Source organism: Enterococcus sp. DIV0358 (genome assembly GCF_051713465.1).
GTDB lineage: Bacteria > Bacillota > Bacilli > Lactobacillales > Enterococcaceae > Enterococcus > Enterococcus faecalis.
This window is the reverse complement of the sequence record NZ_JBIOPX010000001.1, coordinates 275,172-332,842: the sequence shown is the minus strand read 5'-3', so window position 1 is coordinate 332,842 and position 57,671 is coordinate 275,172. Positions and strand designations below refer to the sequence as shown.

Genomic DNA, 57,671 nt, shown 5'->3' with positions numbered 1-57,671 from the left:
GTAAGACCACTGGTTTTTGACTCGCTTTACTTAATCCTAAAGCAAAAAAAGCAGCGGAACGTTCATCGACATCGACAAAAGTTTGGATTGCGGTTTCCCGATGAAGTAATAAAGCCAGTGGTGTGGAACGGGACCCTGGACTAATGACTGCTTGTTCAACCCCACTATTTTTTAAGCCTTCAATAAAGGCTATTAAATAATCGGTCATTGTTTCTTGATGATTCATTAAACCTGCCCTCCAATTCCTCGTAACATCGGTTGAAATTTTATTTTCGTTTCTTCTCTTTCTAGCTCTGCTTTGGAATCCGCAACAATACCACAACCTGCATAAAGAACGCCTTGCTGACCAGCAAAGACACCTGAACGCAAGGCCACAGCAAACTCGCCACTATCATCATTCCCTGAAATCCAACCGATTGGCGCACCATATAACCCACGACTCCCTGGCTCATATTGTCGAATCCATTCGACTGCCAACTCTTTGGGCTCACCGCCTAAAGCTGGCGTTGGGTGTAGTTGCATCACACTTTCCAAGAACGAAATTCCCGGCTTACGTTGACCCGAGATTGGCACATAAAGATGTTGTACATCTCGATTTTCCAAAATAATGGGTGCTTGAATACTGTTTTCAGAAGTCGTCATCTTCGCCAACTCTTTCGCTAAACGTTCCACCACAATTTGGTGTTCTCCGGTATTTTTGCGGTCTTGTAAAAGTTGTGCTCCTAAAGTTTTCGTTTCTTCTGGTGTTTGACCCGTTTTAATGGTTCCTGCAATACAAGCGGTCGCAAACGTTTCTTTAGTACCCAACAGAAGTCGTTCTGGTGTTGCACCAATGAAACTTGTGTCTTTGGCTTCTAAAGCAAACAAATACGTATTTTGTTGTTGTGCCATTAAATTAACGAGCACTTGGTTACTTCGAATTTTTTCAGGACTGCTCACAGCAAGTTGTCGAGCCAAAACCACTTTTTTTAAAGGGCCATCTTCTCTTAAGACTGCTACGGTTTCGTTGACAGCTTGTAGCCATTCAGTCACGGCAACTTCTTCCTTGTCAATCTTTGTTTCCGCTACAGCTGGCAACTCCTCACAGGTAGCTAACAAGCGATCAAACTGAGCCACCAAAGTCGACCAACGTTCCTCGACTTCTTGTTCACTAGAACCTGAAAAGTTCAGCGTTCCATAAATACGTGAACCTGAAAAAGTAAATAGAATACTTGGTAGATAAAACCAACCTTCCCCTAACTCTCCCCAGGCCTCAGTAGGCGTTTGTTCTGTATCAAAAGGCAAACCGCCAAACAGAAGAGCCCCCGTACCAGAAATAGACATATTTTGAAAACGAGTTGCCGCCTCTTTTTTTAAAAAGTTGTTCAATTGATGCGTTTCTGTTTCTGCGCCTTTTAAGATAGTTTCATATCCGAAGCCAACCAAAGCAAAATCTTTTTTCGGCGTTTGCCAAAAAAAACGTTCTCCTTGGTATGCCTTTTCACCAGCGGCAAAAATTGCCAAGGCTGTTTGTTCTGTTTCTAATGGAAAAACCCAACTGAACTGACGGGCATTCTTCTGATAGGCTTGTCGTAATTCATCAGGCAATTTCATCTGATTAAAAACGCCTCTCTTTCTTCTGTCATGAAACGATGTTTGGCAATCTTTCCACTCGCTGTTTGCGGGAAAGAATGACAAAAATAAATGCGTTTCGGTCGTTTATATTTTGCCAGTTTTCGTGAACACTGGTCTTGAATTTGCGCTAAGGTGATTTCTTGGTCACTAATCACATATGCAACTGGGACGGCTCCCCATTGCGCATCTGGTTCTCCTACAACTGCCGCTGCTTTAATTCCTGTTATCGCCTGTAACACCTGTTCAACCTCAGTGGGGTAAATATTTTCACCACCAGAGATAATGAGTTCACTTAAACGACTAACCAAATACAGGTAACCTTGTGCATCTAAATAGCCCATGTCGCCTGTTTTAAACCAACCATCTGCTGTCCATTTTTCAGGTTGACGATGGTTAAGGTAACCTGAAACAACGTTTGGTCCCTTAAGTAAAATTTCCCCGACTTGCTTTTCTGGCTGTTCTTGTCCTAGTTCATCAACAATTTTGATCTGCATATCTTTTAACGGTTGCCCAGCAGAGCCGATTTTCAGTGCCGCATCTTCAAATTTCAAGGCAACAACTTGCGAACACGTTTCCGTCATCCCATAAGATTGAATGACTGGAATCCCTTTTTCCTCACACTGCGCTAATTTATCCGGTGCAATCGGTCCGCCGCCCAATAACATTCCTTTAAAGCTGACGCTGTAGCCAGCTTCAGGATAGACAGACAATAATTGTTGTAACATTGTCGCAACCACTGAAATGACGGTTCCACGGCCTTCTTGTAAATCTTGTGTCACTTGCTGTTCATCAAATTTATCGTAAAGGCGAATACTACAACCTAAGACGAGTTGTCGAACAACAATCGACAATCCGCTAATATGAAATAATGGGACTGCACACAACCAACAATCTTCAGCAGTAATCCCCATATTTTCTTGAGTGCCTCTAGCACTGGCCAGATGATTTTTAAACCTTTGCAAGACCCCTTTAGGCTGTCCTGTAGTTCCCGATGTATACATAATAGAAGCCACCGACTCTAAGTCACTTGGCTGTTGAAACTCCTGATGTGAAAGACTATGCTGTTTTTTAATCATTGGCTGAACGTCGACAAAAGAAATTTCTTCTAACAAAGCCTGCGTTTCAGGCGCACCAATAATCGTTTTAACTTGCGCATCTTTTAACTGAAAAGTCAGTTCAGCAAGTGTCAAATGCGTATTTAAAAATAATAACTCTTTCCCCAATTCCCATAAGGCTAGAATTGAAAAATACAACTCTTTGCTGTTCTTACTGAATAAAGCCACACGTTTTTCTTCTGGTGCAAGCACCTGTTGATATGTGGCTACCCAATGGCTGACTTCTTGTTGCACTTCTAAAAACGTCCAAGATTCATCCTGAAAATAAAAAGCAGGATGATCGGGACGTTTTTGTACTTGTTTATTTAACCAAGTCATTGGTTTATGGGAATTTAGGGAATTGATCGAAATCTGGTGTCCGTTTTTCTTTAAATGCATCTCGGCCTTCTTGTGCTTCAGCCATTGTATAGTAAAGAAGTGTCGCATCACCAGCTAATTGTTGCACACCAGCCAAGCCATCTGTATCGGCATTTAAAGAGGCTTTAATCATCCGTAAAGCAATCGGGCTTTTGGTTAACATTTCTTCTGCCCACTCCATTGTCACATCTTCTACTTGATCCAATGGAACAACGGTATTAATCCAGCCCATATCTAAAGCTTCTTGAGCAGAATACTGTTTACACATAAACCAAACTTCTTTCGCTTTTTTATGGCCGATAACGCGCGCCAAGTAACCTGAGCCGTATCCACCATCAAAGCTACCGACATTTGGTCCTGTTTGCCCAAACTTAGCATTTTCAGCCGCAATTGTTAAATCACAAACTAATTGTAAAACATTGCCGCCACCAATGGACCAGCCTTTCACCATTGCGATGACTGGTTTGGGAATGACACGGATTAACCGTTGTAAATCTAACACATTTAAACGTGGAATGTTGTCTTCGCCAACGTAACCACCATTACCTCGAACTTTTTGATCGCCACCAGAACAGAATGCTTGGTCACCTGCGCCTGTTAAAATAATAACCCCGACATCTTCTTTATCACGACTAATGTTGAATGCATCAATCATTTCCATGACTGTTTTTGGTGTGAATGCGTTGTGAACATGCGGGCGGTTGATAGTAATTTTTGCTACTTTGCCTTCTTGCTCAAATAAAATTTCATCATATTCTTTAATTGTTGTCCAGTTTCTCATTAGGAAACCTCCTTCATTAATCTCATCTTTTCTATTATACACAAGAATCGGCACTTTAGAGAAAAAGTCGCTTGAATTTTAAGAAAAAACATGGCTATTTCAAATTTTCTTCATTCCTGTATAATAAATAAAAAACCTTTTATTCTCTCTTTTATTAGAAAGGACTGATTACTATTCATCTTTTAGAGTATTTAGGTATCACGATTCAACACGTTTCTGCTGAGAAATGTCAGCTTACTTTAGCGGTAAAAGACGTGCATAAACAACCCTATGGCCTTGTCCACGGGGGCTTAAACGGCGTCTTAATTGAAACTGCCTGTAGTTTAGGTGCGAACGAAAACGTTCCTGAAAACATTTTTGCTGTCGGCATAGACTTACAAGTAAATCATCTTCGTAGTGTCCATGATGGTAGCCTTACCGTGATTGCGACGCCCGATCACTCGGGAAAGACCCTTCAAGTTTGGGAAGCAAAAATATATAACGCAGACCACCAATTGACGAGCGTGGGGCGTTGTACCTTAACAAATCGACAAAAAAAACAGTAATCTTTACAGGTTACTGTTTTTTTGTTTATGGTTTTTAATAAGTAATTAGATTACTTCGTTTATTTAATTTTAGTACCAACCATTTGCTAACCAGAATGATTTAGCTGCATCCCATGAACCATAGCGACCTGCTACGTACTGATCTGCCACGCGTTCTTGGTTGGCAGGTGAATAGTCACCATTTAAATAAGAGGCAGATAATTGGTAACGACCGATATACTGGCCGTTTGTTGCATCGTAAGAACCACTAGATTCACGTTGTGCGATCCACTCTTTTGCATCACTGCTTGCGGCAGGTGCTGCTGGTTGCGCTACTTCTTGAGCAACAGGTTGTTGTACTTCTTGTTGTACTGGTTGTGCAACAGGTTGTTCAACTACTTGTTGCACTGGTGCAACTTCTACAGCTGGTGCTGGAGTATTAGCAACTTCTTTTTCTGAACGAATAACTAATTGTTCTCCTTCAAAAATTAAATCAAGGTTTGGCAATTTGTTATCAGAAGCAATTTTTTGAATTAAGCTATTGTCTCCTGCAAATTGATGAGAAATTGTTGATAAAGTATCTCCTGCTTTAACTGTATATAAGCTTTCTGCGTTTGCGTCTGTTCCTAAGAATAATCCTAAACCTGCGGCCAAAGTTGTTCCAAGTAAAATCGTTTTGATTGATTTCATGTATGTTTCTCCTTTGTAATTAAAAATATTTGATTGTTGCTCTTAGCACTCGGCAACAACCACGTCTGCTTCGCTTTATCGAAACGACTTCACATACTTTATCATCGAATGGCCGGCCGTAGGTGAATATCTCGTGACAATTTATTACTAGAATGTCGGTTTTGTTACATTTTGTAATAAAAAGCTGCCGGAAGCTTGATATTATCCTGTTTATATTTTGCGAAAAAAAGTTAAAAAAACAGGATTTTATTTTTGAGAAACCGTTTTCTAACCCTTGATTAGCCCTTAAATGTCGGTTTTTTTACATTCGTTTCAGTCAAAAAGTAACAAAATGTTAAATATACTAGACATGAGAATGTTTTTTTCAAAAACTCACGCCTAAAAAGAACAGGTGTTTTCTTTGAATTTTTTTTATCATTCACTATTTTTATTTTTCCTTCTATTATATAGATAAATTTTTTGTCGTATTCATTTTTCGATTCTGAAAAAACACTAAGCACTTCCTATTGAAACAAAAAGAGTTAAACAAAAAAATCTTATATTTTGCTTGTTATTTATTCATTTTAATCTTATTCAAAAAAAGAACAGCTAAAACGACTGTGAAAACAAATTATTGAAAATAAAGCAGAATAAATATTCATTTTTATCATAATTCACGAATAAAAAACAAACAATCGCTCGAACGCTTGTTATTTAAAAACATAATCAGTTTTTTCTCTTTCTATTTTCCAATCTATGAGTAATAAAATATATGAATCTACATTTAAGTCATTTTATTATCAAATATTCTGAATATTATAAGAATTGGAGTTTTATCTATGAGTGACAAAGAACAACTTGAGAAATTAGACAAATCCTTTCTGGGACAACCGAAAGGACTAGCAACACTGTTCTTCACAGAAATGTGGGAACGTTTCAGTTACTACGGCATGCGTGCTATTCTAATGTATTACATTTACGATACCGTAGCCAATGGCGGTTTAGGTCTCCCCAAAGCAACTGCCTTAGCCATCATGTCCATTTATGGATCAATGGTTTTCATGTCCAGTATCATTGGCGGTTGGGTCTCTGACCGTGTCTTAGGTTCAAGGAAAACTGTTTTTATTGGTGGTTTGTTAATCATTGCTGGACATATTGTTCTCGCTACCCCATTTGGTGTCCCCGCCTTATTCGTTTCTATTATGTTAATTGTATTTGGGACTGGGATGTTAAAACCAAACGTTTCAGGGATGGTTGGCCATCTTTATTCAAAAACTGACTTACGTAGAGATGCAGGCTTCTCCATTTTTTACATGGGGATTAATATCGGAGCCTTAATCGCTCCCCTTGTTGTCGGAACTTTAGGACAAGAATATAATTATCATTTAGGCTTTTCCGTTGCCGCAGTAGGAATGTTCTTCGGGCTACTACAATATTATTTCCAAGGACGTAAATCTCTGGCTGGAATTGGTCAGGCCCCAACTAATCCAATGTCTAAAGAAGAGCAAAAGAAATTTGCTAAAGCATTTATGTTGGCAATTGTCGTTGCTTTACTTATTTTTGGTGGCGCCTATGTCACAGGACATTTAACAATTGATTTCTTTATTAATACCATCAGCGTGTTAGGAATCCTGTTACCAGTTTATTATTTCAGCAAAATGTTAACGTCTAAAGATGTCACTGCTGAAGAAAAACCAAAAGTTCTGGCTTACTTGCCATTATTCTTAGCAGCAATTGTTTTCTGGTCATTGGAAGAACAAGGTTCGTCTATTCTTGCTCTATTTGCAAATGAACGGACGCAAACGAGTTTGTTTGGCTTCCCGATTGCCGCTAGCTGGTTCCAATCATTAAATCCTGTATTCGTAGTTATTTTGACCCCTATTTTTGTTACATTATGGACAAAACTAGGTAAACGTCAACCATCAACAGTTGTGAAGTTTTCACTAGGGCTAGTCTTTGCTGGTCTTTCCTTCGTCTTATTAATGTTGCCAGGTCTACTTTATGGTACCGAAGGACGGGTGAGTCCACTTTGGTTATTCTTTAGTTTCTTCATTATGATTGTCGGAGAAATGTGTTTATCTCCCGTTGGCTTATCGATTACTACAAAATTAGCACCGAAAGCTTTCGAAGCTCAAACCGTTGCTATTTGGTTATTAGCAGATGCCGCTTCACAAGCCATTAACGCTCAAATTGCTCGTTTCTATACACCTGGAACAGAGTCAGCATATTTTGGGATTGTCGGACTTGTAGCTGTCGTTGCTGGGATTCTCTTATTCATTGTGAAAAAACCAATCCAAAACTTAATGGGTGACGTCCGTTAAACCGTCAAAAAAGTTGCCTTTCTCTTTTTTGAAAGGCAACTTTTTTATACAGCGTTTTGATAACGTTTTCATCAAGTGGTATACTAAATAGAAGGAGGACGAGGACATGCGTTACTTAATTGGCGGTATTTTTTTATTGATTAGTATCTGGCAATTCATTGTTACTGGACGGACATTTTCCTACTTAAAGAAAGAGGGCGGCAAAAGAACCTCACCATTTATTCTGTTAGGACTATGGAGTAGCTTAGTGTTTGCTATTATTTCATTTGCTGTGGCGATTGCTTCTTTCTTTTATGTGAGTTTTTAGTAGAAGGCTAGCCATAAGTAAAGGAGCGAGATTGCTAATCTCGCTCCTTTACTTATTTATTATGGTTGTTTTCCAATATAAGCTAAAATTCCACCATCGACATATAAGATATGTCCGTTAACAAAGTCAGAAGCGTTAGATGCTAAGAAAACTGCTGGGCCAGCTAAGTCTGCTGGTGTGCCCCAACGATTAGCAGGTGTTCGTCCCAAGATGAATTCGTTAAATGGATGCCCTGGTTCTCTTAATGGCGCCGTCTGTGGCGTTTCAATGTAGCCAGGTCCAATCCCATTACATTGAATATTATATTGTCCATATTCAGAAGCAATATTTTTCGTTAACATTTTTAGTCCGCCTTTTGCTGCCGCGTACGCACTAACTGTTTCACGACCTAGTTCACTCATCATTGAACAGATATTGATAATTTTGCCATGGCCCTTTTCAATCATATCTGGAATAACCGCTTTTGCCATAATAAATGGCGCATTCAAGTCAACATCAATCACTTGACGGAACTCTTCTGCTGACATATCCACCATTGGAATTCGTTTAATAATTCCCGCATTATTGACTAAAATATCAATAGAGCCGACTTCTTCTTTAATCTGAGCAACCATCGCTTGAACTTGCTCTTCATCAGTGACATCACACACATAACCACGTGCTTCAATCCCTGCAGCCCGATAATTTTCCAAGCCTTGTTCAACTGATTCAGGAGATAAGTTATTAAAAACAATTGTTGCTCCTGCTTCAGCTAAGGATTTCGCAATCTCAAAGCCAATCCCATAAACAGCACCTGTAATTAACGCTACTTTTCCATCTAATTGAAAATCATTCATTTTAAATTCCATGTTTTCTCCTCTTTCTTTGGTTTATTTTAATTGATCCATTGCAACCATATCCATGTCTGTGTACGTAATATTTTCTCCGCACATGGCCCAAATAAAGGAATAATTACTTGTACCAACCCCAGAATGAATTGACCAGCTTGGTGAAATGGCTGCTTGTTCATTACTCATTACTAAATGTTTCGTTTCGTCTGGTTTACCCATCATGTGGAAAATCCGCGTATCTTCTTCCATATCAAAATAAACATACGCTTCCATACGACGTTCATGTGTATGACAAGGCATTGTATTCCAAGCGCTACCTGGTTCTAAAATGGTGTAGCCCATTTGTAACTGGCAACTTTCACAAACGTTCGGATGAATGTATTGGTAAATTTTACGTTGGTTCAATGTTAATGGATCACCCGTTTCCATTGGGGTAATTTCATCAATACTAATTTTTACGTTCGGATATTTATGATGTGCTGGCACACAACTAATGTAAAATTTCGCTGGATTATCAGGGTTTTCTGAAGAAAAACGAACATGTTTTGTTTCTTTCCCAATATAATAGCCATCTTGTTTTTTCATTGTTTCTTTGGCGCCATCAATTTCAATAAAGCCGGGTCCCCCAATATTAATAACTCCTAGTTCACGACGTTCTAAGAAATAATCAACTCCTAATTCCTTGTCCAAAATAATTTCTAATTCTTCTGTGGTCGGTGTCACACCACCAAAAATCATCCGATCATTATGTGTGTAGGTTAAGCTGATTGCACCTGGAATAAAAACTTTCTCTACTAAAAATTCATCTCTCAATTGTTCTGTTGAATAGTGACGGATATCCGCCGGACTATGTGTATAACGTGTTTCCATATTTTGCATAACTAAAATCTCCTATCTATTTATTTTTCCTGAGCCCGTTGCCAAAAAAGCAAGGACTTCTTTTTGACTAAATTGATTACAATCACCATGGATAGTATGTTTTAACGCACTAGCCGCTGTCGCAAAATCAATACAGGTTTGTGGATCATAGGCAGCTAATAAACCATGTAAAACCCCACCAGCAAACGCATCACCGGCACCGACACGGTCAACAATCGGTTGTAATCGATGACATTTAGACGTATAATACGCACCTTTGTACCATAGCGTTCCGATTAATTCATTATCTGTCGCTGAATGAACTTGACGTTTGGTTGAATAAAATACTTGAATGTTGGGATAACGTTCTTGCATTTTTCGGTAGTACCACGTTAATGCGTCTTCAAGTTCTTCCTCTGGTTCTGGAATCTCCAGTAAATAACGAGCATCTAATACCCCAGCTGAACAAATATCAACAAATGGAAGAATGGCCTTCAATGCCACGCTCGCTTCTTTCTGGGACCAAAGTTTTCCTCGATAATTAATGTCAAAACTTACTTGGCACCCTGCTTGCTTCGCTGCTTTAACTAGCGCAACCGTCATACTTTGCCAATTTTTTGATAACGCCGCTGTAATCCCTGAAATATGAAAGATCTCTACTCCTGAAAACAGCTCATGTAAGTCCCATTCCATTTCTTCGATTTGAGCAAAGCTTGAATAGGCGCGATCATAGACAACACTGGCTGCTCGTTCTCCTGTACCAGTTTCCAAGTAATACGTTCCTAGGCGTGTTCCGCCAGTTCGTACAAATTCCGTTGAAACCCCATAACGACTTAAATGCTTTTTGGCGGCTTCTCCTAATGAATTATCGGGCACTTTACTAGCAAAAGTCACTTGGTGGCCATAGTTCGCTAACGAAATCGCTACATTCGCTTCACCACCGCCGTAATGTACAGCGAAATTTTCTGTTTGTGCTACGCGTATTCCGACAGGCGTGGACAAACGCAACATGATTTCTCCCAATGTTACGACTTTCCCCATGTGCCTACACCCCTTTGATTGCTTGGAATTTTTCCATATAGGCTTGGGCAACCTCACGAACTTTTTCAAAATCCCCAGTTGCTGCTGGCGCTAACAGATTGCCACCAACACCGACAGCCGTCACACCTGCAGCAAACCACTCGGCCATATTTTCCAAACTGACACCACCCGTTGGCATAATATTTAACTGAGGCAATGGCGCTTTAAATGCCGAAATAACACTCGGTCCATAAACACTTCCCGGAAATAGTTTAATAATATCTGCTCCGCTTTTCAGTGCTTCTTTCATTTCTGTGATGGTCATACAGCCTGGCAAGTAGGGAACTTGATATAAATTGCAAATTTTAGCGGTTTCTTCATCGAAGCTTGGACTCACAATATATTCAGCCCCTGCTACAATAGCTAAACGAGCAGTCGTAGCATCCAAAACTGTCCCCGCACCAATGACTACGTCAGGATTCTCTTGGTATAACGCAACTAATTCCTGAATCACTTCTGTTGCTTGAGGAACAGTAAAGGTTAACTCAATCCCCCGCATACCGCCTGCTACAATGGCTTGACTAGCTTTTAGCGCTTCCTCTTTTGTCTTTCCGCGAACCACAGCAATCACGCCAGCATTTTCTAATTTTTGTAAAATTGATACTCGCTTCAACAGACTCCCTCATTTCTTATTTAGAAATATATATTTATTATAAAGAAATTCACAACTTCATTATACAGATAAAAAAAGAAAATGCAAACGTTTTTACAAAAATAAAAAAAGAAAGACAAACAAAAATCCCAATCGACTTTTGTTTGTCTTTCTTTTTCTACTATAATTTCGCTTCAATCGCTGCTTTTGTTGCTAAAAGGGCTTGATTAATCGTCGTTTTATTTTCCTCTGTCAAACGATATTTCGGCATGCTTACACTAAAAGCACCCGCAATTTCGCCATCTTTCATTAAAGATACTCCGCTACAGAAAATATCTTGTTCAATTTCTTCATCATCGTAAGCAACCCCCGTTTGTTGCACTTGTTTTAATTCTTTTTTCAAACGCAAGGGATTGGTAATCGTATTTTCGGTATAGGGAATTAATGTCTGCGTGTCTAAATATTGTTGCACTTGTTCTTCCGAAAATTCTGCTAAAACGGCTTTACCCATGGCCGAATTATACAAAGGTCGAGTAATTCCCACTTTCGAGGACATGCGAATCGTTTGATTTTTCGGTTCTAATTTATTGATATACAGAATTTCATTATTATTTAAAATCCCTAAATGAATGGTTTCATCGACCGTATTTTGAAGGTTTTCTAAATAAGGTACCGCAATTTCAGCTAAATCGATTTGCTCCACACTTTGATTCGCATAGCGAATCAATTTTGTTCCTAAGCGGTACGTCTTGTTCGTGTCTTTTTGAACATAGCCAATTAATGTTAAGGTTTCTAAAATTTTGATTGCCGTTGATGCCGTCATTTCGGTATTCTTTGCAATTTCCTGTAAGGTTTGATCGGGTTGTAAACTTAGACAGTCCATGATTTTAGCCGCTTTTAACAAGACTGTTCCGTAAGGTTTTGTTTCTTTCATCGAAACCCTCCTTTTCCATATAAGAAATTATATAGAAAAATAAAGAAATTGCAAGAAAAAAAGAACTCGAAGATTCATTCAGTAACGTTTTACTTTCACTTCAGGTCTTTCTCCCAGTCCTATTTCATTCTTATTTTCTTTTCTTTAACTCATCAGAAACATCTGCATCCTTAGGAATTAAAAGATACTCACTGACTTCTGTGGTTTCATTAAATACGACATATAATTTTTGTTCTTCATCGAAATCGCCTAAATCAATCGCTACGTAATTAGGACAAACTTCTGAGATACCATGAAACATTTGACTAAAGATTTTTTTCGTCATCCCCACATTACGATGCTGCTCTTCTGCTTTTTCCACCGCACTTTGTAACGTATATCCTTCATCTAAAAAACGCTTGATCCAATGCACTTTGACGACTGTATGTAACCGATATTTCCGTGGACCGTTTGCATCTTTCGCAATGGAAGAAATATACCCTTTTTCTTCCCAATAACGAAGTTGACGTGGCGAAACTTCAGCAATTTCACTTAGTTCACTAATTCCTATCAACAAATTTTCTTCATTTAACAAACGCTGAATCATTTTTGACCACATTAGTTTAACTTCCTTTCCCTTATCCTTTCCTTAATTGTAGTTTTTTTTACGCCTTTGTCAAGTAAGTTGACAAAGATTCTAATTAGTTGTAAAGTAGTTAATGCAATTTAATTTGAAACTTACAGAAAAAGGAGCGATATATGTGACTTCACAACAACCTGTGGATATTCACGGAAAACCTTATAACCGGTCGTTACTAGTCGGCGTTTTACTAATCGGAACATTTTGTACGATTTTAAACCAAACACTTTTAACGACGGCCTTACCTACATTAATGAAAGAATTTGATATCTCAGCTTCAAGTGTACAGTGGCTAACCACTGGATTCCTACTTGTGAACGGCATTATGATTCCCATCAGTGCTTGGTTGATTAACAAATTTAGTTCAAAAAAATTATACATAACAGCGATGTCAACGTTCTTAATCGGAACCATCATCTGTTTTGTAGCGCAAGACTTCGGCATGTTATTGACTGGACGTCTTGTTCAAGCCGCAGGGGTCGGCGTATCTATGCCTCTTTTACAAACAATTATGCTTTCAATTTTCCCGCCTGAAAAACGTGGCGCTGCCATGGGCACAACGGGAATTGTTATCGGATTAGCACCCGCTTTAGGTCCAACATTATCTGGTTGGATTATTGATTCTTATACATGGCGTGACCTTTTTGGGATGGTCATTCCAATTGTCGTTTTAGTCCTAATTTTAGCTTCATTTTTAATGAAAAATGTCATTCAATTATCTAATCCAAGTATCGATGTCTTATCGGTCATTCTTTCTACTCTCGGCTTTGGTAGCTTACTTTACGGCTTCTCAAGCGTTGGTGATAAAGGTTGGGGTAGCCCACAAGTCTATGGATTCTTAATTGTTGGTGCGATTGTTTTATGTCTTTTTACATATCGACAATTGCATTTAGAACAACCTTTCTTAGAACTACGCGTTTTTAAATCAAAAGTCTTTACTGTTGCAGCCATTTTATCTGGCGTAACCAACATGGCAATGATTGGCGCCGAAATGGTTTTACCTTTGTATATCCAAAATATTCGTGGTGAATCTGCCTTCCATTCAGGGTTAATGCTTTTACCAGGAGCGTTAGTCATGGGACTTATGATGCCAGTAACGGGTCGCATTTTTGATAAAATTGGTGCCCGTCGTCTTGCGATTACTGGGATGTTTATTTTAACAGCTGCAACGTTACCGTTTGCTTTCTTAACAAAAGCAACACCTATTATTTATATCATTGTCCTATATGCGATTCGGATGTTTGGTATTTCGATGGTCATGATGCCTGTGACAACTTCTGGCATGAATGCTTTACCAATGAATTTATTAAGTCACGGAACTGCTGTAAACAACACCTTCCGACAAGTAGCCAGCTCAATTGGAACAGCTGTTTTGATTAGTGTTTTAACAAATGTTACCAAAGACGGCTTACCTGAATCAGACTTATTAAAAACAGCCCCACTCGCTTATCGCGACCAAGCAACAAACGCAACATTAAACGGTTATCACGCAGCCTTCTTCGTGGCAACAATCTTTGGCGTTCTCGGCTTGGCGATTACTTTCTTCTTAAATAAAAAAGAAGAGATGCCTGTTAAGGAAGTAGGTGCAATGAAATAATGATTATTTTCCTTTTAATCCTTTGCGTGTTAGGCTTTGCCTATACGAATGTATTCGGCCGAAAAGTTTGGCATAAATTCTGTATGGTTATTTTTGGTTTAGGCTTCTTAGCTTCGTTAAGTCTTATCGTTTTAAACGATAAAGATCATTTTGGTATGACCGAAGTTATTCAGGACAAAACGTTTGAACTAAAAAGCAGTAGCGCAAGCAAAGATGGCCCCAACATGTTATTGTACCAGCCGTTGGGCGATGGTTCCGAAAAAGTTTATTTATATAACACACCAGATAAAAAGAAACTACAAAAAACAGGAACGGAAAACGTCACAAACACGGTTCAAAAAGATGCTCAAAAAGCCACATTAGTCCAAAAAACGACGAAATGGTCCTATCAAGAGTCTTGGGCCAAAACACTATTTGGCCTTGCTGACAACGATAACCAATTTACAAAACAAGAAAACACCTTCAACGTTGCTAGTGACTGGCTAGTTTTAAGTGCTGATCAAGCCAAAAAATTAGGCGAATATATGGAACAACATGCCGCTGATATCAAAAAAGAAGGGACTGAAACAGTTGGCAAAAAAATGATGGCTGCTATGATGGCGAATCCATCAATGTCCCAAGAAGAACAAGCGAAACTCACCGAACAATATACCAAAGAGTTTCAACAAGAATTGATTCAGAAAATTCTTAGTGACATGAAATAAAAAGAAGGACTGCCTGAGAAACTTATCAGGCGGTCCTTCTTTTTTAATGATTAACCCAAATATAAATACCTTGTTCTTCTTTTTCAAGAACTTTTGTTTCCGAAAGCAAATTTCCTGTCACCAAATCATATCTGAGAAGCGTCTGACCAGCTAAAACCAACAACTGATTATCTTTCGTTGTATTTACACTATAGATCATAGATTCTTCTAATTCTTCCGTCTTTAACTGTCCATTAATATTTAAAAAATAACTTTCTTCCGTAGCAAGATTAACAATTGACAGCCCCACTTTCCCTAATGCATTTGGCTCGTGATCAATAATCAAATATTCGGACGTTCTACTTTTGTAAATTAGGTTAGGAAAATTCTCTGTCAATTGAATAAAACGTTGATTTTTAGCATCTAAACCCATTTGCATAATTCGATTATCTGGCACATTTTCATAACTTACTCGGTTTCTATGAGCCGTTATCGGCAAGTAAATTTGATTATTTACAATCACAGAAGAAGTAAAACCATAAACATACTCTGGGTTTGTATCTAAAAATATTTCGTCTGTTAATGTCAAATTTTCCCCTTCTTTAAAAATGAACAACGTATTCTCATAAAGTTGTTTTTCTTTGGCTTCCTGACTAGCGACGACATATAGCTTATTTTGTGTTCCTGAAAATTGCGTAACTGGTGTTGTAGATTCATTAAACATGTATGAACTAACTGGATTCCCTTCAGTATCAAAAGAATAAAAACGCTCTGCTTGAACAGTATAAAAATAGTTGGAGCTATAACCAGTACCAGTATAAGGATATTTTTCTGTCTTTCTTTTCAAAAGTTCTCCTTTTAAAAAATCAACACTCACTATAAATTCATCCTTAGTGCTGCTCAAAAGATCACCCGTTGAAAATAGTAAATAGTGGGATTGTAATCTTCCTTTTGAAAACCCTGTTGGGACAATCTCTGGTAGATTCACACGACTTCGCTTATGTTTTTTGATGTCATTTTCAGAAAACATGAATGAATAAATCGCTTGGGTTGATAATACATAAAAATCTGTTTCTTCTTGCACAACAAAAGATTGCTTTTTTTCTTCTATCAATTTGTCTTTTACAACAAATAACATTATTCCAATACTAATCAAACTAAGAAATCCTGCTACTATTTTTTTCATATTTTCGTTGTATTTCTATATGTAATTGGCGCCTGAACTTTTTTAAACAATTGTCTTATACTCACTATATTATTCCCTAGACAGCTTTGATACCTTTCTTCTACAGTCCATTCTACATAACCAACCAACAACAGTCTAACCGTTTTTTTCATTTTCTCTCCTCCTATTAAAACAATATGCTTCCATTGTGACCATGCACAACAAAAGCATATCATTCAATCTTTTAACAAACAATCTCATTTCAGATTATTTGAACTGTTTAGAAAAAACCAAAAATATATCTTTTTAATTATAAATCGCTTTAATCGGATCCATCCTCGAGGCGCCAATTGCTGGAATAATCCCGAAAAAGATACCTGTGAAGACAGAAACCAATGTTGAAATGGCAAAGATGGACGGCGTAATAATTGGCGTAATCGAAATATACCCACCGACCACAGTTGCCAATAAATAGCCGCAGCCGACACCAATCAAACCACCAATCAATGTGATAAACGCTGCTTCCATTAAAAATTGGAATAAAATGACTCGTGGTTTAGCACCAATGGCCCGACGAATCCCGATTTCTCGTTTCCGTTCCGTGACAGACACATACATGATGTTCATGACGCCAATTCCCCCGACTAATAGGGAGATTGCAGTAATTGCCATCAGAAACATCGTCATACCCGTGACCATTTCTTCCATTTGTTGTTGGAGTTGTTGGTCTTGGTCATTTTCTTTAAACGTTCCTTTCACTTCAGGATGATTTTCACTTAAAATAGCGATTGCCTGTCCTAAAATTGCTTCCCGGTCCGCTCCCTCACGAACCTTAATATTGATGCCACTAATTGCTTTTGTTTTCGCTAATTTATTATATGATTCTCGAGAAACAAAACTACTCATAGCAGTTGCCCAATCATCGTTCATACCCAAACTATCTAAATCTTTTGGTGCTAAAATACCAATCACCTTGTACATATAACCACCAATTGAAACAGCTTTTCCAATGAGTTGGCTAGGATCATCAAGCCGAATTTGCGCTTCAAAGATATCATGATTTAAGACAATCGCATCTGTATTTGCATCGCTCGGTTGAAAATCACGACCATATAAAATATCATTCTGCCCTTTAGTCGACGTAATGGATAAATTCGCTTGCGCCCCAAAATAATCCATTGGTACAAACAAATTGTCTCCGCCCCCCATCATTGATTCACCATATTGAGGATAAATACTTTCAATTCCTTGAATGTCTTGTAATTTTTTCAAGTCCACTCGGCTAAACGTATAATCTGGCTCTTCGTAGGACATAAAATTGTCACTGCTACCATCTGACATTGTATAATGAATCTTCAAAACATCCGCGTTCACTGCACTGGATGCCTTCACAACTTGACGTTTCATCCCTTCACCTAGCGCAGAAATCGTTACGACTGATGTAATCCCAATAATAATCCCGACCATCGTTAAAAATACCCGCAACTTATGTGCCTTTAAGCTTAAAAAAGTACTAACAAATAAATTAGCAATCATCTAATCACCTCTTCTTCCAAAAAGCGACCATCTTTCATATGAATCACTCGTGAGGCATATTTTTTCATATCTTCATCATGTGTCACCATGACAATTGTTTTGCCCTGTTCATTCAATTCTTTCAATAATTCCATAATTTCTGTACCCGTTTCACTATCCAATGCCCCAGTCGGTTCATCAGCCATAATCAATAATGGATCATTCACCAAGGAACGAGCAATGGCTACTCTTTGTTGCTGTCCTCCAGAAAGTTCAGTAACTTTTGATTTGGCTTTTGTTTCCAAACCGACAATTTTTAGGTACTTCTCAGCAATCGCTTTTTTCTCAGCGCGGCTTTTTTTCCCTTCATAAACACAGGGCAATTGAACATTTTGACTAACATTTAAGGAATTAATCAAGAAAAATTGTTGAAAAATAAACCCTAGGTATTCATTGCGAAAGGCTGATTTTTTATTTTCAGACAATTTTGAAACATCTGTTCCTGAGAAATGATAGCTTCCGTCTGTTAAGCGATCCAAGAAACCGATAATGTTCATCAGCGTTGTCTTACCGCTGCCGGACTTCCCCATGATTAAAATGAACTCTCCTTGATGGATGGTCAAGTTCAATTCTTTTAAAACATGTAGTTTTTCCTTACCTACTGGATAGAACTTGTTAATGTCCCGCAATTCAATGAGGGGTTGATTTGTATTGTTTGCTTCCACCATCAAACCCTCCTATTTCGACGCATCTGTCATTGATTCGTTGGTTGCTGATTCATCAGAAGCAATCGCTGCATCTGATTCAACAATATCACCGACTTTTACTGGTTTTTTTGAAGAAATAACCACTCGGTCGGCTGATTCTAAGCCAGATTCAATCGCCATTTTGTCGCCATTTTCTTGCCCGACTTGGACATCACGACGAATGATGGTTCCAAAATCATTCACTAAAACGTAGGCCTGTTCACCCTCTTTTTGAATCGCTTTTTTCGGTAACTCAATCGCCCCTAAATCGCCTAAATCAATGGTTGCTTGCATATGATAGCCATTTTTGACTTTGTCTAAATTGGCCAACGCAATTTTGACGCTATAACTAGACATCGTCGTGCCGCCCTCTGGATTGCCACTCGCGGCATCGCTGTTGCCTTCAGGAGGATTATCATCGATGTAAGAAATTGAGCCATCCACAACCACATTGTTGGAAACAGAAGTTAGTTTAGCTTTTTGCCCAACACTAATTTTAGTCAAATCCTTTTCATTCACTTTCCCAGCTAAATAGAGATCTTCTGAAGTTAACCGTAAAATCGGTGAATTGGCGTCTTTTACTTCTGGAATTGATACGCGACCTTTGAAATTAGCTTTTGTGGAAATATATTGCTTCGCTCCTAAATCCGCTAAGGTTTCATTGGTGAAGGTGATCTCTTCATCTACCGCATCGACTTCTGTTTGATATTGTTCATTTAAATCATCCCCAGACATCGTGCGGTCTTCTTCTTTAGTTTTATTAAATTTATCAATGGCCCGATTCCACTTATTATAGATATTCGCCCGCTTCGTTTCTAATTTGGCTAAGCTATTTTGTTGTGCCTCAATTTCTTTTGTGACCGCCTCATCTTCATAAGTAAATAATTCTGTGCCTGCATCTACGACATCGCCGTTTTTCACCTTAATCTCTGGATCCTTTGTTATTTTTTGATCACGCGCAAAGGCTTCCATTTGTTCCGGTTGGATGACACCGTTAATATAAATTTGTTGCAAGTCGGGAACGTCAAAATAGTCAATTCCCCAGTCATCTTTAGGCGCTTGCTTGACAGCTACTTGTTGTGCATTTTTATTTAACGCATTCACAGTTACGATGCCCCCAACCGCAATTACCGCAACTGCCCCCAATATAATGATCGTTTTCTTCTTCATTTTCTTCGTTTCATCTCCTCATTCTATCTATTTTCCCTAACAAACTAAATTGCTCGGTCGTTCACTTATAACTATTTAACCATGCTTGAATTCAAGAAACAAGGGCCTTTCTCTAGGCCTTTAGTCTGATTTATTTCATCTTTGTTCATTTTTTTGTTTATTTCACGACAATCAACAACTATTATTGAGTCTTTGTGTTCCAACAATCTAAAAAGGTTATTTTTATGTTATTTATAATTAAACTATACGCAATCGAGATTTTTTGCTTCTTTTTTTATTTAAGGTACACTAGAAGAAACAATTGAAAGTGAGGGCTTGCCATGAAAGTCATTATTTTTGGCGGTAGCGGTTTTTTAGGTCAACAAATCGCGAAAATTTTAGTCCAACGCCAACATCAAGTCATCAGTGTTTCACGTCATGGAAAGCCTGCCACGCTCTCCGCATCTTGGAGCCACCAAGTGCAGTGGGTATGCTCCGATGTTACTCGTGACACGAATTGGCAAGAACAAGTCCAGCGTGCTGACTGGGTCATTGATACAGTAGGTATTTTATTTGAAAATCCACGAAAAAAGAAAACCTATCAACGGCTAATTCTGACGCCAGTGAAAAAAATCAGCTCTTTTTTAGCACAACAAAAAAAGCCAGCTAAGTTTTTATTTATTTCAGCCAATACTGTTCCTTTCCCTTTGAGAAAATATATGGATGCCAAATTGGCAGCGGAGGAACTAATCCACCAAGAAGTCGCCGAAGCAGTGATTTTTTATCCTAGTTTACTTGTAGGTCAAGAACGTACCGGCACCATACTTTTTAGTAAATGTATTTATTTTTTTAAGAAAATCCCCTTTTTAAAGAACTTATTTATTGGCTATGATCCTGTGCCTGTGGCAGAAATGGCACAAGAAATTGTTCACGTTTTAGAAGGCGGCAATTCTATTTACACACACAGAAGGACCCGTTAACAAGTTATCTCCCAATCGTCTCTGTCTAGAGGCGGTTTTTTTGTGTTACAATACAACTGTTCGAAGGAGAGAAGAAGCATGAAAAAAATTGCCATTATTGGCGGCGGCATTATCGGAATGACGTTAGCTAATTATTTAGATCCACAAAAATTTGACATTACCGTTTATGATGAAGGGCTCGGCCAAGCGACTAAAGCGAGCGCTGGGATTATTTCCCCTTGGCTATCCAAACGTCGGAATAAGAAATGGTACCAATTAGCGCGAGAGGGCGCTGCCCTATTTCCAAAGCTAGTCAAAGATTTTCAGCTGACGGAGGATATTTATCGTCAATCAGGGACAGTCATTTTGCGCCCGGCAGCCGCTTTGGCAGACTTAGCCCATTTGGCAGAAGAGCGTAAGCAAACTGCACCTGAAATTGGAGAAATCACGATGTTGTCAGCGGTTCAAACAGCGAAGTTCTTACCGCTACTTAAGGAAACTCCCTCACTTTTTATTTCTGGTGGCGGTCGCCTAGATGGACCAGCTTATCTAAACCATCTTCAGAAACGCGCCGAAGCTAAAGGGGTCACTTTTTGTTCACAACGGGCGCACTTTCGACAACTGAATCAAGGGTGGGAAATTGTCACAAATTCAGAAAAAAAGAGCGTTGATTTTCTCGCTTTAACACCTGGTCCTCATTTAAAGGAATTACTAGCTACTTTAAATTTATCTGTGGACATTCGTCCCCAAAAAGGACAATTATTAGTTTTCGAGACCCCTTTTACAAACAGTCAGCAATGGCCTGTTGCTATGTTAGATGGTGAAGCCGATTTAATTCCTTTTAATCAAGGAAAAATTTTATTAGGTGCCACCCACGAAAATGATCAAGCCTGGGATTTAGAAGAGACTGTTAGCGCTTTTCAACAACTAACTTCTGGGACTGCACCATTTCTAAAAGAAGCAGAGCAGCTTTTTAAGCAACCCATGCATTACCGCGTCGGTACACGTGCTTATACATCTGATTTCGCTCCGTTTTTTGGCCCTTTGCCAGAAATGCCCCACCTTGTGGTTGCTAGCGGACTTGGTTCATCAGGACTCACTACTGGCCCATTCATTGGTTACCAATTAGCTGAATACTTCAATACAGGTGCCTTCAAAGGAGAGCTTTATCAAAAACCACTTAGTCAATATGTAAAAAACAACCCCTCACTTTAATCAGTGAGCGGTTGTTTTTTCCCTTTAATTAAGAAATGTGAAGTATCTTGATAGAAGGATTTTGTTATTATGCTACTTGTGGTCGCGCATAGCGTTCTACGTTTTGTTTAATATTTTTAACCGTTTCTGGATCTTCAATGCCCGTTACTTCAGCGATCACTGTATCAACGCTTTCTTGGTCAAGCATTTCCTGTAATTGACGGCTTTGTTCATCTTCTGGATCATGATAATTAAAGACAATACCAATCATTGCTAATAAATGCGGCGACACTAGATTGCGTTCCTGTAATTCACGGATTGGTCGAATAAACCGTTCTTGCGCACCTAATTTTCTGATTGGTGTCCGTGCTACACGTGTAATAGCATCTGAAATATATTTATTTTGGAAACGTTGAATAATTTTTTCAATATAGGCTGCATGTTCTTGTTCATCAAAATTCCATTTAGCCACTAAAAGTTTACCAGTTTCCTGCAAAACTGATTTGAGTTGTGCTACCACTAAGGCGTCCTGCATCGCTTCGTCAATGGTTTGATAGCCTAACAACGCCCCTGTATAGGCAACTGTAGCATGGCCAGTGTTTACACTAAATAATTTTCGTTCAATATACGGCTCTAAATCAGCAACGTAATGAACGCCTTCTAACTGAATCTCTTTGGCTTTTCGGTTGGTATCATCAATGACCCATTCACAAAAAGGCTCAACTTGAACAAAAAGTGGATCTTCATGTTTTTGTAATGGAACAATCCGATCAACTGCCGCATCAGGAAAACCAATCCATTGTTCAGCATAAGCTGGGTTTTTCAAATATTTGGCCACTTCTTCTGCTAAAAAGGTTGAACCACCAATCATATTTTCACAAGCGATAATATCCAGCGGCTTTTGACAATTTGCTTCGGCACGTGCATCAATTCCTTGGGCAATTAATTCAGCAATTCTTGGTAAAATATTGGGACCAATCGCCGTCGTGACTAAATCGGCTTCCGCAATTGCTTCTACTACTTTTTCTGGTTCTGTCATGTTATTTAATCCGGTCACATTTTCAACGTTAATTTGTTGATGTGAGGCATCGGCCAATTCAATTGTATAACTTTTACGTTCTTTTAACGCTTGAATGATGGTTTCATTAACATCCACAAACGTAATATGAAACCCGTTTTTAGCTAAAATTTCGCCGATAAAGCCGCGTCCAATATTTCCTGCTCCAAAATGTACTGCGTTCATTCTTATTCTCTCCTTTAAGCAATGGCTAAATTTTCTGTTATTTCTTCTTTACTTAATGCATCGGCAAGTTGCACTACGTTATCCATATCACTACAATAAAGTGCAATTTGTTGGACTAATTGCAAATGTTCTTCACCGACTCCGGCAATCCCAAATAATACGGTAGCAATTTTTTCATCTTCTTCGGTGCCAAAATTAACGCCCTCTGGGACTTGCACTACACAGATTCCTGATTTTTTCACTAATTTTTTGGCTTCTTCTGTTCCATGAGGAATGGCAATAAAATTCCCCATATAAACAGATAGCAATTGGTCTCTTTCAATCATTGCTTCGATATAAGCGGGCTCAACACAGCCTGCCTCGACTAGTTTTTCGCCGCAAAAGCGAATAGCTTCTTCTTTTGTATTAAACTGTTGATTTAATTCAATTGAAATATTCGTAAGATTTTCCATTGTTTTCTTCCTCTCTAGGCACTTTCTTTTAAGAGCGAAACCACTGTTTCATATTTTTGGGGATTAACCATACTTTTTACTGATAAGTGTGTCGCTTTCGGTGCTTTTTTACGGGCTTGTTCCGTTAGTTCAGCTTTTGTGACAATTAAAGCCTGTGTTTGTTGAGTTAATTCATTAATATTAATTTTTCGAATCGGCATTGAAATTTTCTCTTTATCTAAAATTTCTTCTAAGACTTTCATTCCCATCGTTGCTGACCCGACACGGTCATCGTGAACCAAAAGAATCTCATTGACATTTGCTAAATCTCCCTCAATTTCAGAAGCAGGTGTTGCTTTGGAGGCTGTTGGTTGTGAGTCGTTTTTTTCTTTGGTACCTGATAGTTCAGCCACAATTTCATCATAACGTGGTGAGTTCAAGAAATTTTCAACTGCTACAAAGGTTGCATTAGGTGCTTTCTGTTTGGCCCGTTCTTGCAATTCCGCTTGTGTGACAATCAATGTATTTCCCTCATCGGTCAAATTATTAATAGCCCGATTCGTCACAGTTTGTACTAAACCAGCCTCTTGGACCTTTTTCCGTAAGATAGACGCACCCATTGCACTAGAGCCCATCCCAGCATCACAAGCAAAAATAATTTGTTGAATCCCTGACAATGAAGCACTACCATTTGTGACAGTTAATCCTTTTGATGCTGCTTTAGCAGCTTGGGTTTCTTTCACTTTTTGGGCAAATTCATCACTTTCTTCTTTCGCATCTGCTTTTAAAATGACTGCGGATACTGCAAAGGAAACAGCAGTTGCTGCCAAAACACCTAAAATAACTGGTAAGTAAGAACCCATTGGTGTCATCGCTAAAATAGCTATAATGGAGCCTGGTGAAGCGGGCGCACGTAAACCAGCATCCAACGTTTGGAAAACTAAACTACCTGTCGCGCCACCTGCAATAACCGATAAGAATAATAACGGTTTCATCATTACATATGGGAAGTAAATTTCGTGGATACCACCAAGGAAATGAATAATTATTGCTCCCGGCGCAGAAGATTTTGCCGCACCTTTTCCAAAAAACATAAATGCTAATAAGACACCTAACCCAGGGCCAGGGTTTGCTTCTAATAGGAAAAGAATTGATTTGCCAGCCGATAAGACTTGTTCTGTCCCTAAGGGTGTTAAAATGCCATGATTAATCGCATTGTTTAAAAAGAGCACTTTTGCCGGTTCAATAAAAATACTCGTTAATGGAATCAAATGAGCATTTAAAATGATTTCCACACCACGTGCCATTGCAGCAGTCAGCGCATCGACAATTGGGCCAATCGCTGAAAAACCAAGTAAAGCTAATGCAAAACCAATCAATCCAGCTGAAAAATTGTTTACTAACATTTCAAAACCAGCTTTAATCCGATGTTGGAAATACTGATCAAATTTCTTAATTGTAAAGCCACCAAGTGGACCCATAATCATGGCACCTAGCATCATCGGAATATCGGTTCCCACAATCACGCCCATTGTCGCAATTGCGCCAACTACGGCACCGCGATCACCTGCAATTACTTTCCCACCAGTGTAGCCAATTAATAATGGAATTAAATAGGTCAACATTGGGCCAACCATCGTGGCAAAGGCTTTATTTGGCAGATATCCATCTGGGATAAATAGCGCTGTCAAAACGCCCCACGCAATCAACGCCCCGATATTGGGCATCACCATGCTAGATAAGGTACTGCCAAGTCTTTGGACTTTTGCTTTAATTGATACTTTATTTTTTTCTGGTACTTGTTCCATTTTTATTCCCCTTCTCTCAAGTAACTTTTCTTGTTGACTAAATTGTATCCGCTTTCCGAATCTGGAAAAAGTCGTACTTTGGCACAAACCATTGTGCCAAAAGTTGAAAGAAAAAAGCACGTGTTCTCTAGTTACGAAAACCAGAAAACACGTGCTTATTCCATTTCTAATAATTTCAATAATAAATTAACAACTTTTTATGCTATACTCAAATTGGCGACTTGCCTCGAAAGGAGGTGCATCACATGTACGAGATTGTCACAAAAATTCTTGTGCCGATTTTTGTCGGGATTGTCCTGAAACTTGTAACCATTTGGTTGGAAAAACAGAACGAGGAATAAACAAGTTGCTTCCAACCGCTGCTGTCTAAACAGCAAAAAAAGACACCCTACCGCAATAGGGTGTCTTTTTAGTGCATCCATGCACGACTTTGTCACAAGTTACTTTAAATTTATCATAGGTCCTATTTTTTGTCAAGGAATCTTCTTATCTTTTTTGTTTAACCTCTTAAATTAAAATATTTTATTTTTTAATATAGAATTATTTCAATAATTTTTGAACATTTCAGATTGAATTGCTTTTTTTCAGACGTAACTTTAGGCTTGAGCCAGAATTTTTTGCGCTTCATCTATTGTTTGACAATCACTGAGCCGCTGAATGTTTTCGAGATCTGAACAGAAAAAAGCTAATTCTTGAAGCATGCTTAATTGCTGTTGACTTTTTAGATCAACAACAAATAACAAGGTGGCTATTTTTCGATCTGCTTCCGTACCAAAGTTGACCCCATCAGGCACTTGAATAAAGCAAATCCCTTCTTTTAAAACTTGTTCATCTTGTCCTTCCGCATGAGGCAATGCCACGAAGTTACCGATATACACGCTGACTTTTTGTTGACGTTGATACATTGCTTTGACATAGTCAGGCGTGACCAACTGATTTTTTAGCAGTAATTCACCAGAAGCTGCAAGTGCTTCCTCCCAACTAGCATACGATTGATTCAACATTATTTGCTCCGCTGTAATTTCAAACATCTCTCAACACCTAGCCTTTCATTTCTTCAATTAATAATGACGAAAGCAACTGATAAACAATGGCTTCATTTCCTGAATGAAAAATTTCTGTATTTAAATCATTCATAATAATCGCACCACTGATTTTTCCTAAAATTTTCCCGATTGTTTCATCAATCGGCATCGGCGCTAGCATGAGTAACATACGTTGTAACTGCATCGGCTTTTTATCCATACCTTCAATCATAAGTGGCTGGGCCAGATTAAAAATACAAAAAACAGGCTGTGTCACTGCTGTACTTGAGGTATGGAATAAGGCCATTTCCGTCTGAGGAATCCCAATAGGCGCTTGCTCGTAACGTTTCATCAATTGCTGACAAACGATTGCACTATCGGTGATTAAATCTGCGGAAAGTTGCGCGAGGGCTTGTTGAACGGTTTCTGCCAAATCCGCTTGATTATTTAAATCTGCTATGAAAAATGTTTCTAATAGTTTACTAATTTCTTCCATGAAAGCGACCACTGTTTCGTAGCTTTCTTCGCCACCTGTTTTTTTCACAGGTGCTTTCCTAAGCGAGCGTTTTTCGTGACTAATCCGCTTAAACTCTTCTTTCAATTGGCGGATTTCATCGTCTAAAAGTAACGGTGAGATCAATTTATATTTGCCATTGTATCCTGGTAATAACGAAGTGGAAATCACTAAGTCATAGTTTTCCTCAACATTCACCTTACCTAAATCCGCAATCCGAAAAAAATGAATCTGGTTGATAAAAGGAAAGTAGCGCCGTAATCGCATTTCCAACATACTTGTCGAAGCCAAACCGCTAGGAGAAAAACCAGCAATATCAACTTCCATAATTTTGGGACTCCGTTCTAAAGAATTAGCAAAATGAAGTACCATGTAGGCAATTTCCTCTTCCGATAGATTCTTTTGCGGAAAAATTTGCGGCAACGCTTGGCGTAAAGCCGCAGCTATTTCTTGATATTGATTCATGATCCGTTCTAAAATGGGATTCGTTAAATCTTCTTCTTGTAAAACCGCCCGAGAAAAAACACCTGATAAATGCGTCAACAACATTTTATACAAATTGGTATCTTCGAAAAAATTAACTTCCGTTTCTTGACTTACTGCTTCAATCAGTTGTTTCACTGCATAAGCCAGCTGAGTGTCAAAATGTTCATCAAAAAAATCTTCATCAAAAGAATTAGAAAAATCACTTAATAAGCTAGCAAAAAAAACAATCTCACTGACAGCGTATAGTTGTTTCGTTTCAGCAGCGACTTTTGAAAAAAGTCGTTTAGAACAATTTAGAAAAGCCTTATTCATCTGCCAAGTATAGGTCTCATCAGCTAAATAAAAACCTGCAGTGACTCGATCCATCGCAATTGTTAACATTAAAATCAAATGTTGTAATTTGCGATCACTTAATGCTGGAAATAAAGTTTCTACTTCTGGCTGAACAATTTTTTGTGCAAATGCTAAATGTTCTGCATGAATAAACTGAAAGAAAAAATGGTCGCTTGTTGTTAATTCGGTAAAATGAAAAAATTGGTACTCATTAATTTCCATACTTAGAATATTCGCCATTAGAAGACGGCGATATTTTTCAGAACCAGTCACTTCATAACCTTGATTCCGAGAAATCGTCAACGGAATCCGAGCAATCCGTGTTTCTAATTGTTTAATATCGGCATAAAAAGTCGTATTACTAATACAATACGTTTCCAGAAAATAATGCATAGAGACTGGCTCTTTTGTTTGCAGTAATGTCAATAAAATCGCATGTTGCCGCGCCAAAGTAGAAAGTTCCTGTGTCTCTTCTCCTAAAATAGCAGCCTGAATTTCCGTCATCGCTGCTTCATCTGCTTGAATCGAAAAGCGCCCACGAGCTACTTTTTCCAACGTTGCGCCCATCGATGCTAGCGAGGTTTCTAAATTTTCTAATTCACGATATACCGTCCGACGGCTAACCTTTAACAAATTCATCATGCGGTTTACTGAAACAGGGGTGGGACTATTCACTAATTCCGTTAATAGAACAGTTTCTCTTGTCGTTAAAAACATCTATCAGCTCCTCCTTCCAGCCATTCTTGATACTCTTTCTTATTCAAAAAACTAGTAACTACGTATAAATTTTGTTGCGTTAGATCTAAATGATAGGCTTGCGCCAGTTCACGAGTCACTACGTAGGTTGTCTCCTTGGTAAAAAAGACTGTTTCCAGTGGCTCTTTAGATACTTCAATCGCGACTCCTTGTTTCGCCGCTTGTTGCCGCAATAATTCCATTCCCATTGTTTGCGATCCTCGAACATTCTCGGCATATAAAAAAACAAGCTTCTGTATTTGTTTGGTCGGGTTCGTTTCAGTAGACTCTGAACCAAGTGAAGATTGCTCTTGAGAAGAAGCAGTCAGTTTGGCTAAAACTTGCGGGTAATAGGATTTAATTTCTAAAAAATTTTGAACACTCACCATATCCTTTTCTGGGACGTACTTTTGTGCTAACTGTTTCAATTCTGCTTGAATGACCACTAATGTCTTAGGCTGCCACTTCATCTGATGAACGGACTGGTAAGTCACAGGCATCTCCAAGTTCACCGCTTTTAATTGTCGGCTTAGCAAACTAGCCCCCATGGCACTTGAGCCCATTCCTGCATCACAAACAAATAAAATTTGCTGATAGTTAGGTGTGACTGTTTCCACTTGGTCTTCCTCCTTCATCTTTATCATTGAAACTGGTTCAATTCCTCGTTGACGTTTTAATAACAAGCTTGCTATTGCAAAAGAGCACAGAAAGCTAACAAAAATTCCACTAAAAACCGCCAGCCTTGCCTCAGTCGGGGCATTGGCTAAAATCGCAACCAATGAACCTGGCGAAGCTGGAGCACTTAGCCCCCCATTAAATATTTGAAAAACAAGCGTACCACTCATTCCTCCAGCAATTACTGCTAAAAATAAGCGCGGATCCATCAAAACAAACGGAAAATAAATTTCATGAATGCCCCCAATCAATTGAATCATGGTGGCGCCTCCTGCTGTTTTTCGTTGTCCTACAGGCCCAAACAGCAGAAAAGCAACCAAAACGCCCACGCCTGGTCCAGGGTTTGTTTCCAATAGAAATAAAATGGACTGACCTGTTTGACTAGCACCTTCTAAACCTAGAGGCGTTAATAAGCCATGGTTAATCGCATTATTAAAAAATAACACTTTTAAGGGTTCTAAGAAAACGTGAACCAATGGTAAAAGATTGGCTTCAATTAACCAAGAAGAAAATTGATACAGCCAAAAACTAGCGCTTTCAACAGCCGGAGCTACAACCAGAATACCAAAACAGCACAGCAGTCCTCCCACAATTCCTGCTAAAAAGTTTTTAGTCAGCATCTCATAGCCTTCTTTAACTTTCGGTAAGAGAATTTGTTCAATTTTGGCGAAAGTATATCCTGCTAAAGGACCAATAAACATAGCACCAAACAACTGTGGAACATCTGTGGAAACAATCACGCCCACTGTCGCGATAGCCGCAACGACGCCGCCACGTTGTTCCTCGAACATTTTTCCGCCTGTAAAACCAATTAAAATCGGTAAAACAACTCGAATCATTATCGTTTCGACTTCAGAAAGAGCTAGCCGTAGATTTCCAGTCGTATAGCCAGCCACCAAAGACAATAAGCTCCACGCAATAAAAATACTCAAATTTGGCATAATCATCCCACTCAAACGATGACCAAAACGACGTAAATAGGGAGTTACTTTCACAAACTTATGTTTAAAAAAGAGCGAATGCATTTCTTTTTCCTTCATATTCCTTGTCCCTCGCTCTCTATGTAGATAATTAGAATACTTCTATTATATGAAATTTCACAAAAAAATAGTATAGATTTTTGTAAAATAATTCTTTTATGCACCTCACAAGAGAATCCGTTTACATTAATAGAAAAAACTTTTATACTAAAAGAAAGAAACTCTTCGGATTGGAGGCCAATTATGGCAATCAAAGCAATTGTAATGGATATTGATGGCACCTTGTTAACTTCAGAAAAAAAGATTTCACCAAAAACGCGACAAGCACTAGTAGCTGCACAAAAACAAGGCCTCTCACTGATTTTGGCTTCTGGCCGCCCGACTAACGGTATGCGGCCCTTAGCAGATGAATTGGAGATGGCTCATTATAATGGACACTTACTTTCCTATAACGGCGCTTGTGTCACCCATCATGGCAGTCAGCAACAACTATTTAATCAGACAATTTCAAAGTCATTGAGTCAACAAATTTTAGAGCATTTGAAACAATTTGACGTAATTCCAATGATTAATGATGAAACATTTATGTATGTCAATGATGTTTTTCATAACACCTTACATTTAGAGACTGGTGATTTTAATATTATTGAATATGAATCACGGGGCGGCAACTTTCAATTATGTGAGTGGCATGATTTAGCCGCCAGACTAAACTTTCCCTTGAACAAAATTTTAATTGCTGGTGAACCCGCCTATTTACAAAAATATCATGAGGCCATCTACGCGCCTTTCAAAGAAACCGTCACCGCTGCTTTTTCCGCTCCTTTCTATTTTGAATTTACCGCCAAAAATATTGATAAAGCGCGTTCTTTAGAAAAACTAACCCTACAGTTAGGCATAACTGCTGAAGAAGTAATTGCTTTTGGTGATGGTCACAACGACTATACAATGTTGGAATGGGCTGGCACGGGGATTGCTATGGAAAACGCCGTTGACGAGCTTAAAAGCATCGCAACGGAAGTCACTTTATCCAACGACAATGACGGCATCGCTGTTGCATTAGCCAACTTTCTTTAAGAATGTTGGTTGATGCAAGCCTATGCCGTCATTTTTTATTGTCTATTCAAATGTCGTGATTTTTTCTGGTGCTAAACGAACAGATTCATAGCCAGTTTCCATGCCCTTACCCACAGATAAAATCATTACTGGGACATAGCGCTCTTGATCTAAACCAAATGTTTCGGCTAATTTTTCCGCTTCAAAACCACCGATTGGATTCGTTTCATATCCGTGAGCTCGGGCCACTAACATAAATTGCATAGCTGCTAAACTCGCATCAATTTTTACGATGTCATTCATTTGTCCTCTACTTAAACTTTCATAATGGGGAATAATCGCCGCTAATTGTTGGTCCCGCACTTCTTTAGGCATTTTACCACTAGCATAGGCTTGATTGTAAATTTCCTCTCCTCGTTCATGGCAGTTTAGATCACCAAAAATTAAGAGCATTGCAGAAGATGTTTCATTTTGACGCGTATTAAAGCGAATTAAGGGGTTTAATTTTTCTTTGCCTGCTTCACTTTCCACTACGACAAAACGCCAGGGCTGCATGTTAACAGAAGAAGGGGCAGTGGTCGCTTCTTGAATCATTGTTAACATTTCTTCATGAGAAATTTTATGGGTTTCATCGTACACCCGAACCGATTTGCGGCCAAAAACAATCTCTGAAAAATCATTCGTTGTATATGTTGTCATTCTATCATACCTCTTTCGTTGTAATGCTTTGATCTAGTTTTGTCAAAAGTTCTTTTAACTGGCGACAGTCGTCCTTTGTAAATGTACTGGGAATAATTTCTGTTACCGTTTGTTGCTTGGCTGTACATTGCTGTAGTTCTTGTTGTGCTTTTTCTGTTAAATGCACTAGCACTTCCCGATTATTTTCTGGATTTCGCTGTCGTGTCACATACTGTTTCTCTTCTAAAATTTTCAAATGGCGAGTGACCGCACCACTATCGATTTTTAAGTGTTCTTGAATCTCCGTTTGAAGACACGGCTGACGTTCTTTTAAAATCATCAGCAACTCATAACGAGTCAAACTCAAGCCAACTTGCTCTTCAAAAACTTTGGTAATTTTTTGATCTAATACCTTTAACTGACATAATAATTGGCTGACTTCCCGTAATGATAACGACATAGTTTCCTCCTTAAAAAGATGACTCGTCAACAATTGACTAGTCAACTATAGCTTTTTCTTTCTAAAAATGCAACCTTTTTTACAAGAAAAATAGAACAATTGACAGGGAGAAACTACAGTATTCCCCATCAACTGTTCTATTTTAATCAATCTATTTTTCGGTAACAGGTTCTGCTGATAACCGCTTAATCCCTAAACCAGTAAATGCACTGACCATTGAGAAGACAGGCGATAATAAGCTAAAGAAAACAAATGGTAAGTAAGTCAACGTTGGTACGCCAAAGGTCCCCGCTACGAAGCTACCTGCAATCCCCCAAGGAATGAGGTAGTTAATAACCGTCCCGCCATCCTCCAAGGTTCTGCCTAAAACAGTCGGATCCAAGCCTTCTTTTTTGTAAACTTCTTTAAAGGCATTTCCTGGTAAAATAACCGATAGGAATTGTTCACCAATAAAAATATTTACGCCAATTCCTGTTAATAACGTTGATAAAATCAATTTCGGTGTACTGCTCATTTTCTGCGAAACAACTTCCATGACCGCAGAAATCAATCCTAATTCCATTAATAAGCCACCTAGAGACAACGTTAGAATAATAAGTGCCACAGTCGGCATCATACTCATAATTCCGCCACGACTTAGTAATTGATCAATTTGTGCGTTCCCCGTTTGAGAAACAAACCCATTTTCCAACGTGTTTCCTAATGCCTGCAACGATACTTTCGGATTTTGAATAATAATCATAATTACTGCCACAATAATGTTTAACAAAATCGTGATAATCGCTGGAATTTTGCGCCAGGCACAGATTAACATTAAGGCTAATGGTAACAATGACCAAATGGAAATGGTAAAGTGGTCTTCCAATACTTGAATAACTTGAACTACTTCTGTCAGACTTGTATTCGCGTACGTTTGCCCTAAAATCATAAACAAGATTAAAGAGACGATAAATGCTGGTACAGTCGACCACATCAAGTTTTTTATATGTTTAAACAAATCCGCTTCAACAATCGCTGCGGCTAAGTTTGTTGATTCTGATAAAGGCGACATTTTATCACCAAAGACTGAGCCAGAAACAATCGCACCCACAACTAAAGCAGGGTTTAATCCTAAGGTACTGCCAATACCGAAAAAGGCAATTCCAATTGTTGACATCACTGTAAAAGCACTACCTACTGCACTGCCGACAATCGCACAGACAATAAAAACTGACGGCACAAACCATTTAACACTAATCATTTTAAAACCAAAAACCATAATCGTTGGAATAATTCCTGCTTGAATCCAAACGGCAATCAATGCACCCACTAAAATAAAAATAAAAATTGGAATAATTCCTGGCTTCAAGCCATCAACAATCCCTTTATGCATTTGTTCAAATGGTACTTTACGAAACATTGCGTAGCCTAAAATCAATGCAATCACAAACAAAATAGTAATATTTGGCGATATCTTTAAGCCAATTACTCCTGTTGCAATAGCTGCCACAATAATTAATAACACGATACTTGCTTCTCGAACACTCACGGTCTTCTTTTTCTGTTTTTCTTTCATTTCGTTACTCTCCTCTAATCTTTTTTCTGAATACTCTGACATTAAAGGATCTTATGATAACGAATAACCCCTCCACAACTCATTGAAAACGCCTCCTAAAGCTACATAAAAAGAGAGATTCATCCTTAAAGAATAAGGACGAATCTCTCCGCGGTACCACCTTAATTAGAAGCTTACTTGCTTCTCGCTTATGTATTATGTAATTGTTACTACTTATTAGTGTAATTCACAAATAGACTTGATCGATTCGCAGCAACCATCGACTTTCTGAACAAAACATCTATTTCCTACTGGGCTAATAATTTATGAATCTCAATATACCAAGAAGAAACCGACTTGTCAACGAAAATAGTATAAAAAATTTTTTCACACGCCAACAAAAATTACTTTTTCTTTTTGTAAAAATAGAAAAGCGCCTCCGTTCTCACGAAAGCGCCTGTTAATTAGTGGGTTGTGCCACCTTGTAGTTGAATATCTTCTTGCGTTTTTACCGCTGCTTCAATCATATAGAACAAAGAATCTGTAATTGCTTCTAATGACATAGAAGCAAACGTTGGTTTATCAATTGTTTGTTCTGGTAGGAACGGAACATGAATAAATCCGCCACGAATAGTTGGATATTTAGTGTTAATTAAGTGTAGTAAGTGATACATAATATCATTACATACAAAGGTTCCTGCTGTATAAGAAATCGCTGCAGGTAATTGATGGTCATGACAATTTTTTACCATCGCTTTAATCGGTAAATTTGTAAAATAGGCTGTTGCTCCATCTTCAACCAACGGCACATCGCTTGGTTGTTGACCTGCATTATCCGGGATACGCGCTTCCGCTAAATTAATCGCTACTTTTTCAACAGTGACTGTTTGACGGCCGCCTGCTTGTCCAACACAAATCACCATATCTGGTTGATGGGTTTCAATTGCTTCAGCCACTTTTTCACCACTAGTGCCAAAAACAGTTGGCACCTCCACTTTAATAATTCCAGCTCCTGCAATTTCAGCAGGTAATTTTTTGACTGCTTCAAAGGCAGGATTGATTGCTTCTCCTCCAAATGGATCAAAGCCAGTAACGACAACTTTCATTTCGATCATCCTTTCTTATTTGAATAGAATCATATAAACAATTTGGAAAATTAACATGAAAAGTGCAATCGGCAATTGATTTTTAATGACGCCGTACTTATCTTTCATTTCCAACATGGCTACAGGTACGATATTAAAGTTCGCAGCCATCGGTGTTAACAGTGTACCACAAAAACCACATGTTAAGGCAACCATCCCAACTAATGCGGGATCTGCACCTAAAGAAAAGACAAACGGCACACCAATTCCGACTGTCATCACGGTTATTGCTGCAAAGGCATTGCCCATGATAGCCGTAAAAATAACCATTCCCACAGCATAAATAATAATCCCTACATTGACATTTCCTGCTGGTACTACGGCACTAACTCCTTTTGAAATAATCTCACCAACACCAGCGCTAGTAAAAACAGCACCTAAACAAGCTAATAGCATTGGCAACGTACTAAGCGGACCGACTGTCTCTAACATTTCCGCCGCATCATCAAAAAATACTTTCGGCGTATTATTTTTAGAAAAGAACATCATGATGAAAATCGCTACAAAGACACCAACACCGACACCGACTAAAGCCCCTAAAGTAGTCAATGTGGCAAAAAGAATTGCAAAAACCCCGATACTTAGTGCGGGAATAAAAATCTTCATTCCTAATTTTTGAGACATTTTTTCCATGTATTCTTTCGAAGGTAAGCGACTTTCTCCTTTTGTCACTTTTTGAAGAATTGCCGGAATTGTCATCACAAAAATAAGTACGCCACAGGCAACTGGTGGAATAAACCGACCAAAACCGATTAAGATCCCTAAAATCCCCCAGAATAAACTAGTCCCATACGCATGTTGATTGGTTTTATCACGAAAACTACGAAAACTTGTATATAACAAGATAATACCCATAAAAATATAAAGGACTTCCAATAACTTTGCACTCAAATCAATACTTGGATCTGTGAAAAAACTCATTTCAGTCCCTCCTGTCCATAATATTTTTTACGTAATCTTTTTTCTTTTAAAGTAAAGTAAATACTTGCCGAAATTAAGGCAACTAAGGCGACTGGTACTTCCACTAAAGCCAATTTACCTAATGTCACTTCATAGCCTAAATCTTTCAATGTTGATTGAACAAGCAATGCCCCAGCCCCACCAACAAACAGAACTTGACCAAAGAACCAACAGATATTTTCCATGGCTGAAGCCATCCCTTTTAGTTCTTCTTCATACTCTGGCACCATTGGTAAATTTTTTGATTCAATTGTTCCTAACGCCATTGGCAAAATAATCGGACGCACAAAACCTGCTACCCCACCGAAACTTACGTTAAAAGCGGCGAAGATAATCCGAAAGACACCATAAATGTCAATAATCACACCAGCAGATACCTTTTTGAATCGTTTAATCAACGTAGCCGCTGACTCTTTCAAGCCATTTCTCTCTAACGTTCCTGTTGCTAACATAATAATAATAAAGATAGCCATGCCTCGATTATTCACAAAGGTTGTTCCTAGTGTTTCTAGCATTGATGTCAAACCAAGCCCGCCAGTAAAAGCCGTCACTATTAAAGCAACCATCACAATCAAGATAGCATCAAATTTCAATGCGAAGCCGACAATGACGATCAATACGCCTAATAAAGGTAATAAATCCATCAAATCTCTCCTTCTTAAAATAAAATTTCACTTTCCATTATATGCCAATTTTCGCTCATTTGTAAGACTTTTTTAATTTTTAATGTTATTTTTTCTAAAGACACAGTTTCCAACACTTTTTAGAGCTACCACTCGCACTTTTTTCTTTTTTCCGCTAGAATAAAAGAAACAATAACATTGAGGAGGATTTTTATGTTCCAAACTTTTAGAGAAAATTTTCGGCGCCATACCCTATTGCGCGACGCCGTCTTTATCGTTATCGGAAGTGCCATTGTCTTTAATCCCGGTGCTTTCTTCCAGTTCGTCGGTTATTTAATTGCTGGTTATTTGATGCTTTTAGGGTTAATTAATATTTATGATGACTACAAAATAAAAAAACAAACGGGTAGCTGGGGACTTGGTTTCGTAACAGGTTTAATCTTTGTCGTCTTAGCAGTAGCCTTTTTATTTTTTGCACCAGTGATCGTTTCGATTCTGCCGTTTTTATTAGGGATTAGCATTGTTATAAACGGCCTCGTTCAATTGACTTTTGCTTTAAATACTCGTCAAACAGGCGCGCTTATCTACAGTATTCTGGTTTTAATCGCTGGAGCTGTTTTAGTTTTCAACCCCTTCAAAAGTCTCTTAGTTTTGATGCAAGTCTTTGGATTTATCCTGATTTTCATGGGTGTCATTGAAATTATTGGTCATTTTAGAAATAAAGCTTAACGAAAGGAGCAACTTATGGATAAAGAAAGTACCAAGTGGATCCGCTTTTTAGGTGGGAAAAATTTACTTTACACATTAACTATCCTTTGTCTAATTGCTGTAACTATCTTTTTATTCAACACTGTTTCATTTATCTTTAAACCAATTTTTGTTATTTTTAGTGCCGTCTTAGGCCCGGTACTTTTTGGTATTATTCTATTTTATTTGCTTAATCCAATGGTGAAACGCCTTGAGAAAAAAATTCCCCGTGTTTGGGCGATTGCGATTCTCTATGTCTTAATTATTGCATTACTAGTGTTAGCTGGACTGCAACTTTTCCCAATTATCCAAGACCAAACGGAAGAATTAATCAAACAATTCCCAAGTTTTTGGAAAAGCACGCTCCAAACAGTACAAGAATTTATGGCTAAAACACCTTTTGCAAAAGATTTAGAATCTGCTAATGAGTCGATTAATCAGCTCTGGGGCAAACTTGCAAACTCCTTTAAAGACTTTGCAGGGGATTACCTACAAACAGGCGCACAAGGTCTGGGAAGCGTCTTTTCTGCAGTCTCTTCTACTTTCCTAACCTTGTTTACAGGACCTATCATCGCTTTTTTCCTTTTAAAAGACAAAGAAAAGTTTTATCGCTTTGTAAAAGGCATCATTCCCCCAGCTTTTCGTCCTGATTTTGACGAATATAGCCAAATTGCCAACATTCAAATTGGCGATTATCTAAAAGGTCAAGTCATTGCTTCCTTGGTTTTAGGGATTATGTATTGGCCAACTTTTCTATTAATTGGTTTACAATTTGGTAGCATTTTAGCTTTAGCTGCGGGTATTTTATGTATTATTCCTTATATCGGGCCATTTATTGCCTTTATTCCTGGATTGATTATTGCCTTTCAGGATTCCACATTTATGGTAGTTAAATTTGTTATCGTCTGGTTTGCCATCCAATTGATTCATGGTGATTTTGTTATTCCTCGTGTGATGGGCGATAAATTAAAAGTCCATCCGATTACTATTTTACTTGTCTTGTTAGTTATGGGTGAACTGTTTGGTTTAATGGGCGTTATTTTTGGGATTCCAATGTATTGCCTAGTTAAAGTGACAGTCATTTATTTATTCCGCAAATTCAAACAACGCTATAACCGCTTTTATGGTGACAACGGCGAGTATGAACACACGAATTTTACTAAAGATCAATATTTAAAATAATACAATGAAAAAACTGGGACATAAGCCGTTTAGACTTATGTCCCAGTTTTTTACCATACTTCTCTAGCAATTTCTTGAAGTAATTGAACTTTGCGCCATTGTTCTTTCTCCGTCAAACGATTTCCTTCTTCCGTTGAAGCAAAACCACATTGCGGACTAATACTTAAGTTTTCTAAAGGAACAAACTGTTGGGCTTCTTCAATTCGTGCTTTCACTTGTTCAGTCTCTTCTAATTCAGGAAACTTAGAAGTAACTAAACCTAAAACGACTTTGCTGCCATTATTTTGCCAATGTCTTAATGGTGAAAAGTCCCCTGCACGATCTGAGTCATATTCCAAGAAGAAACCATCATAATTCGTAGCAAATAATTCTTTTGCTATCGGTTCATAACCACCTGAAAATAACCAAGACGAAGCATGGTTCCCACGGCAAATGTGTGTGGTTACAGTTAAATCTTCTGGCTTGCCAGCTAAGGCTTCATTAATAATCGTGGTACACACTTGTGTAATTTCTTCTGGCTGTATTCCTTTTGCTCGTAATTCTTCTTGTTTTGTCTGATCCGCTAGAAACGCCCAATTTGTATCATCAAATTGTAAATAGCGGCAACCTCTCTCGTAAAAGGCCGCAATTGCGGCTTTATATGTTTGTGCTAAATCCTTATAAAAAGCACCAATCTCTGGATAAATTGTTTGAATGCGCGAGGTGCCGTCGTTGGATAAAATTTCTTGACGTAAAATCATGGTCGGACTAGGGATCGTTGCTTTGGCTACCGTGCCATCACCAACTTCCACCACCTCTTTTAAAAATGAAAAGTCCTCTAAAAATGGATGTTGCGCAGGAAAAGATATTTTATCCACTACGCGGATATTATAGGCCGGAGCTGCTTTTCCATGAAAGGTTTGGTTATACCCCGTTTCTGGGATATAGCCTGTCACGCCATTTAATCCTTCTAAGAAATCAATATGCCAAAAACCGCGACGAAATTCACCATCTGTGATTCCCCGTAAGCCGCCAGCTTTTTGTTTTGCTACTAATGCTTTGATTTCTTCATCTTCAATAAGACGTAGCTCTGCTTGAGATAAAGCACCTGCTTGGACCTTTTTCCGTGCTTTCTTAATTGTTTCTGGACGTAAAAAACTTCCCACATGATCAACTGTAAAAGGAATCTGACTACTCATTTGCCTCACTCTTTCCTATTTTTATTTATAAAAAAACGCCCTTTTACTAGCCGTAACTAGTAAAAGGGCGATTATTATCGCGGTACCACCTTTTTTCGGAAAGATGACTCTTTCCCTTCAACTGACAATCATAATCAGCGGTCTTGTTAACGAAAGACATTACGTTTTTGCCTACGTTTCGACAAAAATTCCTCCTAGGCCATTTTTCGATACAGACATCTAACTTTTTTCACCAACCAAAGTCTCTCTACCAGCTGTCTTGCATTTACTTTCCTATTCAACGGAAATTATTAGATTATAATTAGAATACCACGTTTAGCAAATTTGTCAACGGAGATGGATGAAATAGTAACGAAAAAAGCAGCTTCTTTCCAGAAGCTGCTTACGTCTATTTTTATCATTGCTGATTAGGCAGAGTGTCCTACAATTGTGCTACCTGAGTAACCAAAACCGACACGTGTAATACCTGGGTTAATTTCCCAATCACGGTGACCGCTACCTGAAGCTGTTACCATGTTTGTTTCATTGTACCACGCCATGATTACTGAGTTACCTGGAGCCCACATAATTGCGATAACTTCATCTCCGCGAGACCAGTGATCATTTGGGATACCACCTGCTTCAACTTGTGCTGCACGAGCAGTTGCAGAAGCTGCTAAACCTGCATCCCATACTACTGGACGTAAACCTAATGATTGACGTAGAACGTTCAATGCATTGATTGTTGGATCAGCAGAAGGTGTTGGTGTTGGTGGTGTTGGTTTCTCTGGTTCTGGTGTAGGTGTTGGTGTTGGTGTAACTGTTCCACCACCAGTTTGGCCACCATTATTTCCATTATCACTTGGTGTTGTAGGTTGTACTGGTTGTTCTGATGAAGAAGAGCCAGTATTTTCTGTTGCACTATTATCTGTACTTGGTGTAGTTGTTTCAGTTGTTTGTTGCGTGCTTGATTCAGTTGCTGAGCTTGAGCTTGCTGGTGCTTGTGCTTCTGTTGTTGATGAAGAGGCAACTGGTGCTTCTGCTTTCACTTCAGCTTTAGCTGGTTTTGCAGCAGCTTGTTTGGCTTTTTCAGCTGCAGCTTTTTGTTCAGCAGCTAAACGTGCTTGCTCTGCTTCAGCAGCTGCTTTTTGTTTTTCTAAGCCAGCTTTAGAACTTTCAGCAGATGATTGTTCTAATGCTAATGAAGCTTTCATTACGTTTAATTCAGATTGTTTAGAAAGTAAATCTTGACGTTTTGTTTCTAATTCAGCTTCTGTTGCTTCAAGTTGTTTCACTTTTTTCTCGTTTTCAGCTTTTTTATCAACAACAGCTTGTTTGTCTTCTTTTTGTTGTTGCATTAAGTCGTTGTTGGCATTTACGATTGTTGAAACAGCTTGAACACGGCTGATTGCGTCTGCAACTGAGTCCGCATCTAAAACTGCATCTAGCATTGTTGTGCTTTGTCCATTAACTTGAACATCGCGTGCTTGATTTTTGATTGCTTCGTTACGTTTTTCAATACGTTGATTCAAGTTTGTAATTTCTTGTTGTAATTGTTCTGATTTTGCTTTTAGGGTTTGCTTTTGTTCACGTAAAGCCATGCTTTCATCAAATACTGAAGATACTTCTGCTTCTAAAGAAGATACTTGTGAAGCTAAATCCCCTTGTTTTGCTTTTAATGATGAAATTTCTTGATTTTTTTCTTCAATTTTTTTATCAACATTGTCCGCCAAAGCGATGCTTGGGGTAGCAATTGCTGATAGCGTTAATGAACATAGTAATACTGATGCAAATAGACGTTTCTTCACTTGTCATTCCTCCGAATTAATTTCTAAAGTTTATTTAAAATATCTTAATCTTTTCTTACGACAAAAACATTCTACCACACCCATATTTCAATTAAGCAATAGAAATGTTACAAAAACATTTCAGATCATTCCTTCTTTCTTCATAATAGGTAAACTTACCTTTTGTAAGGTTTTTACACCTTGTCATGACTGGTTTTCACGTGTTTTCAATTGTTAAACAATTCTTCGATTTTTTTTCATATTTTTTCTTTTTTTATTCAAATTTTGCTTCTTTTTTGTCGATATATGCTTTTTTTCGTAAAATTAATCATTTTTCCTTCTTTTTATCAAACGTTTTTGTTACAAAATTCGTTATATTTTGGTAATGAATCAAGAAAAAGGCCGCTTCGTTGAGCCGCCTTTTATTGCTTTATTTAAAGAATTATTTTAGTTTCTCTGCTTAAGTAAATAGAATCCAGATAAACCTACCAATAAACCACCTAATAGTAAGAATACTCTTTGAAATTTCTGGGTTTCGTTTGTTTTTGGTAAATGTGTGTCATTGGGTGTAGCCTTCGTTATTTTTTTTGCTGTTGTGTTCGTCTCTGCTAAGAAATTATTATCCTTGAGTTCTGAGGTTGCTGTGGTAGTTTCTACAACAATTGGTTTTTCAGCACTCGAATTTGTCGTAGCAGTCTCAGAACTTAAAGACTCATTCGTACTTGTATCTGTTGTGCTGGAAACAACTTCTTTACGACGATTGGTAAGGATAAATTCATCCTTTGTCTTTGTCATTATACTGTCAAATTCAGATGGCACGTTCACTTCTTCTATCTGATATATAAAGTCTTCACCCCTGTTATTAAACTTTGGTAATACTACTTCTGCGCCATTAACCGTTACTTGATTAATCAGCTTTTGATAGCCTTCTTTTTTGGTTAGTTGCATGACTTCTGAAGTAGACCAAGCAGCTTCTTCTGTTGTCGCTTTTCGAGTTACTTGATATTGAATTGCTTCTGGAATTTCTTTTTCTGCAATATTTTCCCAGTTCTTAATCAATTTTAATTGTACAGTAGGTGCTTTAATTGCTGGAATCGGAAAATCAACTGCTTCTTCTTCTGGAGTTGGCTGTAACCTAGTACGATCATTACATAAAAACCATGTATCTCCTTTAAAATCATTTGTTTCTGTGTTCAATCTAATCTGATAAGTTAATGTTAAACGTTCGTTCTTTCCTAATGAAATAGTAGAAATATGGAGCACTTGATTTTCTTCTGTAACTACGACATCAGTCAATAAGTCACTAGCCTCTAACCATTCACCCGTTGGTATTTTTCGCCAACCTTTTAGTTGGTAGTTATCTTCTGTGAAATTCCCAGCACCTTGTAAAAGAATATTTTCTCCCATCGGATCGATAATGAGCCCCTCATGGATAGTATTATTGATACTCCCAGCTAATTCTTTCAGCGCAGTGCCCAAGCCAGATAAATTTTCATCAATAATCAAATAATTTTTAGGATCAGAAGCTATATTCCTACTAATATACTCTCCTCTTAACGAAGGATTAGCTGCAATTGAATAATAAGTATCTCCTGATTTTTTTAGAGAAACAATGGTTCCTAACGTATTATCTGTCACTGTTGTACTGTTTGTTTGGATAGCGTTAGCATCAGTAGAAGCACTGTTACTTGTATAGTACTGATTGGATTCTGTTTGAAACTCTTCCATGTAGGACGATGTATGGTAACCGTTGTAATCGATAATTTCACCATTATTGGGATAGATTTGAGCATTTTCTCTAGGTAAAAAACTAGCATTTGCACTCCCATCACCAATATGAACCAACATCTTTTTTGCATTTGGACGACTTTTTTCAGCCAATAAACGTTGCCCTTCTAGCAAGCCTTTTTGCATAAATGTACCTGAATGTGGTTCGGCTGTATTTCTTAAAAAGTCTTCTAAGTCATTCATGTCTGTAGAAAAATCCGCGGTGGAGTAAGTTAGTCGATTATAGGCAACAATACCAATTCGAACATGACCATCTGTTAATGAATCTGAAAGTTCTTCGCCGAATTGTTGCAAACCTTTCAAAGCGTTGTTTAATTTTTCACCTTTCATTGACGAAGAATAGTCAATCACTAGCACTAGATCAATAGGGCTTTCTGTTTGATTTCCTTTTACATCTAAAGTCACATTAAAAAGCCCTTGCTGGCCTGTTACAGCCGCCACACTTTTCTTCAAATAAGCTTCATCTCCATAATTCACATATTTTTCTTCGTCAAATGTCGCTTCAGGGGCATGACCATAATCATAATTGTTTGTGTCTCCCTCACTAATTCCGTTCGTTAAATAATGACCTTGTTCGTCATTTTTATAGTTAAAATTGTATGTTTCTGCGGAAACGTCTATACTAAAAATAGTCATTAGGAAAAAGAACATAAATAAAAATAAGGTTGTTTTTTTCAATTTTTTTAACTCCTTTGTGGTAAGTAATTTCTCATTCAAATGAAATTTGAGCGATATATGTAACTTACTACAGAAATAACTTTTAAGGAGACAAAAAAATGTACTTGTTAAGTACATTTTTTTAAACAATCGAATAAAAAACAAGTTATACTTATTTTAACAAAAAGAATCGAACCAATTGGAGAAGAATAATGGAAATATTAGACACTTTTTTCGGCTCAGAAGTTAAAAAGGAATTGGATTTACTGCGTTTGTTGTACCATAAAAAAAACTTTATTCGTATTGAAACACTTAGTCAATTGTTACAAATGGATCGACGTTCAATTAATAAATACTACGAATCCTTAATTAGTAAACCTTATGTATTGGCTAATAATTGTTCACATATTTTCTCTGCCGAGCGAGGTAAAGGCTATTGTTTCATGGGATCAAAAAAAGAATATAAAATTTTGACGAAGCAAATTTTGCAAAGTAGTCCGTATTTTACATTGCTCGAAAAACTATTCTTTGAAAGCAATGTTCATTTAACAAAATTTAGTATGGACCAATTCTTATCCGAATCAACTGTTCGGCATAAGGTTGCTGAGTTAGATACCATTTTAAAAACCTTTGATTTTTCGATCCAGAGAACCAAAGGCGAGATTCGTTTAGTTGGTGCTGAACCACGCATTCGTTTTTTCATGATTGCTTTCTATTGGCGCGTTTTTTCTGGTCTCGATTGGCCATTTGCTGACGTTTCGCAAACAAAATGTGAAACCCTTGCGAAAGAACTGATTGCTTTAGGCTATTTTCCAGCTAATCAATTGAATATGAAACTTATTTGTTATATTTTAGCGGTAAATATTATTCGTTATCGAAAGGGATTCCAGACAAATTTCCTATTTTCTGAATCTATTTCTTCTTTATCTGATGAAGATCAAGAAGTACTGCTTCAATTTGTTGATACTCATCATCTACTAAAAGAACATTTAGAAAATCAATTAACGAACGCCTTTCTGTTACCCAAGAGTGAAAGCCAGCTGATTTTTTTATTTCTATTAACAAATACAACAGTACAACTCTCGAACAAACATTTTATAGATTTAATCGAACCTAACCAACCATTTTCAGAGACGAATTCTTTTATTAAAAAGATTCTTCACTCCCTTGAAACAGAAAACCCTCATGCCTTTGAAACGACAAAAAACAGGGGCTTATTCACAAAACAATTAGTGGCTGGTCTTCTTTTCGTAGAGTTATTTGAACAAATGGATTTTACACTTACTGGCTACAATATTAAGAAGTATTTATTACAAAATTTTGCTCATTTATTTGAGCATGCACAAAAGATAGTCGCCGAGCAAGACATCTATGTTTCGAACCCAGCTAAACAAACTGGCTTAGGCCTTCAATTATCGATGGCCTACACGTTAATTACTGCTCCAACAGCTTTCAATCAAACAATTCACATAAAAATAGAAACAGACTTACCTACACCGATTGAAGCGATTATCATTCAACGAATTCGTGAAACGTTTGCAAGTTTCTATCACCTTGCAATTAATCAATTGTCTGAAGAAGATAGGTACGACCTTTATTTAAGCACTACGCCTTTGCTGCAAGTAAAACAAGCTGCACCATTTTTATTAATTAATGCGCAAGTTTCTTTACCTGACTTACTAGCGATTCAAGAACAATTAGATCGGTTGGTAGCAAAGAAATGATTTAATTCTGTTATAAATAGAACTCGAGGAACAAAAAAATAACTAAAACAGGATCAATCAAACACATCTTTACCTTTATCAAAAAAAGCTCAAAATGTTAGTTTTGACAACTAACATTTTGAGCTTTTTATTTTTTTTCTTAACGAATGATTTCGACTTTTTTGTCTGTCTTGACTGTAACACGGCCGTTTTTAATAACATATAACCGTTCTGGAATATCAATAATCGCATGTTCAACCACTTTTGTGTCTAATAAGACTAAATCTGCTTTATTCCCAACTGCGACACCGTATCCTTCTAGTCCCATCGCACGAGCAGGACTTGTTGTTACCATTGGTAGCACTGTTTTTAAGTCATCCGCTCCACCTAGGTGCCCAACAGGAATGGATAGCATCGCTGTTTGAACAATATCCCCTGTGCCATATGGTGTAAAAGCATTGCGAATATTATTTGTAGCAATACAGACATTCACGCCACCATCGCGTAATTTACGGATTGGCGTAACCGCACGTCGAACATTGTACTGATCACCACGAGCCCCTAAATGTAAATCCGTTGCTGGTAAAGCCATTACGCTAATATTCGCTTCCGCCATTTTTGCAATAATAGGCGCCAATTCTGCTTCAGGTAAGGCGTGCAATGCCGTTAAGTGGCCCACTGAAACACGGCCTTGGTAGCCTTCAGCGATAGTTTTTTCACATAAATATTCAATACTCATATCATCAGCTTCATCGGCAAAATCTTGATGTAAATCTACATCTTTATCATATTTTTTAGCAATTTCAAACACTAAATCAATATGTTCTTTCGCTGGTGCATCATTATAAGGAATACCGCCGACAACGTCTGCGCCCATATCCATTGCTTCATACATCATTTGTTCTGTTCCAGGGGCTTTAAAAATTCCTTCTTGCGGAAATGCGACTACTTGCATGTCAATTAACTCTTTGTATTCTTCTTTCAAACGCATAATTGTTTTGAAGCCAGTAAAACCTTGCGCTGGGTCAAATTCTGCATGCGTTCTTAACGCCGTGGTCCCATGAACGATTAACATTTCTAAAGCACGTTTAGCACGGTCGTAAATGTCTTCTTCGGTAAATGTTGGTTTTAATTCTGCGGTTACTTCAATCGCTTCTTTCAACGTACCTGATTTATTTGGTTTACGATCAGCGATTAATGCCTTGTCCAAATGTAAGTGGCTTTCTACAAAACCTGGGATTAAAACACGACCATCTGCTTCGATGACTTCTTTGGCATCGCCAGTAATAACTGGGGCGATTTCAATGATTTTTCCTTCTTTAATAGCTACATCTTGTAATGCTTCACCGTCTTGAAGACGAACTTGTTTAATTAATAAATCCATGTTTTCCACTCCCTAAATTGTTTTTTATCCAAAGATTAAACCGATAACTAATAATAGTACAGAGGCAATACTTAACCATTTCACGTTTCCTTTAACAACATCCAAAATTGGAATTTGGAAGCCTGAAGATAAAGCTTGCATGGTAATATTCACGAAACTCATTTGACTACCTAAACCAACACCCATTGCTACAAAACCTAATGCTAACGGTGGGAAGTTCAACGATACAGCAACTGGTAGCACTAAAGTTAAAACAGAACCTACGTAGGCCCCAGCTGGAATCCCAATTAAAATCCCTGTTAAAATGGCAACTGGCACGACAATAAAGGCTGGTGCATTTTCAGCAACACCTGCGATTACAGCAAACGTTCCTGTTTGTGCAATAACATTAATAAAGGCTAAGAAAATCCCTACTTGGAATAAACGAGTCAAAATATATGTAGACCCATCTACCATCGCTTCGACAGATTTGTTCATTGAGAAATCTGTACATAAGAAAATTAAAACTAATGTTAAAATCATGTATACAAGTGGCGTAAAGAAGGCAAAACCAATTAAATCATTCACAATTGGTCCAAAAATTACAGCAAACAATAAGAAAATGGCTGGCAAGGTAATTTTAAATAATTCACCATTGCTCTTTTTATCAAATTCATCATCTGCCGACTCTTTAAAGCCAATCTTTCTATGTTTCGTTCCCCAAAAGGCTAAAACAATCGCTAATGCTACGAAGAATAACCAGTAAGGTCGCATGGTTGAAACATATGAACCGACACTGATATCGCCTAATTTTGAAACAATACTTGATTCTAATGAAGCGGGTGAGGTTGTAAATGATACCGCAGCAGCTAAAGACATTGCTGCAATTAATTCAGGAACAACGCCAACTGCAGCAAAGGCCAATGGCGCAATAACCATCGCACTTCCGCCACCAATTCCTGACATATATGTGGCTGCGGCTAATAAGATAACAATAAAAGCTGAAACATACTCGACTTTTCCTTTTGTGCCTCGTTTAGCTAAAGTTAATGCAGCTGAATAACTACCTGCTTTAAAGACCGCCATCGCAACAGCTGAATTAATGATGGGAACGGTAATTCCTAACATCATCGGGATAGCTTCCAACATCTGTTTATTCGCTTCTTCTAGTCCAATGCCGCCAATCAGCATCGCTAAGACGCCACCAATTAAACCAGCAATAATCATATCGACTTTCATAAACAATAGAACCAAAACAACAATCAATGGAATAATCACAACTAATGCCATGATTCCTGTCGGGGCAACTACATCCCCAATCTCATCAGCAAAGGCCGCAACTGGCACAAAAATACTAACTAAAAATGCAAAAATAAGTGCTACTTTTGACGATTTTTTCATTTTACTTTCCTCCAATAGAAAGAAGGCGAGAGCAACGCAGCAGCGAATACCCTCTGCGCTCCTCATTATTTGGCAAAGGCACCTTGCCCGCCATATTTATCGTAATGTACAATCTCACTAACTAAATAATCATAAATACTTTGTGGAATTTCAATGCCTTCTGACATGGCTTTTTGATAGTTTAGCTGACCAATTTCTCCTGGATAGTAAACTTGTTGAAACCCTTCTGCTGTAGGCACACTATGAAGTTCTTCCACCATTTGATTAATATTTTCTTTAAATCGTTCAGAATCTGTAAAGCGGCTTGGATCAATGATTAAAAACATCTGTCCCAGATTCCGTTTCTCCGTTAAATCCGCATACATGGAGCTGACATGTTTGCCAAAAGGTAAGCCTAACAACGAACCAGCTAAGACATCGACCATCATCATTAGTCCATATCCTTTTGGTCCTGAAATCGGCAATAAACCTCGTACTTCATAAGGATCAGTCGTTGGCTGGCCTTTTTCGTCTACTGCCCACGTGTCGGGAATTTCAACATCTCTTGAACGTGCATCTAAAATTTTCCCCCACGCCTGTACTGTCGTAGCCATATCAAACACGACTGGTTCATGACCTGCTCTAGGTGCTGCAAAAGCGATTGGATTTGTTCCAAAATAATTGCTTGTACCACCAAACGGTACCACCATTGGATCAGATTGACACATCGAAAGAGCAACCATGCCTTGTTCCGCTGCTTTTTTAACATAATACGATAACGTCCCGCTATGACTCGTTTGAGAAACGCCAACATATGCTAACCCTGAATCTTTGGCTAGGTCAACTGCAGCAGCTAATGCTTCGTTACAAACAAATTGACCCACGCCATTATCGCCATGAAAAATGGCAGTGGACGGTCCAGTTTTTTCAAATGATAATTCGGGGTCAATCGTGATCCCGCCTTTTGCAATCCGTTCCGCATAATAATCCATACGAACCGCCCCGTGTGAATGAATACCGCTAGCATCTGCAAAAGTTAAATGTCGAGCAACTTCTTCGGCATGTTCAGAATGTAAACCAGCAGCTTCTAATTTTTGCTTCATCAGCTTTTCTAATTTTTCCGGTGTAACGACAACCATTTCTTCCATTGCGCTTGCTCCTTTATCATTAATCTTAAAAAAAGGAAAGAAAACAAGTGATTTTCTTCTTCGTCCTTGCATTTCCTCCCCTTTTTTCACTACTTATTGCTACTGTTAAAGACAGTATAGTCAATTTCATCCACTGATTTTGCAACTAGAATAGCAGAGTAAACATCTGAATTGACATTTAAAATTGTTCGTAACATGCCAACAAACCATTCGACGCCTGCAAAAATTGCAATACTCTCAATGGGTAAACCCATTTGCGGAACAATCACTGCCAGTGAGACTAAGCCCGCACCGGGAACAACTGCGTTTGCTAGTGAGACAAACGTTGCTGTAATTGCTAAGTAAATCATTTTCGTAATATCAAACTCTAGCTGATACATCTGAGCGATAGTCATTACAGTAAAAGCCATATGCATCGCTGAACCGTTACTGTTTAACGACATACCTAACGGCAACACTAAGTTAGTAATTCGCTTACTTAAACCTAATTTTGTTTCTGTTTCTTCCAAAGCTACTGGTAAAGTAATTGCTGAAGAAGTTGTCGCCAAGGCCATCACAGACATATTTTTCATGTTTGTAATTAAACGTAGTGGACTTACTTTACAGTACAATGTGATAACCAAAATCCAGATGCCCAAAAATAAAATAGTTCCTAATCCATAGACCAATAGATACTTCACTAACGGTAAAATAATTTGAAGGCCTAAGTGACTAATTGTTGAAGCAATTAAAGCAAAAATCCCCAGAGGTGCTAGATACATGACGTATCGAATGACTGTAATGATAACTTCATTAAAGTCCACAATTATTTGGAAGAGTTGTGTCTCTGGATGGCTTTGTAAGTATTTATTCAGTGCTAAACCAAAAAATAATGCAAAGACAATAATTTGAATAATCGATCCTTGAGTCAGTGAATCAAAAATATTTTTCGGAACGAAATTTAAAATCGTATCAGTGATTGAGATTTCTTGCGCTTTAATAGAAGCATCTTGGAAGCCAGTCATTTTAACACCGTATCCTGGATTAAAAATGACTGCCATTAGGACGCCCCATAAAGCGGCAGCTAAGGAGGAAATCCCGAAAACAGCGATTGTTCTACCCCCAAGGCTCGTTAATTCTTTTGGATTAATACTGCCAACTGCTTGGACAATTTGCCCTAAGATCAAGATAGGAATAGCCATTTGCATCAGTCGCAAAAAGACATCTCCAACTATTTTCAAGTAATTGCCGCTAGCAGGAATCAAGAGTCCTACGAGGATTCCTACGACAACAGCAATTGCAATTTGGGTGATCATGGACGGTTTTTTCATGGTAAACTACCCCTTTTGACTGATCACAGTTCCTGCTTCTTTATCGATGTTTTCTAAGTTTTCGATAGAAGTAATGATTGCTTTCCGTTTGTCATCACCTTTTACGAAGTCTAAGGCAGCTTCGATTTTTGGTAGCATACTACCAGCAGCAAAGTGACCTTCTTTAATGTATTCTTCTGCTTCGGCTACACTGATTTGTTCTAATGCTTTTTGATCTGGTTGATTGTAATTAATGTAGATGTTATCAACGCCTGTCAAAATAATCAAACGGTCTGCATCAACGTTTTCAGCTAAAACACGTGCAGAGAAATCTTTGTCGTTAACCGCTTCCACACCTACGTATTGTCCGTCTTCTGCTACGACCGGAATGCCCCCGCCACCAGAACAGATAGTTAAAACGTCCGCCTCTACTAAAGCACGAACCGCCTCTTTTTCAACAATTTCTTTAGGCATTGGTGATGGAACAACTTTTCGGTAGCCACGGCCAGCATCTTCCACATACGTAGAGCCATCTTTGGCTGCTTCCGCGTCAGCTTCTTCTTTTGTATAGAATGGACCAATTGGTTTTGATGGTTTTTTAAACGAAGGATCTTCTTTGTCCACACGCACTTGTGTAACTACAGAGATAACTGGTTTAGCAATGTTACGTTTTTCAAACTCATTAGTTAAAGCATTTTGTAACCAGTAACCGATGCTTCCTTGTGTCATCGCAACACAAGTATCCAATTTCAACGCTGGATTTTTTTCACTTTCGCCTGCTTTTTGTTGTAAAAGCAAATTCCCTACTTGTGGTCCGTTTCCGTGACAGACAATGACTTGTTCCCCTTTAGCAACAAATTCTGCAATATATTTGGCCGCGTGATTAACGACGGCTTTTTGGCCTTCATCTGTTGGATCCGTATCTAAAATAGCATTACCACCTAGGGCAATTACGTTTAAACTCATTGATTGATTCGCTCCTTTTTAGTAAAGCAAAGACAAAATCTTTTCAGTATCGACGGATAAGAAATAATTTGTTTACGAAATGAAAGATTTTGTCTTGCTCATTTTGATTGTTTCAGTCATTATCGAAGGGATAATTAACCTAATTTCGGTTTACTCTCATCTTTAGCTAAGAAAGCAAAAGCTAGTAAACCAATAACTAATAGTACACAAGAAAGATAGAAGCCAACTTGCATTGAGCCTGCTGTATCTGCTAAATATCCTGTGACATACGGTGCTAGGATTGACCCTGACATCCCGATAAAATTATAGGCACTTAACGTTGTTCCTAAGGCCGCTTTTGGTGCATGTTTGGTAACAAAAGTCACCATAATTGGATCTAACGCTAATTTCCCTGTTAACCCATAAAGAATTAAAACAGAAATTAACAATGTCCGATTTGTTACAAAAGCAATCGCAAAGACAGATAGGATTGCTAAAGGTACTAATGTAAAGACTAATTTTTTCGTCGCACCTGTTTTATCATTCAAACGAGCGAAGATTAAGGCTCCTGGAATAGAGGCCCATGGTACAAGTGATGAAATGAAACCAACGCTCGCTCCTGTAAAGCCACGTTCAGCAATTAAAAATTGTGGCAACCAAGTAATAATGACAAAGTTTGCATAAATACTTGTGAAACATAAAATAAATGCGGCTAATAAATTACGATTTGAGAAAATTTCTTTTAATGAGATCTTTTCTTGTGGTCCTTCTTCAGCAGCTGCTCGTGCAGCTTCTTCACCAGGACGAATCACTTTTTCTTTCAAAATTGTATAGAAAAGAATTCCTACGATAAACGTTGGAATCGCCATGATAAAGAATGGTTTGCTCCAATGTTCACCATTTTCTAAAACCAACTTACTTGAAAGTAAGTACCCACCTGATGTACCGAAGGCCATCCCACTATTGATGATGGCATTACCGATGGTCCGTTTACTTGCTGGAATCGCTTCTGTCGATAGCGCATATTGTGGGCCATAGTAAGCTCCTTGACCAATACCAGCAATTGCACGAATGACTAAAAACATAACAAAGGTTGTCGCCAATCCACTAAAATAAGTAGAAATAGCAAGAACGATAAACCCAACAGCAATGACTAATTTCCGCCCAATTTTATCGCCAATCATCCCAAAAGGAATCTGTGCAACAGCATAGGTTAGAAAGAAGATACTATTGGCTAAACCAAGTTGTGTGTTACTTAGACCAAATTGTTCTCCAATGACCCCCATCACTGGATTAAAAATAGTTCGTGTTGCGTACATTAAAATCCAGCCTACGAAGAAAATGGCTACGACTTTAATCCAGTAACTATTGCTCACTTGCACTGCTTGATTTTTTTTACTATTCTCCATGTCTTCTCCTCACTTCTCATCTAACTCTACAGATTGTAAAGCTAGCAACATTCCAAATGACATATCTTTACCAGAGGAATGTCCGATTTGTATAATTCTGTCAATATTTTCGTCAACTCTATTATCCCGATGGTTCTCCAAATCCAAGAGTAACTGATACAACAATGAATTTACATATCCTTTAGCCGAGCTTGCAATATAGCCTTTACTAACATCTGTTGTGGATAAATTTGCTGCCGAAAGAGTAGCGGCTAACGCCGCAGCTCTTTCATCAGCAAGTATGAACAGAATTGTTTGATACGCCACTAAAATGTCATCACCACTCGGGGTTAACCCTTTGCCCCGACCAATCAGATAATTCGTTACTTCTTGCCATTCCGATAGTGTCCAAACTTTTTGTTTTTGTCTCATTTTTTTGAAAATATGCTTCGCTCGTTCGTCTAAAGGCAGGCCAATTCTACGTTCTAAGTTTCTCGCTAATAAGCGGTCTCGCAACAAGCGTAATTGGTCTTTTTCTAACTTGAAATGAGTAATGTTTAAAGAAACGACCTCGGCAGGTGTGAGTTGGATCGTTTTCACGCCGACTGTACTGTAAAAGGTCAACTGATTTTCTGTGACTTTGACTTTATTACCTTGTTGTACATACGGAAAGATTTCTTGAAACAATTGATCTGGCAAAAACATACCAAAGCTTGATAAATAATTATGGAAGTTTGCAACATTGATTAATTGATCCTGGACTTTCAGATTAAATGAACGTTCAAAAACACTGTGAATGGTTCCCATCTTGCCATATTGGTGGATAGGAAAAATGTAGTCACTAATGACTAGTTGGTTATTCAACCGTAATGCCTAGTTTCTCAGCATACGCTTCTAGGGCTTTTTCAAAACAGCCTAGAGGTGCTCTAACTGTCCCTGCACCAATTTGACCAACACCGGCATTTTTATGTGCAATCCCTGTATTGATGATTGGTGTAATTCCTAATTCCACCACTTTACGGATATCAATTCCTAAACAAGTTCCTTGGAAATCCCAAGTTGGAATTGAGAATGTTGGGTTGTGTCCTTCACAGATTTTTGCCATTTCATTTGAGGTTGCTAACGCATCTTCAAAGCCACCTGCACCAACAAACCGTGTTACGCCAGGTGCAGCTACCATAGCCATTGCTCCAACGCCTACTGTTTCAGTAATTGCACTATCCCCGACATCAGGATTTCCGTCTTCTTCGCTGAAACCAGTGAAGTAAAGACCTTTTGGTGTATTTACTGGTGCGGTATGCCATTGATCGCCTGTTTCTGCAATCCGGACCCCAAAGTTCACGCCGTTACGAGTCATCGTTGTGACAATCGTTCCGTTGGTATCTTTACGGGCACCATCAACAATTGCTTTTCCAGTTGCCATCATGACATTTAAGAAGAATTGATCTGTGTCAGCTAAGAATTTGATTACTTCGTATTTTTGATCTTCTGGAATATCTGTTTTGATAATTAATGGAGACAATTCTTTTAAGAAGTTCAACGATGCGGCAATATTTCTTTGGTGGAACTCGTCACCCATTGTAATAGAGCGCGCAATCAATACGTTTAAGTTCAAGCCTTCTTCAGAAAGTTTCAAGGCTTTCGCAATCGTTGGTCCTAAAACATCTTTAATCCAATCTAAACGATCAACTACTTCTTGTGAATAAGCACCAAAACGCAATACTTTACCGATACCTTCATTCAAGATACAGTATGCTTCGTTACCTTCTAAACGATTTTCTACAACAAAGACTGGCATATTACCAGAAGTAATACCGCCCATTGGTCCTACTGCTTTTACATGGTGACAAGGAATGAAACGTACTTCGCCAGCTTCAAAAATCTTCAAAGCATCTTCTTCATTGTCTGCCCAACGTTCGAATAATGCAGCTCCGATACAAGCACCTTTCATTGGTCCAGTCATTTCAGACCATTGGATTGGTGGTCCAGCATGAAGTAATGTTTTTTGTGCATCATCATTTAATTCTGGAATCACTGATTTCGCAGGTACCACATCTACTAAGAATGGTTGTGCATTTTTAATTTTATCTGTTACTTTGTGATTTTCAGCTTCGATTTGTTCACTGTAATCTTCCAAAGCATCCAAAATTTTAATCATTTTCTTATTGCCGTTGGCACGCGGACGCCAGTTAAATTGAACAGTTTCGCCACCGTAATCAACGATTGATTCTGTAAAGCTTTGCAACCCAACGTTAATAATTCTTGGTTTGGTTGTTAATAGTTCCATTACTTTTTCGCCTGGTTTTGGTACATCGACAGTTGGTCCGTTGTAAGCAACCACTTCTTTATCGTCTTCTGAAATTTCGATTCCTTTTAGTAATAAAGCTAATTGAACAGCTTTAGCATTGCTTTCTGCAACTAAAACGCCGCCTTCTTTCAAACGATCAACCGACGATTGGTAATTTTGCGGATCTTTCGTCGTCCCACAAACAGTTGCAACAAAGTAAAGATCACGTCCTGCTTCTTTGGCTGTGGCACGCGCTTCTTCAATTGCTGGTAACAATGCACCAACCATGTCTTCATGAGCACCATAGCCTAACACCACATCGAATAAGATAATCCCCGTTTTTTCATCTTGTGCGTATTCACGAATTTTTTCGATACGAACATCTGGGTCAATCATTGGGTGCGGACGACCTTGTGTATACATATCATCGCCTAAGTCAATGACTTCATAACCGTGAGATTTCAAGACATAACCTTCTGCTTTCACTAAACCGCCAAGGTCTAAAGCTTCAGAAATTAACATACCCGCTTCAGAAGCTAATGTACCACCTGAATATAAGCCTTTTACAACTTTATCTTCTGGTAATGTTGGTACAGCTGGTTTTGCTAATGCTTCAAAGTAATTTTTCTTCACGGCCACATCATTTGCTAAATCAACAGCAATTTTAGCTGTTTCTTCTAATGTATGAGCTAGATAAACTTTGCCTTCGTGACTTGTTGGTTTTTCTCCTAAGAAAATCGCAACGACTGGTTTTGAAATGCTTTGTAATAATTCAACCACTTCATCACGAACTTCTTTTGCAGGTGGTTTAGAAATAACTGTAATCACATCGGTTGGTTCGTGATTTTCTAAAGCCACAATAGCATCTTTCACTGTGATAGCGCCTACTTTGTCGCTTAGGTCACGACCACCAGTACCAATGGCGTGAACAACTCCGCCACCTAAGCGGTCAATAATCGTTGTAACTTCTTGAATCCCTGTTCCTGAAGCACCAACAACGCCAATGTTTCCTGGAGAAACAACATTTGTAAAGGCGATTGGAATACTTGAGATAATACCAGTTCCACAGTCAGGGCCCATCATTAGTAAGCCTTTTTCATGCGCTAATTTTTTCAAACGTACTTCATCTTCAATTGACACATTATCCGTGAAAGAGAACACGTGTAAATCATTTTTTAAGGCACGTTCCATTTCTGGCGCACCATATTCACCAGGAATACTGAATAGCGCTACATTCGCCTCTGGTAAAAGATCAAACGCTTCTGACCAAGAAGTCGCTGCTTGTGCTTCTTCACTAGTTCCCTTTGCTGATAAATCATCTAAGAATTCATCAATCGCTGGCATAACTTCTTCCATGATGTTTTCTTTTTCACTGTCAACCACAATCATCATGTCGTTTGCAGATGCACTATTGGCCTCATCCGTTAACAAGTTCGTGTTGTTAAGGATGTCTTTGTTGGCATCTGTTCCCATCATGATTTGACTCATGGTTACACCATCTAATGCATTGATTTTATTGGTCAATAACATTAAGTTGATGGAGTCTTGGTAATTGTTTTTCAAAATTACTGTGTGTAACATTGTTCATCCTCCTATCTATTCCTTACAATGCTATTGTATCGAAACGAGAAAGTGTTTTCATCGGACATAATTCTAAAAAAATGGTATAATTTTTATCCATAAGAGGAAAAAAGGAGAAAACGATGAAATTAAGAGAGTTATTATCGATAGGTGACTTAAAAAAAGGTAAAATTTTGACGAAAGAGATTGGTTTAGACAATGAAGTTGACTCGGCAATGGTCTTAGAAGCGATTGACATTGAGAACTGGAGTAGAAAGAATCAGTTAATTTTGACTTCTTTCTACGCATTGCATGATCTACCCGAAAAAGAGTTGGAAAATTTTTTCGTAAAGATGCGCCGAATTGGCATCAGCGGCTTAATTTTGAAAACAGATCGATTCATTAAAATGATTCCAGAATGGTTTATCGAATTATGTTTCAATTATGAAATTCCTTTAATTAAAATCACACAAGACATTAGCTATGAAAAAATTCTGTTTACGATTTACGAGCCTTTGTTGAATTATCAGTCGCATGTCTTACGTACGTATTACGATGTACGCCAACGTTTCACCAAATTAGAGCGCCACTACCCAACGGTTGAGACGATTATGCAAGAATTTTATGACATCATTAAATTACCCTTCGCTTTAAAAATGTTGGATAAACATCTGGAAATTAGCGATGGCGACTTACCCCATGATGCGATTGTGCTCTCAAGAGAAAAACTAAAAAACAGTGAGTTCACTAAAAATGATTACTCTCTTTTAACACTTTATTCTCATGCCAACCCCAAAAAACAGTTGGCACTAGAAGTTTCTATTTTCAATAGTTATTCCACTAATTGTTTACTTCTGGTTTATTTACAAGATGAAAAGGTTAAAGAAACGGATTTAGTGATTATAGAAAATGCGATTGATGTCTTACAAGAAAAATTCAATACCGAAAATTTGTTAAAAAAAGAACGGTATACTCGTTTGAACAACTTAGCGGAT

Annotated in this window: 52 protein-coding genes and 2 other annotated features (2 of these 54 cut by a window edge); of the genes, 14 read left to right on the top strand and 38 right to left on the bottom strand. The window is 38.2% G+C overall.

Going from position 1 to position 57,671, the window contains the following annotated elements; all coding sequences use genetic code 11:
• The 4 genes in view from menD to menB are tightly spaced (at most 4 nt apart) and all read right to left on the bottom strand, a layout consistent with a single transcriptional unit that may run on beyond the window.
• On the bottom strand, positions 1–226 hold the 5' end (the start) of the coding sequence (menD, locus tag IGK70_RS01710) for a 2-succinyl-5-enolpyruvyl-6-hydroxy-3-cyclohexene-1-carboxylic-acid synthase (protein ID WP_002373218.1). The gene continues 1,508 nt to the left of window position 1, outside the view; only the first 226 of its 1,734 coding nucleotides appear in the window; the start codon lies at positions 224–226; its stop codon lies beyond the left edge, outside the window.
• On the bottom strand, positions 226–1,593 hold the full coding sequence (locus IGK70_RS01705; protein WP_002373216.1) for an isochorismate synthase: 1,368 nt from the start codon (positions 1,591–1,593) through the stop codon (positions 226–228). The genes menD and IGK70_RS01705 overlap by 1 nt, the downstream gene beginning before the upstream one ends.
• Positions 1,590–3,047 (bottom strand): o-succinylbenzoate--CoA ligase, encoded by a 1,458-nt coding sequence (locus IGK70_RS01700; RefSeq protein ID WP_002373213.1) that lies wholly within the window; start codon positions 3,045–3,047, stop codon positions 1,590–1,592. Before IGK70_RS01700 ends, IGK70_RS01705 begins: the two co-directional genes overlap by 4 nt.
• A gap of 4 nt (positions 3,048–3,051) precedes the next feature.
• A complete protein-coding gene (menB, locus tag IGK70_RS01695) occupies positions 3,052–3,921 on the bottom strand; it encodes a 1,4-dihydroxy-2-naphthoyl-CoA synthase (protein WP_002383695.1) in 870 nt (289 codons plus the stop codon).
• Positions 3,922–4,031: 110 nt separating this feature from the next.
• Between menB and IGK70_RS01690 the strand changes: the two genes are divergently transcribed.
• On the top strand, positions 4,032–4,412 hold the full coding sequence (locus IGK70_RS01690; RefSeq protein ID WP_173962489.1) for a PaaI family thioesterase: 381 nt from the start codon (positions 4,032–4,034) through the stop codon (positions 4,410–4,412).
• Between the two features lie 69 nt (positions 4,413–4,481).
• Here IGK70_RS01690 and IGK70_RS01685 read toward each other — a convergent pair whose 3' ends face one another.
• A complete protein-coding gene (locus IGK70_RS01685) occupies positions 4,482–5,081 on the bottom strand; it encodes a LysM peptidoglycan-binding domain-containing protein (RefSeq protein WP_002355317.1) in 600 nt (199 codons plus the stop codon).
• Between the two features lie 818 nt (positions 5,082–5,899).
• Between IGK70_RS01685 and IGK70_RS01680 the strand changes: the two genes are divergently transcribed.
• Both IGK70_RS01680 and IGK70_RS01675 read left to right on the top strand, forming a co-directional pair.
• The gene (locus IGK70_RS01680) at positions 5,900–7,381 is read left to right on the top strand and encodes a peptide MFS transporter (RefSeq protein WP_002355315.1); all 1,482 of its coding nucleotides are present in this window, start codon (positions 5,900–5,902) and stop codon (positions 7,379–7,381) included.
• Positions 7,382–7,487: 106 nt separating this feature from the next.
• Positions 7,488–7,688, top strand: a complete 201-nt coding sequence (locus tag IGK70_RS01675; protein ID WP_002355314.1) for a hypothetical protein — start codon at positions 7,488–7,490, stop codon at positions 7,686–7,688.
• Positions 7,689–7,747: 59 nt separating this feature from the next.
• On the opposite strand, the gene IGK70_RS01670 is transcribed toward IGK70_RS01675, so the two are convergent.
• The 6 genes from IGK70_RS01670 to IGK70_RS01645 form a co-directional block, all read right to left on the bottom strand.
• The gene (locus IGK70_RS01670; RefSeq protein WP_002362994.1) at positions 7,748–8,536 is read right to left on the bottom strand and encodes a gluconate 5-dehydrogenase; all 789 of its coding nucleotides are present in this window, start codon (positions 8,534–8,536) and stop codon (positions 7,748–7,750) included.
• A gap of 21 nt (positions 8,537–8,557) precedes the next feature.
• The gene (kduI, locus tag IGK70_RS01665) at positions 8,558–9,397 is read right to left on the bottom strand and encodes a 5-dehydro-4-deoxy-D-glucuronate isomerase (RefSeq protein ID WP_002355301.1); all 840 of its coding nucleotides are present in this window, start codon (positions 9,395–9,397) and stop codon (positions 8,558–8,560) included.
• Between the two features lie 12 nt (positions 9,398–9,409).
• Positions 9,410–10,417 (bottom strand): sugar kinase, encoded by a 1,008-nt coding sequence (locus tag IGK70_RS01660; protein ID WP_077932730.1) that lies wholly within the window; start codon positions 10,415–10,417, stop codon positions 9,410–9,412.
• Between the two features lie 4 nt (positions 10,418–10,421).
• On the bottom strand, positions 10,422–11,069 hold the full coding sequence (locus IGK70_RS01655; protein WP_002367887.1) for a bifunctional 4-hydroxy-2-oxoglutarate aldolase/2-dehydro-3-deoxy-phosphogluconate aldolase: 648 nt from the start codon (positions 11,067–11,069) through the stop codon (positions 10,422–10,424).
• A gap of 160 nt (positions 11,070–11,229) precedes the next feature.
• A complete protein-coding gene (locus IGK70_RS01650; protein ID WP_002355294.1) occupies positions 11,230–11,982 on the bottom strand; it encodes an IclR family transcriptional regulator in 753 nt (250 codons plus the stop codon).
• Between the two features lie 130 nt (positions 11,983–12,112).
• Entirely contained in the window at positions 12,113–12,580 is a 468-nt protein-coding gene (locus IGK70_RS01645; RefSeq protein ID WP_002383688.1) for a MerR family transcriptional regulator, read from the bottom strand.
• A 100-nt stretch (positions 12,581–12,680) separates the two neighbouring features.
• Between IGK70_RS01645 and IGK70_RS01640 the strand changes: the two genes are divergently transcribed.
• Both IGK70_RS01640 and IGK70_RS01635 read left to right on the top strand, forming a co-directional pair.
• Positions 12,681–14,198, top strand: a complete 1,518-nt coding sequence (locus tag IGK70_RS01640) for an MDR family MFS transporter (protein ID WP_085406522.1) — start codon at positions 12,681–12,683, stop codon at positions 14,196–14,198.
• Positions 14,198–14,902 carry a DUF4811 domain-containing protein gene (locus IGK70_RS01635; protein WP_220421673.1) on the top strand — a complete coding sequence of 235 codons (705 nt, stop codon included), beginning with the start codon at positions 14,198–14,200 and terminating at the stop codon, positions 14,900–14,902. The genes IGK70_RS01640 and IGK70_RS01635 overlap by 1 nt, the downstream gene beginning before the upstream one ends.
• A gap of 43 nt (positions 14,903–14,945) precedes the next feature.
• On the opposite strand, the gene IGK70_RS01630 is transcribed toward IGK70_RS01635, so the two are convergent.
• The 4 genes from IGK70_RS01630 to IGK70_RS01615 all read right to left on the bottom strand — a co-directional run bounded on the left by IGK70_RS01630 (position 14,946) and on the right by IGK70_RS01615 (position 19,477).
• Positions 14,946–16,019 carry a hypothetical protein gene (locus tag IGK70_RS01630; RefSeq protein ID WP_258150082.1) on the bottom strand — a complete coding sequence of 358 codons (1,074 nt, stop codon included), beginning with the start codon at positions 16,017–16,019 and terminating at the stop codon, positions 14,946–14,948.
• A gap of 333 nt (positions 16,020–16,352) precedes the next feature.
• On the bottom strand, positions 16,353–17,582 hold the full coding sequence (locus IGK70_RS01625; RefSeq protein ID WP_002375822.1) for an ABC transporter permease: 1,230 nt from the start codon (positions 17,580–17,582) through the stop codon (positions 16,353–16,355).
• Entirely contained in the window at positions 17,579–18,289 is a 711-nt protein-coding gene (locus IGK70_RS01620) for an ABC transporter ATP-binding protein (RefSeq protein WP_002383683.1), read from the bottom strand. Before IGK70_RS01620 ends, IGK70_RS01625 begins: the two co-directional genes overlap by 4 nt.
• Before the next feature lie 9 nt (positions 18,290–18,298).
• Positions 18,299–19,477: an efflux RND transporter periplasmic adaptor subunit gene (locus tag IGK70_RS01615; RefSeq protein WP_002355284.1), complete on the bottom strand. Its 1,179-nt coding sequence runs from the start codon at positions 19,475–19,477 to the stop codon at positions 18,299–18,301.
• 320 nt (positions 19,478–19,797) lie between these two features.
• Between IGK70_RS01615 and IGK70_RS01610 the strand changes: the two genes are divergently transcribed.
• Together IGK70_RS01610 and IGK70_RS01605 are read left to right on the top strand one after the other, a co-directional pair.
• Entirely contained in the window at positions 19,798–20,436 is a 639-nt protein-coding gene (locus IGK70_RS01610; protein ID WP_002358396.1) for an NAD(P)H-binding protein, read from the top strand.
• A 78-nt stretch (positions 20,437–20,514) separates the two neighbouring features.
• A complete protein-coding gene (locus IGK70_RS01605; protein WP_033601158.1) occupies positions 20,515–21,630 on the top strand; it encodes an NAD(P)/FAD-dependent oxidoreductase in 1,116 nt (371 codons plus the stop codon).
• Positions 21,631–21,697: 67 nt separating this feature from the next.
• Here IGK70_RS01605 and IGK70_RS01600 read toward each other — a convergent pair whose 3' ends face one another.
• From IGK70_RS01600 to IGK70_RS01590, 3 genes are read right to left on the bottom strand one after another with little or no spacing between them, the layout of a single operon-like run.
• Positions 21,698–22,852, bottom strand: a complete 1,155-nt coding sequence (locus tag IGK70_RS01600) for a mannitol-1-phosphate 5-dehydrogenase (RefSeq protein WP_002355280.1) — start codon at positions 22,850–22,852, stop codon at positions 21,698–21,700.
• Positions 22,853–22,866: 14 nt separating this feature from the next.
• Positions 22,867–23,304 (bottom strand): PTS sugar transporter subunit IIA, encoded by a 438-nt coding sequence (locus tag IGK70_RS01595; protein WP_002355279.1) that lies wholly within the window; start codon positions 23,302–23,304, stop codon positions 22,867–22,869.
• Positions 23,305–23,318: 14 nt separating this feature from the next.
• Positions 23,319–25,091: a PTS mannitol-specific transporter subunit IIBC gene (locus IGK70_RS01590; RefSeq protein WP_104855603.1), complete on the bottom strand. Its 1,773-nt coding sequence runs from the start codon at positions 25,089–25,091 to the stop codon at positions 23,319–23,321.
• Positions 25,092–25,336: 245 nt separating this feature from the next.
• Between IGK70_RS01590 and IGK70_RS01585 the strand changes: the two genes are divergently transcribed.
• On the top strand, positions 25,337–25,432 hold the full coding sequence (locus IGK70_RS01585; RefSeq protein WP_015543884.1) for a type I toxin-antitoxin system Fst family toxin: 96 nt from the start codon (positions 25,337–25,339) through the stop codon (positions 25,430–25,432).
• A 255-nt stretch (positions 25,433–25,687) separates the two neighbouring features.
• Here IGK70_RS01585 and IGK70_RS01580 read toward each other — a convergent pair whose 3' ends face one another.
• From IGK70_RS01580 to IGK70_RS01570, 3 genes are read right to left on the bottom strand one after another with little or no spacing between them, the layout of a single operon-like run.
• Entirely contained in the window at positions 25,688–26,122 is a 435-nt protein-coding gene (locus IGK70_RS01580; protein WP_438775151.1) for a PTS sugar transporter subunit IIA, read from the bottom strand.
• A gap of 10 nt (positions 26,123–26,132) precedes the next feature.
• On the bottom strand, positions 26,133–28,166 hold the full coding sequence (locus IGK70_RS01575) for a BglG family transcription antiterminator (RefSeq protein WP_104855602.1): 2,034 nt from the start codon (positions 28,164–28,166) through the stop codon (positions 26,133–26,135).
• Positions 28,157–29,899, bottom strand: a complete 1,743-nt coding sequence (locus IGK70_RS01570; RefSeq protein WP_002407429.1) for a PTS transporter subunit EIIC — start codon at positions 29,897–29,899, stop codon at positions 28,157–28,159. The genes IGK70_RS01575 and IGK70_RS01570 overlap by 10 nt, the downstream gene beginning before the upstream one ends.
• 183 nt (positions 29,900–30,082) lie before the next feature.
• On the opposite strand from IGK70_RS01570, the gene IGK70_RS01565 reads away from it, so the two are divergent.
• On the top strand, positions 30,083–30,916 hold the full coding sequence (locus IGK70_RS01565) for a Cof-type HAD-IIB family hydrolase (protein WP_002355273.1): 834 nt from the start codon (positions 30,083–30,085) through the stop codon (positions 30,914–30,916).
• Between the two features lie 42 nt (positions 30,917–30,958).
• Here IGK70_RS01565 and IGK70_RS01560 read toward each other — a convergent pair whose 3' ends face one another.
• The 6 genes from IGK70_RS01560 to IGK70_RS01535 all read right to left on the bottom strand — a co-directional run bounded on the left by IGK70_RS01560 (position 30,959) and on the right by IGK70_RS01535 (position 36,316).
• Positions 30,959–31,594: a nitroreductase family protein gene (locus IGK70_RS01560; protein ID WP_220421672.1), complete on the bottom strand. Its 636-nt coding sequence runs from the start codon at positions 31,592–31,594 to the stop codon at positions 30,959–30,961.
• 4 nt (positions 31,595–31,598) lie between these two features.
• The gene (locus IGK70_RS01555; protein WP_002362972.1) at positions 31,599–32,033 is read right to left on the bottom strand and encodes a MarR family winged helix-turn-helix transcriptional regulator; all 435 of its coding nucleotides are present in this window, start codon (positions 32,031–32,033) and stop codon (positions 31,599–31,601) included.
• Between the two features lie 151 nt (positions 32,034–32,184).
• Positions 32,185–33,630, bottom strand: coding sequence for a Na+/H+ antiporter NhaC (nhaC, locus tag IGK70_RS01550; protein ID WP_025191077.1), 1,446 nt, complete (start codon positions 33,628–33,630; stop codon positions 32,185–32,187).
• Positions 33,631–33,719: 89 nt separating this feature from the next.
• Positions 33,720–33,895, bottom strand: a binding site (T-box leader).
• Between the two features lie 136 nt (positions 33,896–34,031).
• Positions 34,032–34,673: a pyroglutamyl-peptidase I gene (pcp, locus tag IGK70_RS01545; RefSeq protein ID WP_104855601.1), complete on the bottom strand. Its 642-nt coding sequence runs from the start codon at positions 34,671–34,673 to the stop codon at positions 34,032–34,034.
• Between the two features lie 15 nt (positions 34,674–34,688).
• A complete protein-coding gene (locus IGK70_RS01540; RefSeq protein WP_002355267.1) occupies positions 34,689–35,633 on the bottom strand; it encodes a DUF979 domain-containing protein in 945 nt (314 codons plus the stop codon).
• Complete coding sequence (locus tag IGK70_RS01535) at positions 35,630–36,316, bottom strand: DUF969 domain-containing protein (protein ID WP_002355265.1); 687 nt, start codon at positions 36,314–36,316, stop codon at positions 35,630–35,632. Before IGK70_RS01535 ends, IGK70_RS01540 begins: the two co-directional genes overlap by 4 nt.
• 192 nt (positions 36,317–36,508) lie before the next feature.
• On the opposite strand from IGK70_RS01535, the gene IGK70_RS01530 reads away from it, so the two are divergent.
• Together IGK70_RS01530 and IGK70_RS01525 are read left to right on the top strand one after the other, a co-directional pair.
• A complete protein-coding gene (locus IGK70_RS01530; RefSeq protein WP_002381189.1) occupies positions 36,509–37,024 on the top strand; it encodes an HdeD family acid-resistance protein in 516 nt (171 codons plus the stop codon).
• 15 nt (positions 37,025–37,039) lie between these two features.
• A complete protein-coding gene (locus IGK70_RS01525; protein WP_010817008.1) occupies positions 37,040–38,224 on the top strand; it encodes an AI-2E family transporter in 1,185 nt (394 codons plus the stop codon).
• Between the two features lie 50 nt (positions 38,225–38,274).
• On the opposite strand, the gene IGK70_RS01520 is transcribed toward IGK70_RS01525, so the two are convergent.
• Together IGK70_RS01520 and IGK70_RS01515 are read right to left on the bottom strand one after the other, a co-directional pair.
• On the bottom strand, positions 38,275–39,402 hold the full coding sequence (locus IGK70_RS01520) for a 5-methyltetrahydropteroyltriglutamate--homocysteine S-methyltransferase (protein ID WP_104855600.1): 1,128 nt from the start codon (positions 39,400–39,402) through the stop codon (positions 38,275–38,277).
• 60 nt (positions 39,403–39,462) lie between these two features.
• Positions 39,463–39,692, bottom strand: a binding site (T-box leader).
• Positions 39,693–39,809: 117 nt separating this feature from the next.
• A complete protein-coding gene (locus IGK70_RS01515; RefSeq protein ID WP_104855599.1) occupies positions 39,810–41,189 on the bottom strand; it encodes a PcsB-like coiled-coil domain-containing protein in 1,380 nt (459 codons plus the stop codon).
• Positions 41,190–41,374: 185 nt separating this feature from the next.
• On the opposite strand from IGK70_RS01515, the gene IGK70_RS01510 reads away from it, so the two are divergent.
• Positions 41,375–41,554, top strand: coding sequence for a hypothetical protein (locus IGK70_RS01510; RefSeq protein WP_033591568.1), 180 nt, complete (start codon positions 41,375–41,377; stop codon positions 41,552–41,554).
• A gap of 61 nt (positions 41,555–41,615) precedes the next feature.
• Here the strand turns inward: IGK70_RS01510 and IGK70_RS01505 are convergent, their stop codons facing one another.
• Positions 41,616–43,751 (bottom strand): vWA domain-containing protein, encoded by a 2,136-nt coding sequence (locus IGK70_RS01505; RefSeq protein ID WP_104855604.1) that lies wholly within the window; start codon positions 43,749–43,751, stop codon positions 41,616–41,618.
• A 74-nt stretch (positions 43,752–43,825) separates the two neighbouring features.
• Between IGK70_RS01505 and IGK70_RS01500 the strand changes: the two genes are divergently transcribed.
• Complete coding sequence (locus IGK70_RS01500; protein WP_104855598.1) at positions 43,826–45,337, top strand: helix-turn-helix domain-containing protein; 1,512 nt, start codon at positions 43,826–43,828, stop codon at positions 45,335–45,337.
• A gap of 139 nt (positions 45,338–45,476) precedes the next feature.
• Here IGK70_RS01500 and IGK70_RS01495 read toward each other — a convergent pair whose 3' ends face one another.
• The 8 genes from IGK70_RS01495 to fdrA form a co-directional block, all read right to left on the bottom strand.
• Positions 45,477–46,700, bottom strand: coding sequence for an amidohydrolase family protein (locus IGK70_RS01495; RefSeq protein WP_438775150.1), 1,224 nt, complete (start codon positions 46,698–46,700; stop codon positions 45,477–45,479).
• 24 nt (positions 46,701–46,724) lie between these two features.
• Positions 46,725–48,146 (bottom strand): hypothetical protein, encoded by a 1,422-nt coding sequence (locus IGK70_RS01490; protein ID WP_002408676.1) that lies wholly within the window; start codon positions 48,144–48,146, stop codon positions 46,725–46,727.
• Entirely contained in the window at positions 48,146–49,207 is a 1,062-nt protein-coding gene (allD, locus tag IGK70_RS01485; protein WP_010710125.1) for an ureidoglycolate dehydrogenase, read from the bottom strand. Before allD ends, IGK70_RS01490 begins: the two co-directional genes overlap by 1 nt.
• Before the next feature lie 89 nt (positions 49,208–49,296).
• Positions 49,297–50,517: a dicarboxylate/amino acid:cation symporter gene (locus tag IGK70_RS01480; RefSeq protein WP_002361159.1), complete on the bottom strand. Its 1,221-nt coding sequence runs from the start codon at positions 50,515–50,517 to the stop codon at positions 49,297–49,299.
• 6 nt (positions 50,518–50,523) lie between these two features.
• The gene (gene arcC, locus IGK70_RS01475; protein WP_002355252.1) at positions 50,524–51,462 is read right to left on the bottom strand and encodes a carbamate kinase; all 939 of its coding nucleotides are present in this window, start codon (positions 51,460–51,462) and stop codon (positions 50,524–50,526) included.
• A 134-nt stretch (positions 51,463–51,596) separates the two neighbouring features.
• Entirely contained in the window at positions 51,597–52,850 is a 1,254-nt protein-coding gene (locus tag IGK70_RS01470) for an MFS transporter (RefSeq protein ID WP_002355251.1), read from the bottom strand.
• Between the two features lie 9 nt (positions 52,851–52,859).
• Positions 52,860–53,693 carry a DUF2877 domain-containing protein gene (locus IGK70_RS01465; RefSeq protein ID WP_104855597.1) on the bottom strand — a complete coding sequence of 278 codons (834 nt, stop codon included), beginning with the start codon at positions 53,691–53,693 and terminating at the stop codon, positions 52,860–52,862.
• Positions 53,686–56,697, bottom strand: coding sequence for a DUF1116 domain-containing protein (gene fdrA / locus IGK70_RS01460; protein WP_002355249.1), 3,012 nt, complete (start codon positions 56,695–56,697; stop codon positions 53,686–53,688). Before fdrA ends, IGK70_RS01465 begins: the two co-directional genes overlap by 8 nt.
• A 122-nt stretch (positions 56,698–56,819) precedes the next feature.
• On the opposite strand from fdrA, the gene IGK70_RS01455 reads away from it, so the two are divergent.
• On the top strand, positions 56,820–57,671 hold the 5' portion of the coding sequence (locus IGK70_RS01455; protein ID WP_002355248.1) for a PucR family transcriptional regulator. The gene runs 741 nt beyond the window's last position; the window shows 852 of its 1,593 coding nt (coding positions 1–852); it begins with the start codon at positions 56,820–56,822; the stop codon falls past the right edge of the window.

Excerpts from the sequence above, each read along its gene's own strand:
- IGK70_RS01705 (WP_002373216.1), bottom strand. The coding sequence starts at position 1,593 with ATGAAATTGCCTGATGAATTACGACAAGCCTATCAGAAGAATGCCCGT.
- IGK70_RS01700 (WP_002373213.1), bottom strand. The coding sequence starts at position 3,047 with ATGACTTGGTTAAATAAACAAGTACAAAAACGTCCCGATCATCCTGCT.
- IGK70_RS01685 (WP_002355317.1), bottom strand. The coding sequence starts at position 5,081 with ATGAAATCAATCAAAACGATTTTACTTGGAACAACTTTGGCCGCAGGT.
- IGK70_RS01680 (WP_002355315.1), top strand. The coding sequence starts at position 5,900 with ATGAGTGACAAAGAACAACTTGAGAAATTAGACAAATCCTTTCTGGGA.
- IGK70_RS01675 (WP_002355314.1), top strand. The coding sequence starts at position 7,488 with ATGCGTTACTTAATTGGCGGTATTTTTTTATTGATTAGTATCTGGCAA.
- IGK70_RS01670 (WP_002362994.1), bottom strand. The coding sequence starts at position 8,536 with ATGGAATTTAAAATGAATGATTTTCAATTAGATGGAAAAGTAGCGTTA.
- kduI (WP_002355301.1), bottom strand. The coding sequence starts at position 9,397 with ATGCAAAATATGGAAACACGTTATACACATAGTCCGGCGGATATCCGT.
- IGK70_RS01660 (WP_077932730.1), bottom strand. The coding sequence starts at position 10,417 with ATGGGGAAAGTCGTAACATTGGGAGAAATCATGTTGCGTTTGTCCACG.
- IGK70_RS01650 (WP_002355294.1), bottom strand. The coding sequence starts at position 11,982 with ATGAAAGAAACAAAACCTTACGGAACAGTCTTGTTAAAAGCGGCTAAA.
- IGK70_RS01645 (WP_002383688.1), bottom strand. The coding sequence starts at position 12,580 with ATGTGGTCAAAAATGATTCAGCGTTTGTTAAATGAAGAAAATTTGTTG.
- IGK70_RS01640 (WP_085406522.1), top strand. The coding sequence starts at position 12,681 with ATGCAATTTAATTTGAAACTTACAGAAAAAGGAGCGATATATGTGACT.
- IGK70_RS01635 (WP_220421673.1), top strand. The coding sequence starts at position 14,198 with ATGATTATTTTCCTTTTAATCCTTTGCGTGTTAGGCTTTGCCTATACG.
- IGK70_RS01630 (WP_258150082.1), bottom strand. The coding sequence starts at position 16,019 with ATGTTATTTGTTGTAAAAGACAAATTGATAGAAGAAAAAAAGCAATCT.
- IGK70_RS01625 (WP_002375822.1), bottom strand. The coding sequence starts at position 17,582 with ATGATTGCTAATTTATTTGTTAGTACTTTTTTAAGCTTAAAGGCACAT.
- IGK70_RS01620 (WP_002383683.1), bottom strand. The coding sequence starts at position 18,289 with ATGGTGGAAGCAAACAATACAAATCAACCCCTCATTGAATTGCGGGAC.
- IGK70_RS01615 (WP_002355284.1), bottom strand. The coding sequence starts at position 19,477 with ATGAAGAAGAAAACGATCATTATATTGGGGGCAGTTGCGGTAATTGCG.
- IGK70_RS01610 (WP_002358396.1), top strand. The coding sequence starts at position 19,798 with ATGAAAGTCATTATTTTTGGCGGTAGCGGTTTTTTAGGTCAACAAATC.
- IGK70_RS01605 (WP_033601158.1), top strand. The coding sequence starts at position 20,515 with ATGAAAAAAATTGCCATTATTGGCGGCGGCATTATCGGAATGACGTTA.
- IGK70_RS01600 (WP_002355280.1), bottom strand. The coding sequence starts at position 22,852 with ATGAACGCAGTACATTTTGGAGCAGGAAATATTGGACGCGGCTTTATC.
- IGK70_RS01595 (WP_002355279.1), bottom strand. The coding sequence starts at position 23,304 with ATGGAAAATCTTACGAATATTTCAATTGAATTAAATCAACAGTTTAAT.
- IGK70_RS01590 (WP_104855603.1), bottom strand. The coding sequence starts at position 25,091 with ATGGAACAAGTACCAGAAAAAAATAAAGTATCAATTAAAGCAAAAGTC.
- IGK70_RS01585 (WP_015543884.1), top strand. The coding sequence starts at position 25,337 with ATGTACGAGATTGTCACAAAAATTCTTGTGCCGATTTTTGTCGGGATT.
- IGK70_RS01580 (WP_438775151.1), bottom strand. The coding sequence starts at position 26,122 with ATGTTTGAAATTACAGCGGAGCAAATAATGTTGAATCAATCGTATGCT.
- IGK70_RS01575 (WP_104855602.1), bottom strand. The coding sequence starts at position 28,166 with ATGTTTTTAACGACAAGAGAAACTGTTCTATTAACGGAATTAGTGAAT.
- IGK70_RS01570 (WP_002407429.1), bottom strand. The coding sequence starts at position 29,899 with ATGAAGGAAAAAGAAATGCATTCGCTCTTTTTTAAACATAAGTTTGTG.
- IGK70_RS01565 (WP_002355273.1), top strand. The coding sequence starts at position 30,083 with ATGGCAATCAAAGCAATTGTAATGGATATTGATGGCACCTTGTTAACT.
- IGK70_RS01560 (WP_220421672.1), bottom strand. The coding sequence starts at position 31,594 with ATGACAACATATACAACGAATGATTTTTCAGAGATTGTTTTTGGCCGC.
- IGK70_RS01555 (WP_002362972.1), bottom strand. The coding sequence starts at position 32,033 with ATGTCGTTATCATTACGGGAAGTCAGCCAATTATTATGTCAGTTAAAG.
- nhaC (WP_025191077.1), bottom strand. The coding sequence starts at position 33,630 with ATGTCAGAGTATTCAGAAAAAAGATTAGAGGAGAGTAACGAAATGAAA.
- pcp (WP_104855601.1), bottom strand. The coding sequence starts at position 34,673 with ATGAAAGTTGTCGTTACTGGCTTTGATCCATTTGGAGGAGAAGCAATC.
- IGK70_RS01540 (WP_002355267.1), bottom strand. The coding sequence starts at position 35,633 with ATGAGTTTTTTCACAGATCCAAGTATTGATTTGAGTGCAAAGTTATTG.
- IGK70_RS01535 (WP_002355265.1), bottom strand. The coding sequence starts at position 36,316 with ATGGATTTATTACCTTTATTAGGCGTATTGATCGTCATTGTCGGCTTC.
- IGK70_RS01530 (WP_002381189.1), top strand. The coding sequence starts at position 36,509 with ATGTTCCAAACTTTTAGAGAAAATTTTCGGCGCCATACCCTATTGCGC.
- IGK70_RS01525 (WP_010817008.1), top strand. The coding sequence starts at position 37,040 with ATGGATAAAGAAAGTACCAAGTGGATCCGCTTTTTAGGTGGGAAAAAT.
- IGK70_RS01520 (WP_104855600.1), bottom strand. The coding sequence starts at position 39,402 with ATGAGTAGTCAGATTCCTTTTACAGTTGATCATGTGGGAAGTTTTTTA.
- IGK70_RS01510 (WP_033591568.1), top strand. The coding sequence starts at position 41,375 with ATGACTGGTTTTCACGTGTTTTCAATTGTTAAACAATTCTTCGATTTT.
- IGK70_RS01505 (WP_104855604.1), bottom strand. The coding sequence starts at position 43,751 with ATGTACTTAACAAGTACATTTTTTTGTCTCCTTAAAAGTTATTTCTGT.
- IGK70_RS01500 (WP_104855598.1), top strand. The coding sequence starts at position 43,826 with ATGGAAATATTAGACACTTTTTTCGGCTCAGAAGTTAAAAAGGAATTG.
- IGK70_RS01495 (WP_438775150.1), bottom strand. The coding sequence starts at position 46,700 with ATGGATTTATTAATTAAACAAGTTCGTCTTCAAGACGGTGAAGCATTA.
- IGK70_RS01490 (WP_002408676.1), bottom strand. The coding sequence starts at position 48,146 with ATGAGGAGCGCAGAGGGTATTCGCTGCTGCGTTGCTCTCGCCTTCTTT.
- allD (WP_010710125.1), bottom strand. The coding sequence starts at position 49,207 with ATGGAAGAAATGGTTGTCGTTACACCGGAAAAATTAGAAAAGCTGATG.
- IGK70_RS01480 (WP_002361159.1), bottom strand. The coding sequence starts at position 50,517 with ATGAAAAAACCGTCCATGATCACCCAAATTGCAATTGCTGTTGTCGTA.
- arcC (WP_002355252.1), bottom strand. The coding sequence starts at position 51,462 with ATGAGTTTAAACGTAATTGCCCTAGGTGGTAATGCTATTTTAGATACG.
- IGK70_RS01470 (WP_002355251.1), bottom strand. The coding sequence starts at position 52,850 with ATGGAGAATAGTAAAAAAAATCAAGCAGTGCAAGTGAGCAATAGTTAC.
- fdrA (WP_002355249.1), bottom strand. The coding sequence starts at position 56,697 with ATGTTACACACAGTAATTTTGAAAAACAATTACCAAGACTCCATCAAC.